Annotated in this window: 57 protein-coding genes, 1 tRNA gene, 1 rRNA gene and 1 pseudogene (2 of these 60 only partly in view); 46 read left to right on the top strand and 14 right to left on the bottom strand. The window is 52.0% G+C overall.

Annotation, left to right across the window (positions count from 1 at the left end):
• The 3 genes from OCY70_RS24475 to gyrA all read right to left on the bottom strand — a co-directional run.
• Positions 1 to 81 (bottom strand): 16S ribosomal RNA (locus OCY70_RS24475) (it extends 1,470 nt beyond the left edge of the window).
• Positions 82 to 463: 382 nt separating this feature from the next.
• Positions 464 to 1,612 carry an HD-GYP domain-containing protein gene (locus tag OCY70_RS24480; RefSeq protein WP_213429953.1) on the bottom strand — a complete coding sequence of 383 codons (1,149 nt, stop codon included), beginning with the start codon at positions 1,610 to 1,612 and terminating at the stop codon, positions 464 to 466.
• Between the two features lie 180 nt (positions 1,613 to 1,792).
• Complete coding sequence (gene gyrA / locus OCY70_RS24485) at positions 1,793 to 4,330, bottom strand: DNA gyrase subunit A (protein ID WP_213429954.1); 2,538 nt, start codon at positions 4,328 to 4,330, stop codon at positions 1,793 to 1,795.
• Positions 4,331 to 4,703: 373 nt separating this feature from the next.
• On the opposite strand from gyrA, the gene OCY70_RS24490 reads away from it, so the two are divergent.
• On the top strand, positions 4,704 to 5,483 hold the full coding sequence (locus tag OCY70_RS24490) for a YheC/YheD family protein (RefSeq protein ID WP_213429955.1): 780 nt from the start codon (positions 4,704 to 4,706) through the stop codon (positions 5,481 to 5,483).
• Positions 5,484 to 5,591: 108 nt separating this feature from the next.
• On the opposite strand, the gene gyrB is transcribed toward OCY70_RS24490, so the two are convergent.
• The 6 genes from gyrB to dnaA all read right to left on the bottom strand — a co-directional run bounded on the left by gyrB (position 5,592) and on the right by dnaA (position 11,985).
• Positions 5,592 to 7,502, bottom strand: a complete 1,911-nt coding sequence (gene gyrB, locus OCY70_RS24495) for a DNA topoisomerase (ATP-hydrolyzing) subunit B (protein WP_213429956.1) — start codon at positions 7,500 to 7,502, stop codon at positions 5,592 to 5,594.
• Between the two features lie 126 nt (positions 7,503 to 7,628).
• The gene (gene remB, locus OCY70_RS24500; RefSeq protein ID WP_006678665.1) at positions 7,629 to 7,874 is read right to left on the bottom strand and encodes an extracellular matrix regulator RemB; all 246 of its coding nucleotides are present in this window, start codon (positions 7,872 to 7,874) and stop codon (positions 7,629 to 7,631) included.
• A 13-nt stretch (positions 7,875 to 7,887) separates the two neighbouring features.
• Positions 7,888 to 9,000: a DNA replication/repair protein RecF gene (gene recF / locus OCY70_RS24505; protein ID WP_261945055.1), complete on the bottom strand. Its 1,113-nt coding sequence runs from the start codon at positions 8,998 to 9,000 to the stop codon at positions 7,888 to 7,890.
• A 3-nt stretch (positions 9,001 to 9,003) separates the two neighbouring features.
• Positions 9,004 to 9,228, bottom strand: a complete 225-nt coding sequence (gene yaaA, locus OCY70_RS24510; protein WP_283776832.1) for a S4 domain-containing protein YaaA — start codon at positions 9,226 to 9,228, stop codon at positions 9,004 to 9,006.
• Positions 9,229 to 9,284: 56 nt separating this feature from the next.
• Positions 9,285 to 10,427, bottom strand: coding sequence for a DNA polymerase III subunit beta (dnaN, locus tag OCY70_RS24515; protein ID WP_213429958.1), 1,143 nt, complete (start codon positions 10,425 to 10,427; stop codon positions 9,285 to 9,287).
• A gap of 202 nt (positions 10,428 to 10,629) precedes the next feature.
• On the bottom strand, positions 10,630 to 11,985 hold the full coding sequence (dnaA, locus tag OCY70_RS24520) for a chromosomal replication initiator protein DnaA (RefSeq protein WP_213429972.1): 1,356 nt from the start codon (positions 11,983 to 11,985) through the stop codon (positions 10,630 to 10,632).
• A 798-nt stretch (positions 11,986 to 12,783) separates the two neighbouring features.
• On the opposite strand from dnaA, the gene rpmH reads away from it, so the two are divergent.
• The 14 genes from rpmH to OCY70_RS24590 all read left to right on the top strand — a co-directional run bounded on the left by rpmH (position 12,784) and on the right by OCY70_RS24590 (position 24,483).
• Complete coding sequence (gene rpmH, locus OCY70_RS24525) at positions 12,784 to 12,918, top strand: 50S ribosomal protein L34 (RefSeq protein WP_006678660.1); 135 nt, start codon at positions 12,784 to 12,786, stop codon at positions 12,916 to 12,918.
• A gap of 339 nt (positions 12,919 to 13,257) precedes the next feature.
• Entirely contained in the window at positions 13,258 to 13,599 is a 342-nt protein-coding gene (rnpA, locus tag OCY70_RS24530) for a ribonuclease P protein component (RefSeq protein ID WP_213429959.1), read from the top strand.
• A gap of 94 nt (positions 13,600 to 13,693) precedes the next feature.
• Complete coding sequence (locus OCY70_RS24535) at positions 13,694 to 14,467, top strand: YidC/Oxa1 family membrane protein insertase (RefSeq protein WP_213429960.1); 774 nt, start codon at positions 13,694 to 13,696, stop codon at positions 14,465 to 14,467.
• Complete coding sequence (gene jag, locus OCY70_RS24540) at positions 14,464 to 15,216, top strand: RNA-binding cell elongation regulator Jag/EloR (RefSeq protein ID WP_213429961.1); 753 nt, start codon at positions 14,464 to 14,466, stop codon at positions 15,214 to 15,216. The genes OCY70_RS24535 and jag overlap by 4 nt, the downstream gene beginning before the upstream one ends.
• Before the next feature lie 166 nt (positions 15,217 to 15,382).
• Positions 15,383 to 16,759 (top strand): tRNA uridine-5-carboxymethylaminomethyl(34) synthesis GTPase MnmE, encoded by a 1,377-nt coding sequence (gene mnmE / locus OCY70_RS24545; RefSeq protein ID WP_261945056.1) that lies wholly within the window; start codon positions 15,383 to 15,385, stop codon positions 16,757 to 16,759.
• A gap of 37 nt (positions 16,760 to 16,796) precedes the next feature.
• Positions 16,797 to 18,704 (top strand): tRNA uridine-5-carboxymethylaminomethyl(34) synthesis enzyme MnmG, encoded by a 1,908-nt coding sequence (mnmG, locus tag OCY70_RS24550; RefSeq protein WP_213429963.1) that lies wholly within the window; start codon positions 16,797 to 16,799, stop codon positions 18,702 to 18,704.
• Positions 18,705 to 18,759: 55 nt separating this feature from the next.
• Positions 18,760 to 19,482 carry a 16S rRNA (guanine(527)-N(7))-methyltransferase RsmG gene (rsmG, locus tag OCY70_RS24555; protein ID WP_213429964.1) on the top strand — a complete coding sequence of 241 codons (723 nt, stop codon included), beginning with the start codon at positions 18,760 to 18,762 and terminating at the stop codon, positions 19,480 to 19,482.
• Between the two features lie 521 nt (positions 19,483 to 20,003).
• On the top strand, positions 20,004 to 20,237 hold the full coding sequence (locus OCY70_RS24560) for a hypothetical protein (protein WP_213429965.1): 234 nt from the start codon (positions 20,004 to 20,006) through the stop codon (positions 20,235 to 20,237).
• 394 nt (positions 20,238 to 20,631) lie between these two features.
• Positions 20,632 to 21,438, top strand: a complete 807-nt coding sequence (locus OCY70_RS24565; protein ID WP_213429966.1) for a helix-turn-helix domain-containing protein — start codon at positions 20,632 to 20,634, stop codon at positions 21,436 to 21,438.
• Between the two features lie 648 nt (positions 21,439 to 22,086).
• The gene (locus OCY70_RS24570; RefSeq protein WP_213429967.1) at positions 22,087 to 22,308 is read left to right on the top strand and encodes a hypothetical protein; all 222 of its coding nucleotides are present in this window, start codon (positions 22,087 to 22,089) and stop codon (positions 22,306 to 22,308) included.
• A gap of 288 nt (positions 22,309 to 22,596) precedes the next feature.
• Positions 22,597 to 22,860 carry an aspartyl-phosphate phosphatase Spo0E family protein gene (locus tag OCY70_RS24575; protein ID WP_249725450.1) on the top strand — a complete coding sequence of 88 codons (264 nt, stop codon included), beginning with the start codon at positions 22,597 to 22,599 and terminating at the stop codon, positions 22,858 to 22,860.
• The gene (locus OCY70_RS24580; protein ID WP_213429968.1) at positions 22,847 to 23,410 is read left to right on the top strand and encodes a matrixin family metalloprotease; all 564 of its coding nucleotides are present in this window, start codon (positions 22,847 to 22,849) and stop codon (positions 23,408 to 23,410) included. Before OCY70_RS24575 ends, OCY70_RS24580 begins: the two co-directional genes overlap by 14 nt.
• A gap of 59 nt (positions 23,411 to 23,469) precedes the next feature.
• Positions 23,470 to 24,009, top strand: a complete 540-nt coding sequence (locus tag OCY70_RS24585) for a hypothetical protein (protein WP_213429969.1) — start codon at positions 23,470 to 23,472, stop codon at positions 24,007 to 24,009.
• Between the two features lie 93 nt (positions 24,010 to 24,102).
• Entirely contained in the window at positions 24,103 to 24,483 is a 381-nt protein-coding gene (locus tag OCY70_RS24590) for a hypothetical protein (RefSeq protein ID WP_213429970.1), read from the top strand.
• Between the two features lie 112 nt (positions 24,484 to 24,595).
• On the opposite strand, the gene OCY70_RS24595 is transcribed toward OCY70_RS24590, so the two are convergent.
• A complete protein-coding gene (locus OCY70_RS24595) occupies positions 24,596 to 26,188 on the bottom strand; it encodes an IS5 family transposase (protein ID WP_261945058.1) in 1,593 nt (530 codons plus the stop codon).
• A gap of 164 nt (positions 26,189 to 26,352) precedes the next feature.
• On the opposite strand from OCY70_RS24595, the gene OCY70_RS24600 reads away from it, so the two are divergent.
• The 8 genes from OCY70_RS24600 (at position 26,353) to OCY70_RS24635 (ending at position 32,385) form a co-directional block, all read left to right on the top strand.
• Complete coding sequence (locus OCY70_RS24600; protein ID WP_249725341.1) at positions 26,353 to 26,868, top strand: SMI1/KNR4 family protein; 516 nt, start codon at positions 26,353 to 26,355, stop codon at positions 26,866 to 26,868.
• A 35-nt stretch (positions 26,869 to 26,903) separates the two neighbouring features.
• Entirely contained in the window at positions 26,904 to 27,089 is a 186-nt protein-coding gene (locus OCY70_RS24605) for a hypothetical protein (protein ID WP_213429260.1), read from the top strand.
• Between the two features lie 32 nt (positions 27,090 to 27,121).
• Positions 27,122 to 27,553 (top strand): hypothetical protein, encoded by a 432-nt coding sequence (locus OCY70_RS24610; protein WP_213429261.1) that lies wholly within the window; start codon positions 27,122 to 27,124, stop codon positions 27,551 to 27,553.
• Between the two features lie 270 nt (positions 27,554 to 27,823).
• Positions 27,824 to 28,639 carry a nucleoid occlusion protein gene (gene noc, locus OCY70_RS24615; RefSeq protein WP_213429262.1) on the top strand — a complete coding sequence of 272 codons (816 nt, stop codon included), beginning with the start codon at positions 27,824 to 27,826 and terminating at the stop codon, positions 28,637 to 28,639.
• A gap of 194 nt (positions 28,640 to 28,833) precedes the next feature.
• On the top strand, positions 28,834 to 29,595 hold the full coding sequence (locus tag OCY70_RS24620) for a ParA family protein (protein WP_006678734.1): 762 nt from the start codon (positions 28,834 to 28,836) through the stop codon (positions 29,593 to 29,595).
• Entirely contained in the window at positions 29,588 to 30,442 is an 855-nt protein-coding gene (locus OCY70_RS24625) for a ParB/RepB/Spo0J family partition protein (RefSeq protein WP_213429263.1), read from the top strand. Before OCY70_RS24620 ends, OCY70_RS24625 begins: the two co-directional genes overlap by 8 nt.
• Before the next feature lie 218 nt (positions 30,443 to 30,660).
• On the top strand, positions 30,661 to 31,830 hold the full coding sequence (locus OCY70_RS24630; protein WP_213429264.1) for an aminotransferase class V-fold PLP-dependent enzyme: 1,170 nt from the start codon (positions 30,661 to 30,663) through the stop codon (positions 31,828 to 31,830).
• Positions 31,831 to 31,857: 27 nt separating this feature from the next.
• Entirely contained in the window at positions 31,858 to 32,385 is a 528-nt protein-coding gene (locus OCY70_RS24635) for a DUF4446 family protein (RefSeq protein WP_213429265.1), read from the top strand.
• Here OCY70_RS24635 and yyaC read toward each other — a convergent pair.
• Complete coding sequence (gene yyaC / locus OCY70_RS24640) at positions 32,382 to 32,969, bottom strand: spore protease YyaC (RefSeq protein WP_213429266.1); 588 nt, start codon at positions 32,967 to 32,969, stop codon at positions 32,382 to 32,384. The genes OCY70_RS24635 and yyaC overlap by 4 nt on opposite strands.
• Before the next feature lie 106 nt (positions 32,970 to 33,075).
• On the opposite strand from yyaC, the gene OCY70_RS24645 reads away from it, so the two are divergent.
• The 4 genes from OCY70_RS24645 to OCY70_RS24660 all read left to right on the top strand — a co-directional run bounded on the left by OCY70_RS24645 (position 33,076) and on the right by OCY70_RS24660 (position 34,631).
• Entirely contained in the window at positions 33,076 to 33,351 is a 276-nt protein-coding gene (locus OCY70_RS24645) for a DUF3343 domain-containing protein (RefSeq protein WP_213429267.1), read from the top strand.
• A 4-nt stretch (positions 33,352 to 33,355) separates the two neighbouring features.
• Positions 33,356 to 34,285: a mechanosensitive ion channel family protein gene (locus OCY70_RS24650; protein ID WP_213429268.1), complete on the top strand. Its 930-nt coding sequence runs from the start codon at positions 33,356 to 33,358 to the stop codon at positions 34,283 to 34,285.
• A complete protein-coding gene (locus OCY70_RS24655; RefSeq protein ID WP_213429269.1) occupies positions 34,275 to 34,493 on the top strand; it encodes a DUF951 domain-containing protein in 219 nt (72 codons plus the stop codon). Before OCY70_RS24650 ends, OCY70_RS24655 begins: the two co-directional genes overlap by 11 nt.
• A 47-nt stretch (positions 34,494 to 34,540) precedes the next feature.
• A tRNA-Ser gene (locus OCY70_RS24660) sits at positions 34,541 to 34,631 on the top strand.
• Positions 34,632 to 35,206: 575 nt separating this feature from the next.
• Here OCY70_RS24660 and OCY70_RS24665 read toward each other — a convergent pair.
• Entirely contained in the window at positions 35,207 to 35,401 is a 195-nt protein-coding gene (locus tag OCY70_RS24665; RefSeq protein WP_197256947.1) for a YjzC family protein, read from the bottom strand.
• A gap of 275 nt (positions 35,402 to 35,676) precedes the next feature.
• Here OCY70_RS24665 and rpsF point away from each other — a divergent pair, with 275 nt between their 5' ends.
• The 17 genes from rpsF (at position 35,677) to OCY70_RS24750 (ending at position 53,720) form a co-directional block, all read left to right on the top strand.
• Positions 35,677 to 35,964 carry a 30S ribosomal protein S6 gene (rpsF, locus tag OCY70_RS24670; RefSeq protein WP_168178522.1) on the top strand — a complete coding sequence of 96 codons (288 nt, stop codon included), beginning with the start codon at positions 35,677 to 35,679 and terminating at the stop codon, positions 35,962 to 35,964.
• A 47-nt stretch (positions 35,965 to 36,011) separates the two neighbouring features.
• Positions 36,012 to 36,506, top strand: a complete 495-nt coding sequence (gene ssb, locus OCY70_RS24675; protein ID WP_213429270.1) for a single-stranded DNA-binding protein — start codon at positions 36,012 to 36,014, stop codon at positions 36,504 to 36,506.
• Between the two features lie 20 nt (positions 36,507 to 36,526).
• Positions 36,527 to 36,802, top strand: a complete 276-nt coding sequence (gene rpsR, locus OCY70_RS24680) for a 30S ribosomal protein S18 (protein WP_006678722.1) — start codon at positions 36,527 to 36,529, stop codon at positions 36,800 to 36,802.
• A gap of 621 nt (positions 36,803 to 37,423) precedes the next feature.
• Positions 37,424 to 38,401 (top strand): LCP family protein, encoded by a 978-nt coding sequence (locus OCY70_RS24685; RefSeq protein WP_213429271.1) that lies wholly within the window; start codon positions 37,424 to 37,426, stop codon positions 38,399 to 38,401.
• Between the two features lie 118 nt (positions 38,402 to 38,519).
• Positions 38,520 to 38,942, top strand: coding sequence for a CBS domain-containing protein (locus tag OCY70_RS24690; protein WP_213429272.1), 423 nt, complete (start codon positions 38,520 to 38,522; stop codon positions 38,940 to 38,942).
• Between the two features lie 118 nt (positions 38,943 to 39,060).
• On the top strand, positions 39,061 to 39,996 hold the full coding sequence (locus tag OCY70_RS24695) for a DUF2232 domain-containing protein (protein WP_249725343.1): 936 nt from the start codon (positions 39,061 to 39,063) through the stop codon (positions 39,994 to 39,996).
• 11 nt (positions 39,997 to 40,007) lie between these two features.
• On the top strand, positions 40,008 to 41,966 hold the full coding sequence (locus tag OCY70_RS24700; protein WP_213429274.1) for a DHH family phosphoesterase: 1,959 nt from the start codon (positions 40,008 to 40,010) through the stop codon (positions 41,964 to 41,966).
• On the top strand, positions 41,963 to 42,406 hold the full coding sequence (gene rplI / locus OCY70_RS24705; protein WP_197256935.1) for a 50S ribosomal protein L9: 444 nt from the start codon (positions 41,963 to 41,965) through the stop codon (positions 42,404 to 42,406). The genes OCY70_RS24700 and rplI overlap by 4 nt, the downstream gene beginning before the upstream one ends.
• 1 nt (position 42,407) lies before the next feature.
• Positions 42,408 to 43,763, top strand: coding sequence for a replicative DNA helicase (gene dnaB / locus OCY70_RS24710; RefSeq protein WP_197256933.1), 1,356 nt, complete (start codon positions 42,408 to 42,410; stop codon positions 43,761 to 43,763).
• 175 nt (positions 43,764 to 43,938) lie between these two features.
• Positions 43,939 to 45,222, top strand: a complete 1,284-nt coding sequence (locus OCY70_RS24715) for an adenylosuccinate synthase (RefSeq protein ID WP_213429275.1) — start codon at positions 43,939 to 43,941, stop codon at positions 45,220 to 45,222.
• A 156-nt stretch (positions 45,223 to 45,378) separates the two neighbouring features.
• Positions 45,379 to 46,044: a spore coat protein gene (locus OCY70_RS24720; protein ID WP_213429276.1), complete on the top strand. Its 666-nt coding sequence runs from the start codon at positions 45,379 to 45,381 to the stop codon at positions 46,042 to 46,044.
• Between the two features lie 378 nt (positions 46,045 to 46,422).
• Entirely contained in the window at positions 46,423 to 47,955 is a 1,533-nt protein-coding gene (locus OCY70_RS24725; RefSeq protein WP_213429277.1) for a peptidoglycan DD-metalloendopeptidase family protein, read from the top strand.
• A 253-nt stretch (positions 47,956 to 48,208) separates the two neighbouring features.
• Positions 48,209 to 48,943, top strand: a complete 735-nt coding sequence (gene yycF, locus OCY70_RS24730; protein WP_213429278.1) for a response regulator YycF — start codon at positions 48,209 to 48,211, stop codon at positions 48,941 to 48,943.
• Complete coding sequence (gene walK, locus OCY70_RS24735; protein WP_213429279.1) at positions 48,944 to 50,797, top strand: cell wall metabolism sensor histidine kinase WalK; 1,854 nt, start codon at positions 48,944 to 48,946, stop codon at positions 50,795 to 50,797. It begins immediately after the preceding gene.
• Positions 50,794 to 52,101: a YycH family regulatory protein gene (locus OCY70_RS24740; RefSeq protein ID WP_213429280.1), complete on the top strand. Its 1,308-nt coding sequence runs from the start codon at positions 50,794 to 50,796 to the stop codon at positions 52,099 to 52,101. Before walK ends, OCY70_RS24740 begins: the two co-directional genes overlap by 4 nt.
• Positions 52,102 to 52,155: 54 nt before the next feature.
• The gene (gene yycI, locus OCY70_RS24745) at positions 52,156 to 52,902 is read left to right on the top strand and encodes a two-component system regulatory protein YycI (RefSeq protein WP_213429281.1); all 747 of its coding nucleotides are present in this window, start codon (positions 52,156 to 52,158) and stop codon (positions 52,900 to 52,902) included.
• Positions 52,899 to 53,720, top strand: a complete 822-nt coding sequence (locus OCY70_RS24750; RefSeq protein ID WP_213429282.1) for an MBL fold metallo-hydrolase — start codon at positions 52,899 to 52,901, stop codon at positions 53,718 to 53,720. Before yycI ends, OCY70_RS24750 begins: the two co-directional genes overlap by 4 nt.
• On the opposite strand, the gene OCY70_RS24755 is transcribed toward OCY70_RS24750, so the two are convergent.
• Positions 53,692 to 53,898, bottom strand: a complete 207-nt coding sequence (locus tag OCY70_RS24755; RefSeq protein WP_006678707.1) for a hypothetical protein — start codon at positions 53,896 to 53,898, stop codon at positions 53,692 to 53,694. The genes OCY70_RS24750 and OCY70_RS24755 overlap by 29 nt on opposite strands.
• A 266-nt stretch (positions 53,899 to 54,164) precedes the next feature.
• Here OCY70_RS24755 and OCY70_RS24760 point away from each other — a divergent pair, with 266 nt between their 5' ends.
• Both OCY70_RS24760 and OCY70_RS24765 read left to right on the top strand, forming a co-directional pair.
• Positions 54,165 to 55,409 carry a S1C family serine protease gene (locus tag OCY70_RS24760; RefSeq protein WP_213429283.1) on the top strand — a complete coding sequence of 415 codons (1,245 nt, stop codon included), beginning with the start codon at positions 54,165 to 54,167 and terminating at the stop codon, positions 55,407 to 55,409.
• Between the two features lie 127 nt (positions 55,410 to 55,536).
• Entirely contained in the window at positions 55,537 to 55,707 is a 171-nt protein-coding gene (locus tag OCY70_RS24765) for a CxxH/CxxC protein (RefSeq protein ID WP_006678705.1), read from the top strand.
• A 716-nt stretch (positions 55,708 to 56,423) separates the two neighbouring features.
• Here the strand turns inward: OCY70_RS24765 and OCY70_RS24770 are convergent.
• Positions 56,424 to 57,671: pseudogene (locus OCY70_RS24770) on the bottom strand (MFS transporter); it runs 61 nt beyond the window's last position.

A 57,671-nucleotide genomic window follows, 5' to 3' on the forward strand; every position in this document is an offset into this window, starting at 1 on the left:
ACTCCATCCGCTCCGCTCGACTTGCATGTATTAGGCACGCCGCCAGCGTTCGTCCTGAGCCAGGATCAAACTCTCCATAAAAGTAGTTTGACTTGCTCATTTATTGCTGACGAGGTCTATTGACCTCTTGCACAAACATCACTCGTTGTTCAGTTTTCAAAGAACAATCTCGTTTCTTTCTTACCGTGCCGCGTCTCTCAGCGGCGACTTATATAATATAACATGGCTAGATTCCGATTGCAAGTGTTTTTTAAAATTTATTTAAAGATTTTTTAAAGCTATATCCTTCCCCGCTTCCCGCCGCCTTATTCACGCGCTTGGCGCAGCCCATACTAGCCCGTACTGCCGTGATCGGCTTACCCATTGCGCTTGGTCATCACCGGCGAGCAAGACAAGAATAGAGCCCCTTCCCCGGAAGAGACTCTATCTGAACCATAACTATAGTAACTATAGGATTCGGAAATCAGCCGTTCAATACTTTCTCAATCCACAGATGACGCTGTTCCGACAGATGCACGATCTGGCCATCGATCGACACCCACGGGCGCGTAGGATGCCGCTCTTCCGTGAATACAATCCTGCCTACCCGGCCGTCGTTCAACTGCACGGCGCTGCCCTGCTGAAAGTGCGTCACCTTTTGAATGAACGTCGACACGAGCTGCGGGTCCAGCTTGCCGAATGATTCTTCCTTCAACTGCTCCAGCACGAGATAAGGAGAAGCGGCGCGCTTGTAGCCCCGATTCAGCGTCATCGCATGGAACATGTCCGCGACGGCGACGATTTTGGCGTAAGGATGAATCTTCTCTCCCGACACCCCCAGAGGATACCCGCTTCCGTCCATCCGTTCGTGATGCTGGAGGACACCGAGCTTAACCCCTTCGTTCAAGCCTGGCGTATGGCGCAAAATCTCGTAAGCATAATGGGCATGCCGATTCATTTCGGCCCGTTCGCTGTCCGTCAGAGCGCCCTGCTTGTGGACGATATCTTCATCAACCCGGGTCTTGCCGATATCATGCAGCAAGCCGGCAAGCGCAATGTGCATGCCTTCCTTGACCGGCTGCCCGCTCCATTGGCCAAGCAGATGCGAGGTCAGCGCGACCGCGATGGATTTGTGATACAAGTAGTCAGCTTCCTCGGCGGCAACAAGCTCCTTGATATCGGGATGAAGGAAGAACGGCGAATAATGATCCGCATGAGCCAACAGCCATTCCATCTGCTGGCGCAGCTCCAGAATCGGAAGCTTCGTCATGCTCGCGGTACGGAATACATTTTTCAACAATTGACCCATCTGCATCCATAATTCCACAAAGCCTGCCGGCTTCGCGTTCGCGGCCGCCCCGCTCCCCACTCTGTCTTCTGCGGGCGCATCCTCGGACCTGCCTTTGCCCGGAACGGCCGCAGCATTGCCGGTTTCCCCTTCGGCAATTTCCGCCTCCGCTTCTCCTTCGACAGCGACCGTCTTCACCATAAACGCCTTCAGCACTTCCATATCCTGAACGCTGAGCGTCCGGCCTTTGTACATCAGCACGCCGCCGAGCATCGTCCGCACATCTTGGCCGAGCCGATCCCCCGGCTTGGCTTGAGATACTGGAATTAAACACCATCTGTCCACTCCACGCTCCTGATCCTTCGTAAAATAAGAAGAAAACCTCTGCCGCAGCCGAATCGCTCTGGACCGGCCGCGGGGAGAGGTTCATTATAATGACTGCATCAGGAAGCATTTCCGTGATGTGATAACCGTCTGATACAATAGAAGGGGCGCATCTTGTAGATATCGCCCCTTCGTGTCAAATTAGGATGAAGGATGATCTGCGCCGCCGGTTGTGCCGGCTTCGGCAGAATCTCCGTCAGGCCCGTTCTCCTGGCCCTCCGGCGCCCCGTTATGGTCTCCCATCTCATCCTGTTCTTCATTCTTGTCGCAACGGCTGACGGTTGCTACGCTGTCATCCTCCCGGATATTAATGAGCTTTACCCCTTGCGCATAGCGTCCCATCTGCGAAATGCCTTCCATGCTCATCCGGATAATGGTGCCGAGCGAGGTGATAATCATCAGATCCTCTTCCGGCTGCACCACCTTCAAGCCGACGACAGGGCCGTTTTTCTCCGTCACGTTAATCGTCTTGATTCCTTTGCCCCCGCGGCTTTGGATGCGGTACTCGCTCATTGGCGTCCGCTTGCCGTAGCCTTTGGAGGACACGATAAGGACATCATTGTCCTCGCTGACGACGTCCATATCGATGACGAAGTCGTCATCGTCGAGCGTAATCCCTTTGACGCCGGTAGCGGAGCGTCCCATGGAACGGACATCTTTTTCCGGGAAGCGGATCGACATCCCGTTCGATGTCCCCATTATGATCTCCTGCTTGCCGTCCGTCAGGCGAACCCCGATAAGATCATCGTCTTCTCTCAGGTTGATGGCGATAAGCCCGCCCTTGCGGATGTTGACGTAATCATCCAGCGGCGTCTTCTTCACGATGCCGTGGCGGGTAGCGAAGAACAGGAACTTGTCCGCTTCGAATTCCTTGACCGGAATGACGGCGTTGACCGATTCTCCCTGCTCGATCTGAATCAGGTTGATAATCGGCGTTCCGCGTGAAGTGCGGCTCAAGTCAGGCACCTCATACGCCTTGATCCGGTACACCTTGCCTTTGTCGGTGAAGAACATCAGGTAATGGTGCGAATTGGTGACGAACAGATGCTCGACGAAGTCGTTATCCTTCGTATCCATTCCGACCACGCCCCGTCCGCCGCGCTTCTGGCTGCGGTACGTCGTAACCGGCAGGCGCTTGATGTAGCCGCTGTGCGTAATCGTGATGATAACATCCTCTTGCGGGATCAGATCCTCGTCGAGAATGCTGTCTTCGCCGATCGTAATCTCCGTGCGGCGCTCATCGCCAAATTTTTGTTTCACTTCTTCCAATTCGTCGTTAATAATATTCAACACCAGCTGCTCGCTTGCCAAAATTTCCTTCAATTCGGCAATCTTCTTCATCAGCTCGGCGTATTCTTCTTCGATCTTCTCCCGCTCCAGACCGGTCAGGCGCTGCAGGCGCATATCGAGAATCGCCTGAGCCTGCTCGACGGACAGCTGGAAGCGGCTGATCAAGCCTTCGCGCGCAATATCGGCTGTTCGGGAGCTGCGGATCAGCGCGATCACTTCGTCGAGGTGATCAAGCGCCACGCGCAACCCTTCCAGAATATGAGCGCGGGCTTCCGCCTTCTTCAGGTCGAACTCGGTGCGGCGGCGAATGACGTCGATCTGGTGCTCCAGGTAATAGTACAGCATGTCGCGCAGGTTCAATACGCGAGGCTCTTGATTGACAAGCGCCAGCATATTGATGCCGAAGTTCGACTGCAGCGCCGTATGCTTGTACAGATTGTTCAGCACAACGCTCGGATTGACATCCCGGCGCAGCTCGATCACGATCCGCATGCCGTTGCGGTCCGATTCGTCGCGCAGATCCGTAATGCCCTCGACCCGCTTCTCGCGGACCAGCTCGGCGATCTTCTCGACCAGCTTCGCCTTATTGACCTGATAAGGCAGCTCATGAACGAGAATGCGGGCTTTGCCGTTATGCTCTTCAATCGTTGCCTTCGCCCGCATCGTAACCGAACCGCGCCCGGTCATATAGGCTTGGCGAATCCCTTCGCGGCCCAGAATCAGCCCGGCCGTCGGGAAATCCGGCCCCTTGATATAGTCCATCAGCTCAAGCGGCGTAATCTCCGGATTGCGGATAAGCGCCTGAATGCCATCAATGACCTCAGTCAAATTATGAGGCGGAATGTTGGTCGCCATACCGACCGCAATCCCCGATACCCCATTGACAAGCAGGTTCGGGAACCGCGCCGGAAGGACGACTGGCTCCGTCTCTTCCCCGTCATAGTTCGGGGCGAAATCTACTGTATCTTTATTAATGTCACGCAGCAGCTCCATCGCAATCTTGGACAGACGCGCTTCGGTATACCGCATCGCTGCCGCGAAGTCCCCATCTATCGAACCGAAGTTCCCGTGACCGTCGACCAGCATATAACGCAGAGAGAAGTCCTGCGCCATGCGCACCATCGTCTCATAGACCGCCGAATCACCGTGAGGGTGATACTTACCGATGACTTCCCCGACAATTCTTGCCGACTTCTTATATGGCTTGTCCGGCGCCATGCCGAGTTCGGACATCGCATACAATATCCGGCGGTGAACCGGCTTCATCCCGTCACGCACATCCGGCAGCGCACGGCTGACAATGATGCTCATCGCGTAATCGAGAAAAGATTCCCGCATCTCCATGCCGATGTCGCGATCTTTAATTTGCGATTGTTTTTCTTCCGCCATGCTGGACCTCCTCATCATTCTTGTTCACAGCGTCCACAATGTATGGCAAAAAGCAATGAGTTTGCTTAGCAAGCGAAAACGGCTCCATTGCCCTGTTCGGGATCGAACCGTTTCCCTGTATGAATAAGAGCAGCCTCCCTACCGGGCTGCCTATTATTCACCAAGTCCATATCTACGCTATTTTCATTATATTACTTTCACAAAAGATGTACAATTAAACGTTACGCCAAATGACACCAAAAACCGAACGATTCCTTTCGCAAAATGGGCTTTTGTTCTTTTCCAATCGGCCTATAACGACATATCCTTTATTATACCATACTTGACTACTAGAAAAGATGACGCACTCAGGCTCATCGGAAAGGATGGTTGAATGGCCATACGACGTGTTGCCAGTAAGTTGAAAAAGACGCTGGCCTTGCAGCGCTCCGCCGAGCTCAATGAGTTCATTCCAGAAACGCGTCCCTTCAACGAGAACCATCTGGAAAGCATGCTTGAGGCGCATGCCATGGTCTACGTCAAGCCGAACCGGGGTACCCATGGCCATGGCGTCATGCGGGTGGTCCGGGAAGAAGAGGAGTATCATCTGATGGCGGGCACGCAGGTGTTCCGCTACCCCACATTCGAAGAATTGCACCGCGCGCTCGTCAAACGGATCGGATCCAAGCCGTATTTGATTCAGAAGGGAATTCATCTTCTTACCTTTGAAGGCAAAAATTTCGACATTCGCGTTCTCACGCAAATGAGCCCGAAAGGCCGGTGGGTATCGACGGCCGTGTTCGGCAAGGTGGCCGGCTCCAGCATTGTCGTCACCAACTTCAATAGCGGAGGGAAGCTGGCTGATATTAATACGCTCCTCAAAGACAATATGACGGAGGAAGAACGGGTTCGCCTGATCGCCCTGCTGAAGCAGTTGGGCGTAGAGACGGCGTCGGAGCTGGAAAAAAATTTTCCCGGCCTCAAGGAAATCGGGTTGGATATCGGACTGGACGAAGACCGCCATCCGTGGATATTTGAGGTCAATACGAAGCCGGATATCACCGCGTTCCGGAAAATGAATTTCAGCCAGTGCGATTACCGCCTCATCCGCAAATATGGCATCGCCTACGGCCGTCTCCGCGGCCGCCTGCGCACCCGCAAACGCTCCTCCTAACCGTGGCCGCCGTGACGGGCACACGGGAAGATCTCGCCCTGCCCCGGCAGGGCGGCGCGAAAAAGCCCCGCTCCTCCCAGGAATCGGGGCTTGCTTGCATGCGGCCGCTTAAAAATCGAGATTTTTGACAAATTTGGCGTGGCGCTGAATGAAATCGCGGCGCGGCTCTACATTATCGCCCATCAATGTGTCGAACACTTCGTCCGCCATCTTCGCATCCTCGAAGGATACTTGAAGCATGGAGCGGCTCTCGGGATCCATCGTCGTCTCCCACAGCTGCTCGGCATTCATCTCGCCGAGACCTTTGTAGCGCTGCACGTTGACTTTGGCGCCCTCGCCGAATTCGGCAATAATCTCGTCTCTCATCTTCTCGCTGTCCGCATACCGTACGACCTTGTTCCGCTCGATCTTGAAAAGAGGCGGCTGCGCGATATAGACGTAGCCCGCTTCGATCAGCTTCCGCATGTAGCGGTAGAAGAACGTCAGAAGCAGCGTCCGGATATGCGCGCCATCGACGTCGGCATCCGTCATAATAATGATTTTGTGATAGCGGGCCTTCTCCAGATCGAAGTCCTCGCCGATCCCGGTGCCGAGGGCCGTAATGATCGCCCGGATTTCGGCATTGGACAAGATTTTGTCCAGACGGGATTTTTCGACGTTCAAGATTTTCCCCTTGAGCGGCAGAATCGCTTGGAAATGGCGATCCCGGCCCTGCTTGGCCGAACCGCCCGCAGAATCCCCCTCGACGATGAACAGCTCGCACTGGGAGGCATCCTTGGATGAGCAATCCGCCAGCTTGCCCGGCAGCGAGCTGACCTCAAGCGCGCTCTTCCGGCGGGTCAATTCCCGGGCACGGCGAGCGGCTTCCCGCGCGCGCGCCGCCTGCAATCCCTTCTCGACGACCTTCCGCGAGATGGCCGGGTTCTCATCCATAAATTCCATCAGCCGCTCGGCGAACAAGGACTCGACGATGCTGCGCACTTCGCTGTTCCCCAGCTTCGTCTTCGTCTGGCCTTCGAATTGCGGCTCCGGAATTTTGACCGACACGATCGCCGTCAAGCCTTCGCGCACATCATCCCCACTCAAGTTGGACACATTATCCTTCATCAGGTTCATTTTGCGCGCATATTCGTTAATGATCCGCGTCAATGCGCTCTTGAATCCGGACTCATGGGTCCCGCCTTCATGCGTATGAATATTATTGGCGAATGAATAAATATTTTCCGAATAGCTGTCGTTATACTGAAGGGCAATCTCGCATGTAATATAATCCTTCTGCCCCTCAACATAGATCGGCGGCTCATGCATTTTTTCCCGGTTGCGGTTCAAATATTCGACGAATTCGATAATCCCGCCGTCATATTTGAATGTCTCCGTCTGGTTGTTCCGCTCGTCGGTGAGCACCATTTCAATGCCTTTATTCAAGAACGCCAGCTCGCGGATACGGGAGACCAGCGTCTCATGATCATAGACGAGCGTGTCCGTGAAGATTTCGGGATCCGGCTTGAAGCGAATCGTCGTTCCTGTCTCATCGGTATCACCGAGCACTTTCAGATCATACTGCGGCACGCCGCGGCGGTACTCCTGCTGATGGATATGGCCGTCACGTTTGACCGTAACGATAAGACTCTCCGACAACGCATTGACGACGGACACCCCTACGCCGTGCAGACCTCCAGACACTTTGTAGCCTTCGCCGCCGAATTTCCCGCCGGCGTGAAGCACCGTCATGACGACCTCTACGGCCGGACGCTGCATCTTCTGCTCGATACCGACCGGAATACCGCGCCCGTTATCAATGACCGTGATACTGTTATCTTCATGCACGATCACTTGAATCTTCGTACAGTAACCGGCCAACGCCTCGTCAATACTGTTGTCGACCACTTCCCATACCAAATGATGAAGCCCTCTGACGCTAGTGGAACCAATATACATCCCTGGCCGCTTACGAACCGCTTCCAGGCCTTCCAAGACCTGAATCTGGCTCTCATCATAAGTGTTTTGATTCAATGACATGCCCTCACCTACTTCTTATTTTTCAGTTCCGCCGCTGGTTCATCCGCTATACGTACGATGCGGCTTGCAGGCATTTCCGGCGCTCTGCGGCGCCAGATCGGTCCGGCAAGCGAAAGTGTCGTATGCCTATTCGTTGTAATGACGCGCCCGCTTCTTCAGCGTAGTAGATGAAATGGGCGAAAAGTAAACTTTTCCTTTCGTGACGACGATCGACTTGGCTTCCTCCTCGCCTATCGCCTCCACGTTTTTGACCTTATGGGCATTCGCCACGAACTGCTTGGACAGCTTCGATGATTTCTCAATGGACACATCGAAGATCGCAACCAGTTCCGAGGAACGAATGACCTTTTCTCCACCCAGGTGAATATACAATCGGACTTCCCCCTTAACGCATGACTTGCCCATTTTCCACGTGGAACATATTTGCATCCTGAAGCCGGCCAATGTTGATGCCCTCGATCCCCGTCGTCGTGATGAACGTCTGAACCTTGATCTGAAAAGTCTCAATGAGCTGCGTCTGGCGGTGCGAATCGAGCTCGGACAACACATCGTCCAGCAGCAGCACGGGATATTCACCGATTTCTTCATGCATCAGCTCAATCTCGGCCAGCTTCAAGGACAAGGCCGTTGTTCGCTGCTGACCTTGCGAGCCGTACGTTTGCACTTCTTTGCCGTTAATGAAAAAGGCGAGATCGTCCCGATGCGGCCCGACAAGCGTTATGCCGCGCCGCACCTCCTGGTCTTTCATTTGTGTTAACTTTAACATAAATTGTTCAAATAAAACAGCGTCATCTTCTTCCGCTGCCGCGAAGGAAGGCACATACTCGATCTGAAGCGCTTCCTGCCCGTTGGTGATGCCTGCATGAATCTGCTCGGCCCAACCTTGCAGCTTTAGTAAATATTGTTTCCTTTTCCTTACAACTTTAACACCATTAACCGCAAGCTGTTCGTTAAAAATCTCGAGTATCGCATCCGGCTGGGCGCCGGGCTTGGTCCACATCTGCTTCAACAAGTTATTGCGCTGAATCAGGACCTTCTGATACTGCTGCAAATGGTACAAATAGCTCGGCTGAACCTGGCCGATCTCCATATCAAGGAAGCGCCGGCGAATCCCTGGAGAGCCCTTGACGATCTCCAAATCCTCCGGCGCGAACATCACGACATTGAGCGCCCCGATGAAGCCGCTCAGCTTTTTCTGCTCCAGCCCGTTCAGCTTCGCCTTCTTCCCCTGCTTGGAAATGCTCAGATCGAGCTGGACCTGGCCATACTTCCGCTCCACGAGCGCCTTGAGCGAGGCCTGCTCCGCTTCCCAGCCGATCAGCTCCTTGTCCTTCGAGGTGCGATGCGACTTGGTCAGGGCAAGCACGAAGATGGCTTCCAGCAAATTGGTCTTGCCCTGGGCATTATTGCCGACGAAGATGTTGACCCGGTTGTTCGTATCCAGCTCCAAGCCCTCATAATTGCGGTACTGCTTCAGCGCCACGGATTTGACGAACACCGGCTATGCCTCCTGCGCGGCAGCGACGCGGAAAGCGCCGCAGCCTTCCACGTTCACGGTATCCCCCGCATACAGCTTACGTCCTCGGCGGGATTCCGGCTCTCCATTGACCTTGACCTGATTCTCGGCCAGGATCACCTTGGCATGTCCCCCGGTCGAAGCGCAGTCCGCCAGCTTCAGGAATTGCCCGAGCGTAATATATTCCGTATGAATCGTAATCTCGTTCATGATCGTATCCTCCTTGGCAGCCTCAGTGCGGCTGCGCTCCCCTGCCTTGCCTCCGGTTAATTGGTCGTCCGGTATGGCAGAATGAGATGAAGGCTGTTCACCTTCTCCGTTGGTTTAATGATAATCGGACTCATGGCGCCCGTAAATCCGATGAAAATATGCTCGCATTCGACGACCTTCAGCACGTCGAGCATATATTTAGAGTTGAACGCGATGCGCAGCGGCTCCCCGTTGAATTCCTTGACATCCAGCTGCTCGGTGACCCGTCCCAGCTCCGAGGAACTCGACGAAATCTCGATCGTGCCGTCTTCCTTGGTCTGCAGGCGGACAATGTTCGTCTTCTCCTCGCGGGACAGCAAATAGGCCCGGTCGATCGCATCCGTCAATTTTTTTGTATCCAAAACCAGTTCTGTTTTATACTGCTGCGGAATAATCTTGGAAGTATCCGGATAAGTGCCGTCCAAAATACGCGAATAAAACAGAACGTGGTCGATCTTGAACAAGACCTGGTTGTCGGCCACGACGATGTCGACAATCGTGTTTTGATCAGGAATGATTTTGCTCAATTCATTGAGCGTCTTGCCGGAAATGACGACATTGTTGAAGCGGATCTCCTCTTCGGCTTCAATATCGGCGATGCGGCTCGCCAGCCGATGGCGGTCCGTAGCGACGAACTTGAGGCTCCCTTCCTGCAAATTCCACAGTACGCCAGTCAGGATCGGCGTCGTCTCGTTGGTGGAAATAGCAAAGACCGTCTGCTTGATCATCGTCTTCAGCAAATCGCCGTTCACGCGAATAACCTGATTCTCCTCGATGCTTGGCAGCACCGGATATTCTTCCGGATCGAGGCCAACCATCTGAATGTCGGTCGAACCGGAGCGGAGGAAGGTCTGGAAATGATCTTTGACTTCGATCTCGATGTCTTGGGACGGGAGCTTCTTGATAATCTCGACAAAAAACTTGGCCGGCAGCACGACGCTGCCCGGCTTGTCTACCTGGACAATCGTCTGGCGGTCATCCTCCACCGGAATGAAGCACTGAATCGAAATATCGGTATCGCTGGCCGTCAAGGTCACGCCTTGGTAAGTCACGTCCATCTTAATCCCGGTCAGAATCGGAATCGTTGTCCGGCTGGAAATCGCCTTTGATACATTTTGTATCGCTTCGTTCAGTTCATTTTTCAGTATGGAAATTTTCATGTCGTCACTCCTTAATGCCTATTGTGCGTTGCAATTCATGAGCAGCGGAATTCGCTTGCGTTGTTATATGATGATCTATATTAATCTTTTAAAAGATAATAGTAATAGTAGGCGCGCTGAATATGTGGATAACTATCCGGAATGCGCATAAAGTAAAGCCTATCCACATGTGTATAGATTGTGTATAGGCTTTTTATGTTGTTCACAGCGTCGGATTTTTGATTTTGTCGATTAGGTTCTGAATCACTTTGTATAATTCCTGATCGTGCTGAATGTTTTGGGTAATTTTCTCGTGCGCATGGATGACGGTCGTATGGTCCCGGCCGCCGAAGGCTTCCCCTATCTTGGGCAAGGAGTAATCGGTGAGTTCGCGGGAGAGATACATGGCGATCTGCCGCGGGAACGCGACGGCCTTCGTCCGCTTCCGGGCCTTGAAATCCTCCATCTTCAGCCCGTAGAACTCGCCTACCTTCTGCTGGATGTCCTGTATCGTAATCATGCGCGGACGGCTGGACGGGATAATATCCTTCAGCGCTTCCGCCGCCAGATGGGTCGTGATATCCTGGTTCGTCATCGTCGAGAACGCGACGACCCGGGTCAGCGCCCCTTCCAGCTCACGAATGTTCGTGTTGATCTGATTCGCGATATAGCCCATCGCTTCATTCGGGATATCGAGGTTCTCCGCCTTCGCCTTTTTGCGCAAGATCGCGATTCTCGTCTCCAAATCAGGGGGCTGAATATCGGTGATTAAGCCCCATTCGAACCGGGAACGAAGCCGCTCCTCCAGCGTTTCGATCTCTTTGGGCGGGCGATCGCTGGAGATGACAATCTGTTTATTTTCGTTATGAAGCGCATTGAAGGTATGGAAAAATTCCTCCTGCGTCGATTCCTTGCCGGCGAGAAATTGAATGTCGTCCACGAGCAAAATGTCGACATTCCGGTATTTATTGCGGAAGCTCTCCCCCCGGTTATCCCGGATCGCATTGATGAATTCATTGGTGAACTTCTCGGAAGTGGTATACACGACGCGGCTCGCCGGATTATGCTCCAAAATGTAATGGCCGATCGCATGCATCAAGTGGGTCTTGCCCAGACCGACGCCCCCGTACAGGAACAACGGGTTGTATGCTTTGGCCGGCGCTTCCGCCACCGCGAGCGATGCGGCATGGGCGAAGCGGTTGTTCGAGCCGATGACGAACGTATCGAATGTATATTTGGGGTTGAGCATGGTCGAAGCCGGCTCATCCTGAACGGCAGGGCGGGCCGGAGGACTCTGTGGCTGCGGAATGTCCGGTTCCGCATGAGCCGCCTCTTCGATGATGAACTTGACGTCCACCTGATTGCCCGTAATTTCTAAGATAGTTGAGCTAACCAGCTTCGTATAGCGGCTTTCTAGCCATTCCACCGCAAATGTGGTCGGTGCGGTAATCAGTAGCTGCGTGTCCGTAAACTTGACCGCTTGAGTGGCTTTGAACCAGGTGTCGAAGCTTGGTTTGCTAAGCTTGGTCTGGATGACGGACAATATTTCCTGCCAATGTTCATTCGCTTGGCGCTCCACAGATCGTTTCACTCCTTCAAACCTTCTGCGTCGTCATTGACGCGATAACCGGCGTGCTTCGCCGTTCCTTGAAAAGGACAAGGGCCCCGACAAGACGCGATAAGGGCTCTCCAAGGCACAGAAAGCCCTTATAAAAGAAGGGCGCATTGTCGGGGTCTATGCTGACATGTTATGACGGCGTTCGGCTTGCGCGTTGTCGCGAAGCGAACGGGCATGATGTCGGGATATAGCGATTCGAATCCTATATTGTCCACAATATCAAGAAGATGCCGAACCGGATATAAACGTTATATTCGAGTTGTTCACAACTTTATCCACAGGTTGTTGATAAATAAATATCCACAACGGTTATTCACAACCGAAAAGCAATATAATCATAGCAGAAGAAGCCTTGTTTTTCAATGATACCGCGATAATTATCCACAAATTCAATAACTTGTGTACAAAAATTATATACACCACTAGATATTGTTTATAACTTGTTTGCCATTCGACAAGGGCGGACATTGTGCATAAATAGTTGTGCACAAGTCGTCATGGAAATCTGTCGATTTCTCAACGGTTTTGCACATGTGAATAACTTCGTGGCGGCGGAAGCGCGATTCGGGGCTGCGGATAAGTTCCGGAGACGGACTTCCTATTATGGGGCAGAAGAAAGAGGAAGGAGGGGGCCAAACGTGATCATTGACTTTTAAGAGGTATTCTGTTTAAATGTAAAAAGGAATTTTGTGCGAAAGTGTGAACTGACGCAATCAATGGGACTCCCATGACATATCTCATTCGAGGAGGTGCGCTACGTTGAAACCAACATTTAAGCCAAATGTGAGCAAACGCAAAAAAGTTCACGGTTTCCGTAAAAGAATGAGCACGAAAAACGGCCGTAAGGTTATTGCTGCTCGTCGTCAAAAAGGCAGAAAAGTACTGAGCGCATAAGACGCGTGAATGCAAGACCACCACGGTGGTCTTTTTTTCTTAAAGGGGACCGCTGCGATTCAATCGCATCTATTTATAATAGAGAGTCTGTTCAATCCGATATGAGGGTCAAGAAGGCTGGCGGTCTGCAAGCAGTATAGAAGAAGCCATGAATGTCCTGACAGATACGGCCGGCTGGCGGCAAGGGGGCATCATGGCCGTTTTTGCTTGCTTCCGATTCCTATGCTGCTCCGGCTGCGGCCGGGGCGCGTTTATTCCGCCTGGCGGAAGCACATACTTGGTTAATGGAATGCCGGCAGAGATTATGGCCGGCTTCGTAAGAAGGGCAGGAGTAAGCACGTGCAGAAAAAGTACCGGTTGCGGGACCGATCCGATTTTTCCCGGGTATACCGATACGGCCGTTCCTTCGCCAATCATCAGCTGGTCTTATATGTTTTCCATCGTCCGCAGGTGGAGCGGTTCCGCGTAGGCGTCTCCGCCAGCAAGAAGATCGGCAATGCGGTCATGCGCAACCGCATGCGGCGAATGATTAAGGAGATTGTGAGACGGGAGGCCGATCGGATTATCGATCATGTCGATTTGATTTTCATCGTCCGCAAAGGCGCGACAGAGATGAATTACGATCAATTGATGAAGAGCGTGCAGCATGTGATGCGCAAGGGATCCGTGTTCAAGCAATAGGCAAGATTAGAGCGGCTTGGACCGTTTCCTTTAGCGTTTGAAATATGATATATTTACTTTGGAATCGGATGGTTCAAGAGAGGAGTTTTTGCTATTGTCGCTGAAGAAGTTGTTGCATAATCGTAAATGGCTCTTCGTGGCGGTATCCGTGCTGTTGCTGGTCGTACTGACCGGATGTACGACATCGACCACGACATTGATGACAGAGGACCTGCTGCAAGGGAACTTCTGGGAGCGCAACGTCGTTTATTATTTTTCGTTAGCTCTGGATACGTTTGCAGGCTGGTTCCAGGGAGAATACGGCATCGCCATTTTGCTGCTTACGATTATTGTCCGGTCTCTTATTTTACCGCTTACCGTGAAGCAGATGCGCAGCTCGAAGGAGATGCAGAAGCTGCAGCCGAAGCTTGCCGAGATTAAGAAGAAGTATGGCGACAATCCGCAAAAGCAGCAAGAAGAGACGATGAAGCTGTTCCAGCAGCATAATGTCAACCCTCTGGCCGGCTGCTTGCCGATGATTGTTCAGATGCCGGTATTTATCGCCTTGTACAACTCGATTTATTTGAACTCGGAAATTCGCGAGCACACGTTTTTATGGCTCAAATTGGGACAAACCGACCCGTACTACGTGCTTCCGATCATCGCTGCCTTGACCTCGTTCATTCAGACGAAGATGATGAGCGCGCAGCAAAAAGGGCCGAATCCGATGCAGTTCATGCTGTACGTGTTCCCAATCTTGATTTTTGTCATGTCGATTAACTTCCCGGCGGCGCTGCCGCTGTATTGGGTATATAGCAACCTGTTCACGATTGTGCAGAACTTTTTCCTTTATCGTAACAATGATAAGGAGGTCAGTCCGGCGAAATGAACACGCTGATTGTATCGGGAAAAACTATCGAAGATGCAATAAAAAACGGATTGGCACAATGGAAGGTGACGGAGGATCGCGTCACCGTCCGCGTATTGGAGAAGCCCTCGCGCGGATTGTTCGGATTGATTGGGGTGCGCCCGGCTACCGTGGAGCTTACGCTGCTTGAGAAGCCGGAGGCGCCTGCACCGGCGCCGGAGACGACTCCTGCCCCTGCCGCGGAAGTGAAGGCGGAGCCGGCGGAAGAGGCCGCGATATCGGCCGTCGAAGCCGCAGCCGAGGAAGAGGCTGCGCAGCAAGGCCCCGATCCAATCGAGGAGGCGAAGCGGTTCATTATCGACGCCGCCCGCGCGATGGGATTGGAAGTGGACGTGTCCGTGCATAAGCGCAAGGATACCGTTACGTTCGACATTAGCGGACCTGATCTCGGGCTCATTATCGGGCGCCGGGGCCAGACGTTGGACTCGTTGCAATATTTGACGAGTCTGGTCGCTAACCGTTATTCTAAGCACCACCTTCGAATTATTCTTGATGCAGAGCAGTTTCGCGAGCGACGGAAGAAGACGCTGGAAGCGCTGGCTGACCGGTTGGCGAACAAGGCGGTTCGCAACCACCAGGATGTCGTGCTGGAGCCGATGACGCCGCAAGAGCGGAAGATCATTCATGCCAAGCTGCAGGATCATCCGAAAGTGAAGACCTACAGCAAGGGCGAGGAGCCGAATCGGCGCATCGTTATTTCCGTGAAATAATCCGCATGGTATTATTGGAATATTCACTATTAATAGACGTGGAATTCAAGCACGAAACGCAATGATTGCGCCTATGCCGGGGGTAATCATTGCTTTTTTTTAACAAAATTCAATGTCCGGTATACGTACAGGATAGAAGCATGCGCGAAGACAGGAGGGAGTGCAGATGATGTATGATACGATTGCAGCCGTCTCGACGCCGTTGGGCGAGGGCGGAATCGCGGTGATTCGGGTGAGCGGGGAAGGCGCGCTCAAGGAAGTGGAGAAGCTGTTCCGCTCCAAGGTGAAGCTGACCGAGGCGGAGACGCATACGATTCATTACGGCCATATCGTCGATCCGAAGACCGGGGAGCGGGTCGAGGAGGTGCTGGTGAACGTGATGCGGGCGCCGCGCTCGTTCACGACGGAGGATGTTGTCGAGATCAATACGCACGGAGGGATGATCTCGATCCGCAAGGTCATGGATTTGCTGCTGGAGCAGGAGATTCGGCCTGCGGAGCCAGGGGAGTTCACGAAGCGGGCTTTCCTGAATGGACGCATTGACTTGTCGCAGGCGGAGGCGGTCATTGACCTGATTCGCTCGAAGTCGGATCGGGCTTTCTCGGTGGCGATGAAGCAGGTGCAGGGCTATCTGTCGAAGAAAATCAATGCGCTGCGCCATACGCTGATCGAGACGCTGGCCCACATCGAGGTCAATATCGATTATCCGGAGCATGACGTGGAAGAACTGACGAGCGCGTTCATTCAGGAGAAATGCGGCCAAGTCAAAAAAGAGATTGAAGAGCTGTTAAAGACGGCGTCCGAGGGGAAAATATTAAGAGAGGGCATCGTAACGGCGATTGTAGGGCGCCCGAATGTAGGGAAGTCCTCGCTGCTCAATACGCTGGCCCGCGACAACAAGGCGATTGTCACGGATATTCCGGGCACGACACGCGACGTGATCGAGGAATTCGTCACCATTAACGGCATTCCGCTTCGCTTGCTGGATACGGCCGGTATCCGGGAGACGACGGACATCGTCGAGCGCCTCGGCGTGGAACGTTCCCGCAGCGCCCTGCTGGAGGCGGATCTGATCCTGTTCGTTGTGAATAACAACGAGCCGCTGCATGAGGATGAGCGGGAATGGATGAAGGAATTTGTGGGTAGACAAGTCATTGTGATTGTGAATAAAATGGATCTGCCTCAACATATCGATATAAGCGAACTGGAAGCTACGTTTGGCGCAGACGCCATTGTCCGCATGTCAGCGAAGGAGCAGGAGGGCGTGGACGCCTTGGAGCAGGCGATATCGGCCCTGTTCTTCAGCGGAGGCATCGAATCCGGAGATTTGACGTATGTGAGCAACGTGCGCCATATTGCGCTGCTGAAGAAGGCGCTCCAGGCGCTTGATGACGCGATAGACGCTTCCCGCCAAGGCATTCCGATCGATATGATTCAGATCGATGTGCGGTCGGCCTGGGAGCAGTTAGGTGAAATTATCGGCGATGCCGTGGGCGATTCGCTGATTGATCAAATATTTTCTCAATTCTGCCTCGGCAAATAAGGAGGCGGGACGAAGATGGGAACAGAGGAGGGATACGATGCCATTCGATGCAGGACAGTATGATGTGATCGTCATCGGCGCCGGACACGCCGGCTGCGAGTCGGCCCTGGCGACGGCCCGGATGGGCTGCAATACGCTGCTGTTGACGATTAATCTGGATATGGTGGCCTTCATGCCGTGCAACCCGTCGATCGGCGGGCCGGCCAAGGGCCATGTCGTGCGCGAGATCGACGCCTTGGGCGGCGAGATGGGCCGCAATATCGACAAAACCTTCATTCAAATGCGCATGCTGAATACAGGCAAAGGACCGGCGGTGCACGCGCTGCGCGCGCAGGCGGATAAGGTGCTGTACCAGCAGGCGATGAAGGAAACGGTGGAATCGACGCCGAATCTGACCCTTCGCCAGGGCATGGTGGAGGAGCTGCTCGTGGAGGACGGCAAATGCGTCGGCGTCGAGACGAAATCCGGCGCCCGCTATACGGCGAAGGCGGTCGTGCTGACGACCGGGACGTATTTGCGCGGGAAAATTATTATCGGCGAGCTGATGTACGAGAGCGGGCCGAACAATCAGCAGCCTTCGGTCAAGCTGTCGGAGAGCTTGCGCAAGCTGGGCTTCGAGATGGTGCGCTTCAAGACCGGCACCCCGCCCCGCATCAATAAGCAGTTCATCGATTTCTCGAAGACGGAGATTCAGCCGGGGGACGAGAACCCGAAGTTCTTCTCCTATGAGACGAAGTCATCGGATAATGAACAGCTTCCGTGCTGGCTGACCTATACGTCGGAGGAGACGCACCGGATTATTAACGAGAACCTGCACCGGGCACCGATGTTCTCCGGCGTCATCGAGGGGACCGGACCCCGTTATTGTCCGTCGATCGAGGATAAAATCGTCCGCTTCGCCGACAAGCCGAAGCATCAGATTTTCCTGGAGCCGGAGGGCAAAAATACGGCGGAGTATTACGTTCAAGGGCTGTCTACAAGCTTGCCGGAGGACGTTCAACTGAAGATGATCCGCTCGGTTCCCGGATTGGAAAAAGCGGAAATGATGCGCACCGGCTATGCCATCGAATACGATGCGGTCGTGCCGACGCAGCTATGGCCGACGCTGGAGACCAAGCTGGTCGAGAACCTGTACACGGCCGGGCAAATCAACGGAACGTCCGGGTATGAAGAAGCGGCCGCGCAGGGCATTATGGCCGGGATTAATGCGGCGCGCAAAATCCAGGGCAAGCCGCCGGTCATTCTGGACCGTTCGCAAGGCTATATCGGCGTCTTGATTGACGATCTCGTGACCAAGGGGACGATGGAGCCTTACCGTCTGCTGACGTCCCGGGCCGAATACCGTCTGCTGCTCCGCCATGACAATGCGGACATTCGCCTGACGCCTATCGGCCATGAGATCGGCTTGATTAGCGAAGAGCGCTATGCGGCATTTCAACGCAAGATGGAGCTCGTCGAGCGGGAGATGGAACGGCTGCGCGAGACGAAGGTGAAGCCGGATGAAGCGGTGCAGGCGATGCTCGCCGAAGCGGGATCGGCCCCGCTGGTGAACGGCTGCGACGCCATTACGCTGCTGCGTCGTCCTGAAGTGGCCTACGCTCAAGTCGAAAAGCTGTTCCCATCTCCGTATGAGCTGGATGACGAGATGAAGGAGCAGGTCGAAATTCAAATTAAGTATGCCGGCTATATCGAGAAGCAGCTTCTGCATGTGGAGAAGCTGCAGAAGATGGAGAAGAAGCTGATTCCTGCCGATATCGATTATCAGGATGTGCAGGGCATTGCTTCCGAGGCGAAGCAGCGCCTGGAAAAGGTGCGGCCGATCTCCATCGGTCAGGCGTCCCGGATCTCCGGGGTGACGCCGGCGGATATTTCCATCCTGCTTGTCTATATCGAACACTACAACCGCGTGACGGCGGCGAAGCAGGAGGAAGTCCGCAACGGCTAGCCTGCTCTGCTCGCCGAGGGCGGGATTTCATATGAGGGACGGAGAGATCAAACTTATGGATGCCGTACAAGAACAGTTTGCCGGCTGGCTGGCCGGGCACGGATGGACGCTCACGGAACGGCAGCGGGAGCAGTTCGAACAATACTACCATATCTTAGTCGAATGGAACGAGAAGATGAACCTGACCGGGATTACCGAGCGGGATAAAGTATATGAGAAGCATTTCTATGATTCGCTGCTGCTGGCGGCCCACGTCAACATGGAGGATGTCGTCACGATGGCCGATATCGGCTCGGGGGCAGGGTTCCCGGGCATTCCGCTTCATATTCTGTTCCCGCATGTCCAACTGACGATTGTGGACTCGCTGAACAAGCGGATTCAGTTCTTGAATCATCTGGTGCAAGAGCTGGGCCTGACCGGGGTGGAATGCCTTCATGGCCGGGCGGAGGAGGCGGCGCGCAAGCCGCAATACCGGGATCGGTTCGATCTCGTCACGGCTCGCGCCGTCGCCCGCCTCAATGTGCTGAACGAATTCTGCCTTCCGTTCGTGAAGACGGGCGGCCTGTTCGCGGCGATGAAGGGGACGAATCCGGCCGAGGAGATCGTCGAGGCGGGGAAGAGCCTGCAGGTGCTGCAAGGCTCCTTCCTGGGGGATCACAAGCTCACCCTGCCGGTGGAGCAATCGGAACGCCATATCATTTTGATTGCCAAAAAAGGACCGACGCCAAAAGCATACCCGCGCAAGCCGGGCATGCCGTTGAAGGCGCCGATACAATAAAGGAAAGGAACCGGTGTTTGTGCTGGCTCATCAGACTGTCGACAAAGTCCTGTCGACAGTCTTTTTCTTATGATAGGCGGGGCGGGGGAAGGCAGGACAGGTTAGGGCAAGCTGGTCCCTGCGTGAAGCTAGATGGTCTACGCATGGAGCAAGATGGTACGCGCATGAAAATGCTGCACAGGCGCAGCATTTTTTGCCTCAAGAGGCTAACTTCCGAGAAAATCCTGCAAAACTGCATCATTTCGCCATTTTGAACGCTATCTGCGCCTTACCGTAGGGTAATTGCTGTAGTTTTGCAGCAATTCTATTTTCGCATACTCGTGCCAATGAAATTGCTGCATTCTTGCAGGATTGGTGGAGCAGATGACTAGAATGACGGGAGATACTGCAGCATTAGGGGAGTGGATGACTGGAGGTGCGGATGATACTGCAGCTTTGGTGGAGTGAATGACCGGGGTGCGGATGATACTGCGGCTTTAGTGGAAATGAATGACCGGGTACGGGAGATTACTGCAGCTTTAGTGAAGCAGATGAAAAAGCCATCGGCAACGGACGACTCTGCTGCGGCTCCCGTTGGATCCGTACCGCAGAATATTGGAGGAGTTCAGGGGAGCTCTCCGAATCCGGATTATTTGGAGAACATGCTTGCGCAGGAGATGAGGCTGCTGGCCAGGCAAGGCCTGTTCGACGACGAAGGGGTTCTTACGGAAAGGAGGCCGACCGCCTATCATCGGGAAGTGACGATTTGCGGCTAATCTCGCCAAAACCATCGGTGTTACTCTGAGGAGCCGGCATTTGGGCAGGCTCTTTTTTAATGTTTACCTTTTAAGATATACTTCCCTGGAGACAAAATTCCACTTCGTCTTTAATCCCTGCTTGTTCGTATAATTTTTGAGGTATAGTCACTTGGCGTTTCTGAGAGACACGTGCACATTCCATACGCTACACCGCCTCGTATTGCCATAGTTTACCCCTCCTCTTCTTTATTTATGGATACTTTCCAAATTAGTTGACCTTGGGTTAAATCTTCGTTAAATAAGTCGTCAGTAAAAATCGGTGAAATTGTCGTTATGGAGATTTCATTTACAAAAAAATCATGAAATGATAATATGTAGCTACGAATAATACCATTATAAGGAAGGTGAGGACGTGAGTTCCGTCAGTCTGGAGTTCTCAACCTTGGGGGAACTGATTCAACGCTACCGACAAGAGCGGGGAATGACGCAGGCTCATTTGGCCGAATTGTCAGGAGTGAGCAGCGGGAGTATTTCCAAGATCGAGAATGGAGAAATTCGGCGGCCCGACTTTAAAACCATCCAGCCGATTATATCGGTTTTGGAGATTCCCCTCGATGAAGTGCTGGATCCATTCATGTTAACAAATCCCCGCTCCGACACGTTATGTAAACTGCTTTATGACTCTTTTTCACTCCAAAATGCCTCCCTAAGCACAAAGATCGCTTCATACTTGTTAGAATCCGAAGATGAAAATAGCGAAGCAATCGCAGCCAAATTATTGCTCGATATACAGCAACTTGTGGACAATACCGAAATAAAATTGGCTTTGTTGAATACATTGATTGCATATGCCAGAAGCCATGGAATGCAGTCCTTTGTTGCGCGCGGGGCGCTTCAGAAGTATTTAGTGGAACGTGATGATTTCAGTAAGCTGGAAGAAACATTTCAATCGGGAAAGTACATTTTGTATTATACGGAATTCTTGACTACCGATGAGCGAATCACTCTGTACTATAAGTTGGGCGTTCATGCCTACAACTTACGTAACTTCAATGAATGTATTGAGCTGTGCAAGCGGGCTATTATTGAGGATGAATCGGAGAGCAGCTTTAAGGCTTACTCAACATTGTTGATTTGTTCTTCTTATTTCCACCAGGAAAAGTTCGAGTTATCAGAAAAATACTTGAAAACATTCAGCTTTCAACTTTCCTTTTGTTAAAGAGAATGTTGATTTTATGACAGCAAAACTTAATCAGCGCAAGGGAAAAACAGATTTAGCAATTACTCAATTACTCAATTACAGGAATGCCTGAAAACGTCTTTCTATAAAATTAATGCCGTTAACACACTTATTGAGCTATATCTTTCTTCCGACGATGTAAGCCCTGTAGAAATATTAATCTATCACGAACCGGAGTTTCTCCCTAAGGATTTAAGTAACCCTATATCAAAGGCAGGATATGCTCACTACTTCCTTAATAAAGGAAAATACATGATCATGATCGGGAAAAGCTATGAAGCTCTGAGTTGCTTTATAAAGAGTGCGATCATCTTTTCAAAAATTAGTATGCCTAAACATAACTATGAATGCTTGGAATTCATTTTTAAAATATCAAAAGATAATCATAGCTCCCAAATGGAAGATAACATAAAGAAACTCTTTGCCGAATTAAAAAATGAGGAGGGTACAGCACGAAAAAATAAATAACAAATCTGGTAACTATTGTTATAACCGCTTATCTTTTAATGGCACCTTCATTACCAAATGGTTATAAGCTCAATAATCAGAGTATCATTACAACTATTAGTGGCGCTGGTAGTGGTGACGTTCATTTTCCATGGTAATAATAAAACAGGAGGGGTTGGAATGAAAAAAGCAGTCACTAAACTGATTCTGACTGTTATGGCAGCTTTTCTGTTTTTGATGCCTTTATCATTTGGCTACAAACTTAATAAACAGGAAATCACTGCAGCCTCTGTCGGGGGTAACTTTATTGTTCCCTGGTCACACTCAAATGAATACAACGCGTATAAAGAAAAGAATATTTCATTTTACGGTGGTGGTGATGACGTTTACGTTCCATGGTAACAATCCTGATTAACAGTGGAGAGGATATATTGGATTCTGATGAGCCTTAGATACTAAAGGCTCTTTTTTATTTTTCTTTGTTTTACAAATATGTCGACAATAGTCGAAAACTTCCTCGAAATTGCAAAATCTAGTATTTAAGAAGGCTTCTATACAATGACAATTAACAGCATTTGTTGATGACAGCAACCTGCTTTTTATCCTTAGTAAAGTAGAACTAACACCGGGCTGCCATTTTTAGATCAAGGATATGAAGGAGGTACTAGAAATTACAGATCGGTAGGAAAGGTGGTAGAGCCTATTGAGCGTTTTTATTTTGACAGCCCTATAAACGAAATAAGCGATGCTGATGAAGTTTTATTGCTTAAGATTGAAAGAACGCGACATATGCTGAAACAAGCCGTTCAAAGCGGAAAGAAGTTTACAGATTACGATGTAGTGCAACTTAGTCAGAAACTTGATGAGTACCTCTTGGAAATTCAGAAGAAGAGGCTGATTAGGAGAGAAATTAGAAAAATTATTGGGGAGGAATATAAGGATGAAATTTTTTAAAGTTATTGTTTTGATATTACTGTTAAACACTTTTATCTGTTCTCTCGCATATGCTTCCAGTTCCTCTTACTCATATAATGGGTATAAATGGGGGAAGGTTTCGAATTTAAATGTGTGTATGGATCCATCTACAAAAAATAAAACACGGTCAGGTGACACATACAGATCAATATCGAGTGATGCTTTCTATCAATGGACAGCTGGTGTAAATCATAAAATTATGTTCACTGATACTAGTAGTTCTTGTCAAATTTACGTACAATCATACGATTATGGAAATGTAGACTGGAATGGTCAGGCAACATATGTTCCAACTGTACCGGGAGGGTCAACATTTGCGAATGTTTCAATACAGTTAAACCGGACATACATGGATAATTATAGTTTTGAATATAACCGTGGTATTACAGCACATGAAATTGGACACGGTTTGGGGCTATCCCATGTTGAAGATCCATCCCAAGTAATGTGTACAGCTTTAAAAGGTAGAACAGCTACCAAACCAAATAATGGAGATATTACTGGAGTAATGAGATTGTACAAATTATAAATTTAGTTCAAGGATTACTTTTCATTTTTTACAACAAAAAATAAATTAGGAGGGCTAATATGAATATTCTCAAGAATCGTTTTATTTTATTCTTTACTGGTTTATTATTTATTTTTTTACTAGCCTTTTCAATTGGACAAGGTATAAATGCTTCATCCTTAAAAGAAATAAAACTCTCTGGTGATGTTGTTCATCAATATGAATCTATTAATGAATTATTTTCCAAATCCGAGGTTGTTGCAGAAGTAGAGGTTGATGCTGTAAAAAGTACCTTGTATGGTGGCGTTGTTTTTTCATTAGCCAAGGCGAATGTGAAGAATGTCCAAAAAGGATTAATTCCAAATAACAATTTGACCATATTAGAAACGGGCGGTATTTATAATAACCAACGCTATATCTTTGAAGAAAATCCTTCATTTGTTAACGGGGAAAGAGCAATAGTCTTTTTAAAAAAATATAAAGGACCTATTGATAATGATGCATATGTAATTTTAGGAGCTTATCAAGGTAAATTTAAATTGCAAGGCAGCAAAGTAATTCCCCCAGTTAATGCAAGCCCAAAATTAATGAGTGTCAATAACTTGTCGGAATTAAAATAAACTGATTTTTCAAAGTGTGATGAGATTTCATCACACTTTTTTTGCAACAAATGGATAAGATGTATCGTCTTACAATTAGGAGGGATGTCAATTATGCGTTATTTTTTTTGTTTCGTCATTATGATGTCCATAATCATAACGGGATGCACTCCTGAAGAGAAGCTTCCCAGTTCAAGTGGTGATTGGCGAATCAGTTCCGTTACCTTGAACGGATACTTGTATCGGATAACCGAAGAGATGGTAATGGACATCGATCACAAAGTTGGTACGATTGAAAAGTACAGTGATGAGGAGTCGTTTCTGAGATCCATAGAGGATACATTTTCTAACACATACCCAGTTGGCACCAATCTATATTCGATAAAGGGCATTCCCGTGATGGAAGCGATAGCGGCGGAAGTAAAAAACAACATCTATCATAAGTTAATTTGTGAGGGAAAGGTTTATGGGAATGGGTCAGGAGAATTAAAATAATCCCGTGATGAAATTTTGCAGCAATAACCCCAACGAGCATTCATGAAAAACCTCGAAGTAATTTAGGAAAAAGTATGAAGTGTTTCCAACTAGGTTTAAATTTGCTTCCTCGCTATACCCAATGGCTTAAAGTCCCAATAATGGAAAAATAGTAAATACTGCTCATGTTAATAGGAGCGGATATAAATGTGGACCTAATTAGGGCTTGCTGAACATATTGCCTTTTAGGCCACAGAGGCTGACGGCACAGATTCAGCAGCAGTCTGAAAATCGGCAAAAAGAGAACGCGCAGCTTGCGTTCGAGATTCATAACAAGCAGTTGCAGAGCAATGACCGTTTCGCTTGTCTCTCGAAGGCGTGCTCGAATACGCCCCAGTCCGTAGGAGCGTTTGCCTTCTCCGAATTTTCCTTCGATCGCGTTACGCGTTGAAGCATCCTGTCTGGCCTGGTTCCGATCGGGTTCCGCTTCTTTCTTCGGACGTCCTAAGTTTGGACCACTCAGACGGATGCCGTGCTCCTTACAATAGCGAAGGTTCTCCCGGTTTCGGTAGATTTGGTCGGCTAGAATGGCTTCCGGATAACATCCATATCGCTGGACGAACGACTCCACGGAAGCTTTCAGTGTCATGCTTTCGTTGAAGTTATCCCAGGACAGCTTCTCCATTCGAGCGTAACCGTCCACCAGACTGATCGCCAGCTTTGCCCCAAACTCGACGGGAGCATTCACTTTCCCGCGGACAATCGGCCGTACATGCGGTTGGGAAAGACTGACGATTCGATCTTCCACCGAGTGTGTCCGTTTGTCGTACATCTCTTGCTGTTGACGATACAGCTCGGAAATGACGAGCAATTGCCGATACTGCTGCGAACCCAGTTGATTCAAGCTGCTTTTCGCTGCCAGCATTTCGATGATGCCAAGATTACGCGAAACATAACGAAGCTGTTTGCCAACCGCTTTCCGGATGGATTTGGCACCCGTTCGCCGTTTCTTGGCGATCTCGAGGTAGCATTTGCGGGCGGTTTGACGATACGTTCTCGGTTTCTTGGCCTTCCCGACGAAAGGCTCGTGCAGAACATCGATGATCGCTTCGAGTTTTTCCCGCGCCTCGTTCAATAATTTCAAATCGGTCGGATACGAGATGTCGGCCGGTGCGCAGGTCGCGTCGAGCATCAAGGTGCCTTTGTTGCATGGTTTCTCTTTGCTTTTGCCGTCTTCATTAACGGATGTTCCATCAGAGCCATGGCCGCTGCCTGGAGGATCTTGAGGATCGCTCTTGTTTTGTTCCTGCTTCTTTCGCTCTGCGTCCTCTTCCAAAATCCAATCGTTGATTCGTTCAATGACATCCGCACCCAATCGCTTGCGGAAATGGGTCAACAGCGAGTGATGGAACGGAGGCTTATCTTGGAACGCCGGCAGCCCAAGGAAGTACTGGTAGTACGGATTTTCGGTGATCTGCTGGACCGTCTCTCGATCATCGAGCTGCATACGTTCCTGAATGTACAGCGCTCCCAAAGCCATACGAACAGACAAGGGGATCTGGCCGCGCATTGATTTCTTGAACGACTTCGCGTAGAATTCTTCTGCCCGCCACCACGGGATGATAGCGGCCAGTTGAACCCAACGGTTCTCCTTATTTAATTTACCGCCAAACGGCAAGTAGAAATCTTCGAACAACTGAAGCTGGCTTTCGGTTCTACGATACATGTTGGTTCACTCCACGTGCACGATTTTTTGCAAGAAATTCGCATTTTCCTTGCATTTTATTTCGAGTTAGAGTCCAGAAATCCTTGTAAAACCTTTGAAAAATGATTGTTCAGCAAGCCCTAATTATATTGCATATCAGAATTTTTTAGAAAAGGGTGTTCATTTTGAAAAATAAAAATTTATCTAAAGAAGCCATCCAAGCGTTAAAAGCAAAATTAGAGGAAAACGGAGGATCTATTGAAATGCAGCGAGGGAGTGGAGATGTGTCCAGAGTAACCTGTACCTTCAATCCACCTGCAACGGTTAATGAACTCAATGATTTTGTGAGGAAAACCAAATTTATACTACCGGAGGACTACATTAACTTTTTAAAAATATGTAATGGTTGCAGATTATTTGATGATATCGAATATGGAGGAGAGTCCGAACTCTATAGTTTAGAAGAAATATTACTATACACTTATGAAGATCCGTTTTATGGAAGATTTAAAATTGCTTATATTTATCAAGATAATATTGTGATTGATTTTAGGAGGTATATGGAAGGAGATAAAAATTATTTAATGGTGAAAGATCATTTATCAGGTTTTGACGAGTGCATTGCTCTTGGAATGAGTTTTGGGCTTTGGCTTGATAAATTTATCAAGAGTCGGGGAGAAAAATTCTGGAATTGTCCTTAGATTATAATTTAATCTATTAAAGAGAACCTTATACATTGACCTTTACCGTTAACGGTGTCCGCTATCTTGATGAGGAAAGTTTTAACGAGCTGAAAAAAAGTGATTTGGTAGCTGATGCTTACCGGATTATTGCGCTGGACGACTCTTCTTATCGCTTTGTACTGGAGTTCCGTAAACCGATGAAATATGAGATGCAGGAATATTCCGATCCGGCGCACTGACGCTGTCCGAAGATAAAAAGGCAGGAGAGAAGATGAGCTACTCGGTGAGAACCGAAACCTACAGCGGTATAGATTGTGCCAGACTGGAAGAAAGTCTGTACTACGGAGAGAACGAGACAGGCATACGCGTGCTGAAGGAGAAAGGAGATCAATTTTACATCGAGCTTGGCTCCTTGGCGGATGAAACGGAAGCGAACCATCTTGCAGCAATAATGAATGATAAATACGGACGAAGTTCCAGAAGGATTTCGGATTTAAAGTATTTGTTGAAAAACGATAAATGCGGAAGCGATTCTCAGTGGTGTCTGTGCTGGGATCGCTTTTTTCCTCCTGGAGCCTCTCAAATCGGTAAGCAATTCCTCCTAGTTGATGGGCCAACTGTTTTTGTTGGAATTCCATTAGTTACGATTCCGTTCAGTTCCGAGAATATCTATGAAACGCAGGAACATCATGGTATCATGTAAAGTAGAGCAGAAATGGCTGCCAATGGAATTGGTGATTTGTTCCACGTGGAACAAATTTTTTGTTCAGGTTCTCTCCTTGCAGGAAATAGGTGCCTGCTTGGAGAATAGATAGGATAGAGGATAGCTGTATCCAATGCATTAGCATGGATATAGCACGGGTAGGCTTTTCATGTAGGTATGGATTACGGATTATACAATCCGATGGAGCAGAGCAACTGCCGCTTCTTCAAGTGTCTGGCATTATTTTGAAGTTAGGTGGTATTATCGGATATGAAAGAACAACTGTCTCGGTTATTCGGTTTTGCAGAGCGGGAAGCGCTGGATGAGGTCAAACAGCTTCCGGTGAACGAGATTGTCACCAGTCCTTATCAGCCGCGCACCATTTTTGATGATGAACGAATTGATGAATTGTGTCAGACGATTAAGACCCATGGTGTTATACAGCCGATCGTGGTTCGGCAGCGCAACGGCAAGTATGAGATTATTGCCGGGGAACGGCGTTGGCGAGCCGTGAAAAAGCTGGGCATGGACACCATCCCGGGGATCATTCGAGAAATTAATGATTCTCAAGCGGCGTCTATTGCTCTCATTGAGAATTTGCAGCGTGAAGGGTTGACCGCGATTGAGGAAGCGGTTGCTTATCAGAAGCTGATCGATCTCCATGATCTGACACAAGAAAGCTTGGCGCAGCGATTAGGCAAAAGCCAATCGACGATAGCCAACAAGATTCGGTTGCTTCAACTTCCCCAAGCAGTCAAGACAGCTCTGATGGAACGCAAGCTGACGGAACGTCATGCCCGGGCACTGTTGAGTGTCGATTCGGAAGAATGGCAGCTCAAGCTATTGAATGAGATAATTACGAAAGAATTGAATGTAAAGCAGACGGAAGCGAGAGTCGCTTTCTATAAAGAAGTCAATAAGGCCAAAAAGACGAAACGCATTTCGTTCACGAAAGATGTGCGCTTGGCCTTGAACACGATTCGCCAGTCGATTGATATGGTATCCGGATCCGGCCTGAAGATTAAAACGGATGAAACGGATTACGAGGATCATTACGAAATTGTGATTAAAATTCCAAAACGATAAAATGACGTCTTGAAGTCCAATAATGTGCTGCATGTCTACCGTTGCTTAGGATCGGATGAAGACGTTGGTGTTGTTCTGATGGCGGAACGTTAGGGCGGCAGCCAAGACGCCGCTCTTTTTATTGCATAGGAAAGCAATTGCAGTCTCGATGCAGCTGGAGTAGGCAGAAAGAATCAACATTGAGGTGAAGAGGAATGGCTAAAGTCATTGCCATTACCAACCAGAAAGGCGGCGTCGGGAAGACCACGACGACGGTGAATTTGGGTGCGGGTTTGGCGTTGCTAGGCAAGCGGGTATTACTGGTAGATATCGATCCGCAGGGCAATACGACAAGCGGAGTAGGGATCAATAAAGCGGATGTAGCCAACTGCATTTATGATGTCATCATTAATGACGTCCATCCCAAAGATGCGATCGTTCCTACGATGGTCGAAGGCTTACATATTATCCCGGCCACGATTCAATTGGCAGGGGCTGAGATTGAGCTGGTGCCGACGATTTCACGGGAAGTCCGGTTGAAGAAGTCACTGCAGCTCGTGGCCCATCTATATGATTATATTTTGATTGATTGTCCGCCGTCCTTAGGGATTTTAACGATTAATTCGCTGACGGCTTCTCATTCCGTCATAATTCCAATTCAATGCGAGTACTATGCCTTGGAAGGATTGAGCCAACTGCTCAATACGGTAAGACTGGTCCAAAAACATCTCAATACATCCCTGCAAATTGAGGGTGTGCTGCTGACGATGCTGGATGCGCGTACGAACCTGGGCATTCAAGTCATCGAAGAAGTGAAAAAATATTTTCAACAAAAGGTGTATCAAACGATCATTCCTCGGAATATCCGTCTGAGCGAAGCGCCGTCGCATGGACAGTCGATTATGACCTATGATCCGAAATCGAAAGGCGCCGAGGTATATTTGGAACTTGCGAAGGAAGTGATTTCATATGAGTAAGCGTTTAGGACGTGGCTTGGATGCGCTCATTCCTTCTTTATCCGTGAACGATGATGATAAGGTTATGGAAGTATCCTTGCAGCAATTGCGTCCGAATCCTTATCAGCCGCGCAAAAACTTCGATGAACAGTCGATTCAGGAGTTGGCCGAGTCGATTAAGCAGCATGGTGTCATTCAGCCGATTATTGTTCGGAGCGTTGTCAAAGGCTACGAAATCATTGCAGGGGAGCGCCGTTACCGGGCTTCGCAATTGCTCGGACTGCCAACGATACCGGCGGTGATTCGCAGCTTTTCCGATCAACAAGTGATGGAAATTGCCCTCATTGAGAACCTGCAGCGGGAAAATCTGAACGCGATCGAGCTTGCCCTTGCTTATCAAGGACTCATGGATCAGTTCTCGCTTACGCAGGAGGAACTGTCTGTAAAGGTAGGCAAATCACGATCGCATATTGCCAATTTCCTGAGATTGCTTCAGCTTCCGGAGGAAGTAAAGGAATATGTTTCACGTGGAACACTGTCGATGGGACATGCACGCGCTATCGTAGGCGTAAAAGATACGACGAAAGTGAAGCAGCTTGCGAAATCGACGATCGATCAAGGGTGGAGCGTCAGACAACTGGAAGAAGCGATACAGCAGCTTCACCAGAAGAACAAACCGGCAGACAAACCGAAGACTGTTCGCCATGACCCATATCTGCATGAAGTAGAGGAGAACCTCCGCGAGCAATTCCGCACCACGGTCCGGATAAAGCAAAATAAAGACAAAGGAAAAATTGAGATTGCGTATTTCAGCAAGCAGGATCTGGAACGATTGCTGGAAATGCTGCAGACCGTTTCTTCCAAATAATTTTTGCAAAAAAGCTGGACACTTGGTTGTCATCCTTAGCCCAAAGGATTAAACTAAGAATGCCAGTTTTTTTCTGTTTTGAGACCCGATTTTCCGGGAAAACTCCGGTCTGAAACGTCCGATTTCCAGGGATTTATTGGGACAGAAAAGGTTACAAAAATGTTCTATTTGTCCATGCCGGGATAAGGTAAAGTTATAGATAGAATGAGGTGGATGAGATGCGCGGAAGAGCGGATGCGCCTTCGATCATTTATATGGATCATGCAGCCACCTCGTGGCCCAAGCCAGCATGCGTCATGAAAGCGATGCAGCGGGCGATGCTGGAAGAAGGAGGAAAACCGGGGAGAGGCGGGCACCGCATGGCCGTGAAGGCAGGCAAGCGCATTCTTCATGCGAGAGTGGCGGTGGCCAAGCTGTTCCAGGTGGCGAATCCGGTAGATATTGCCTGGATGGCCAATACGACGATGGCGTTGAACACTGCTATTCATGGCTACGTCCGGCCAGGGGATCATGTCGTAGCAACGGGTGTCGAGCATAACTCAGTTACTCGTCCGCTGGAGTGGTTGATGCGCCATTATCAGGTTCAGGTCACTTATGTCGAAGCGGATGCGGACGGAACGGTCGATCTGCAGCGGATTCGGCAGGCCATGAAGCCTCATACCCGGCTCGTGATCTGCAATCACAGCTCCAATTTTTTCGGTTCCATCCAACCGGTAGGGGAGATTGCAGCCATTGCGCATGATTATGGCGCGAAGCTGCTTGTGGATGCTGCCCAGTCGGCGGGGCTGCTGCCCATCTCGGTGGCGGCGCTTGGCATTGATATGCTTGCTTTTCCCGGCCACAAAGGTCTGCTTGGGCCACAGGGAACCGGAGGACTATATATTGACCCGGCTCTCGATGTCCATCCTCTCGTACAGGGCGGAACGGGAAGCTATTCCAATGAAGCGGTTCACCCTGCGACACGGCCCGATTGCTATGAAGCGGGGACGCCGAATACAGTCGGTATCGCGGGGTTGGAGGCTGGAGTACGATTTGTGCTCCAGGAGACGGTTGAGGCCAGGTATAAGAAGGAATGGGAACTGGCGCAGAAGCTGATGGAATCAATCGAGCGGCTGCCAGGCCTTCGCGTCCTTGGGCCTGAACTCGGCCAGCCGCGAACGGGGATCGTATCGCTGGTCAGCGAACGTATCGATAGTTCCGTCCTGGCTCATCGTCTCGATCGGGAGTTCGGTATTGCGGCGAGGGCGGGGTACCATTGCACTCCTGCGGCCCACCGGACTGCGGGGACGTTGGAATCGGGCGCGCTGCGCATTAGCGTCGGTTGGAATACGACGGAGGCGGATATCGAACGAGTAACGGAAGCTCTACATTGGTTATGCATCGGATAAGCTAGAGGCAGGAGAGAACAGAAACCTATGATGAATGAATTATGGAATGAATATTTACCGCTGGTCGTACTGTGTACGGCAGGGCTATCTCTTATGTTACTATTATTGGTATGGATTCAGGGCGTGAAGCTTCGCAAGCTGCGGCGGAAATACATGTCCATCATGGGGGAGAGCGGCGTAGAGCAGCTCGATCTGGTGCTGTCCAGCATGCATGATGACATGAGCCGGTTGCGGACCGGAATCGAGCAGCATCAACGGCGCATTCAGCAACTGGAAGGAGCCGCTGCCAGAATGAAATCCCATGTCGGCATTCAGCGCTATAACGCCTTTGCTGAGCATGGGAGCGAACTGAGCTTCTCGGTTGCCTGGATCAACGATGACCAAGACGGCATTGTGTTGACAGGCATTCATGGGCGGGATCATTCCTATGTATACGCGAAGCCTGTGGAGAAAGGCCAATCCACGTATTCCTTATCACCGGAAGAAAAGCAGGCCCTTGAAGCGGCGGCAGCCAGCCGTGGACAAGCCGCCTCGGCGAAGGCAGACAGAGATTAGTTAGCCGGGGTTGTCCCTGCGATCGATTGATGAATCACTTCTCCGATCAGTTCGGCCATGCTCATGACCAGATGAAGCCGAGTATTTTGCAGCACGAAATATTCCATGAAGCCTCCGACGTTGACGATGCCGGTTATGTGCATGTCGCCGACCGGGGGCAATTGTTTGTTCACCCCTGCGCCCGGACGAACAGGACCATGCTGGATCTGAACCGCGCCTACGCTGCTGCTCTGGCCAAGGCAGGCATCAACCGCTAAGATGAAGGTATTCGGGTCTTCCTGCCGCAATTCGTCCAGCTTGTCCTTCAAATTCATGGCATGGACCGGTTGCTGAAGCGTTCCGAAGACGCGGTATTGGGAAGTAGCGCGCTTGACCAGATACGTGCCGACGAGCGGGCCAAGGCAATCCCCGGTGGAACGGTCGGTGCCGATGCAGACCACCGTCAGCGACTGGTAAGGGGCGCGCATGCGCAAATGCTCGCGGCAGGAATGGACCAGCGTCGTCAGCGCTTCCGGCGTGTTATAATCCACTTTGCACGGCGGACAATCTATTGGAGCGGGAGAATTGAAGAGAGAATAACTCACGGCGCAACCTCCGTTTCTACGAAATAGTAGTAACTAGTATATGGATGAAAGAGGAGTTTTATACTCGGATGAAGGAAATCATACTTTTGAGGAAGGAAGCGCCGTCATGAATGGAATAGAAGCGGAAGAATGGCTGCTGGCCTTTGATTCTACCCAGCATGCGCTGCGAATGGAAATGCTGATGGAATACCTCGATCTGGACATTGACACTTGTCCGACGCCGGCGCAGATTACGGCAGGATGCGCGCTGTCCATTCAGTTCCAGCCTGACGATCTGGAGGCGGTCCGGACGCTGATTCGAACCGAGCGGGTCGAGATTCGCGGGATATTCTATAAGCAGGATGATAAATATATTCAATTGATAGAATCGATAGAGGAGTGAGAGGATGCTGCAGGCAGAACCGACAGAGACGAACATGATGGAGCAGAACATCGAACAGACGGTCAGCATTTTTCAGAAATGGCAGCATCAGATGATGGACTGGATCACGGATCCTTCCACATGGGAATGGCTGATTATCAAGTCCATTCGGATCGTGCTCATTATTCTCATCTCCCGGATTGCGATTAAGGTGCTTTTCCGCATGATTGACCGAGCGATAAGCAAGAAGGGAAGTGGCAATCTTGCGCTTAACCCGCGCCGGCTGCTCACGATTGTGAAGATGCTCAAAAATGTTACCTCATTGACACTCAATTTCACGATGATTATGTTCATCTTAATGGAGTTCAACGTCAATCTGGCGCCGCTGCTGGCCGGGGCAGGGGTCGTTACGTTTGCGATCGGTTTCGGCTCGCAGAGCCTGGTGAAGGACGTGATGACCGGTTTTTTCATCATTTTCGAGGATCAGTTCGCCGTAGGGGACGTTGTGAAGGTAGGGCAGTTCCAGGGTACGGTGGAAATGATTGGACTAAGGTCTACTAGGATACGCAGCTGGACAGGGGAGATACATATTATCCCCAATGGAAGCATTACGGACGTAACCAACTACTCGATCAGCAATTCATTAGCGGTAGTGGATGTTGTCATCGCGGCGGATGAAGATGTCGATGAGGCGGTTGTGAGAATGGAGAAGACATTGGCCGCCTTGCCGGAGCGCGAACCGAATGTAATTCGGCAGCCGCAGGTGCTCGGAATTCAGACGATGACCCGCACCGAGACCACGATACGCATCATCGCGGAATGCAAGCCGTTCACCCAGGCGCAGGTGTCCAGACTCATCAATCTGGAGGTTAGAAAAGCGCAGCATCGCAAAGAAGAGGAAGCGGCAGCGATTGAAAATTATGAAGGAAAGGGGCTCTCGACGAATGGAACGTAAGCAATTTCAACTGGGGGATATCGTTCAAATGAAAAAGCCGCATCCATGCGGCACGAATGAAATGGAGATTATCCGTATGGGGATGGATATTCGGATTAAATGCGTAGGCTGCAAGCACAGCGTGCTCATTCCGCGGGCCAAGTTCGAAAAAAGCATGAAAAAAGTGCTTCGTTCGGCAGAGGCAGAGGGCAAAAAAAAAGTGGAGTAAAATATCTTGCATTTTTATAGTTCATGTGTTAAAATGAATTGTGCTGTGGAAAGGTACCCAAGAGGTCCAAGGGGGCTGACTCGAAATCAGCTAGGCGTGTCAAAGCGTGCGTGGGTTCGAATCCCACCCTTTCCGCCACTTTCACTTTTGTTCCACACTTTGGTATGATACCGGAGTTTAATGATTGATACATACGTTAGAGCGTTGGCTGCTTGCAACGACTAACTAAGCGGATACCTCTTACGCGAACTAAGCGTAGGAGGTATTTTGTTTATTGCATCAATATGGTTTACCCTGTCCCCGAAATAGGATATAATGCCATGCAATAGAATGGCTTTATAGCGATTGTTATACGTCTACTTGATTTGGGATCTGTGCGATTCCGTGACTCTGGCCTTCACAGTAACATACACAAATGAAAGGACTCCGCGGGTGCGGTGTCCTTTCCTGGTTGACGGTGCTTGATTAGACTTGCTTTACTTCACTTCTTCATATGGCTTAGGTTCATCTATCATATGGCTGACCATACAAGATTCGTGTTTCAGACTAAAGTGTCTTTGGCACAACCCCTCGCTTCTCTTATGACGTTATCGTAAAGTGTGTGTCGTCACTCGGGTGTTTCGCTGCAATGTTCAACGGAACCCACCTCGCTTCGCACCGTCAGTCGTTATTATGGCTGTTCATGCCGGTTTTATGCGCGGGTAAAATTTGATTTAATGTGTAAGAGCGTGGGATTTCTTTTTCCATTTGCGGTCTTTGTTGGTCGTCTCCGGAAACGTTTCGCCTTTTTTCAAGCGAATCTGCTTCGGATCCTGAATCTCGGTGTGGAAGCTCGCCTCGCCTACCTCCATGTAGATACCGTCGTTGGGCGCTTTGTCTCCCGGCTCGAATTCGGTCTGTTCACCCATCCTTGCCACCTCCTGACATCGGCAGACTTGTCTCTTCCATTGTATTGTTCGCGTCCGGGTACAGGTTCATAAGTGGAGAAATGTAGGAGGGCGCCTGCTCCCATGAGATCTTCCGCTTTGGTGAGGGACTAAACTGCATGAATCGGCCGAGACAGCAAAGGAATGGCTTGCACCATAGCCCTGTTTTTGTTATATTTATTTAGTGCGAGTTTTCTCGCTCCTTGCTCCTGACACACCGATCAGGGGCCTGAAGTCCAAGAGGAGGTGAACGTGAAATGCGCAAATACGAATTGATGTACATCATTCGTCCAGACATCGAGCAAGAAGCTGTCCAAGCTGCAGTCGAAAAATTCCAAGGCGTCATCTCTAACGAAGGCGGGGAAATTACGAAACACGACGTGATGGGCAAACGCCGTCTTGCTTATGAGATCAAGAAGTTCCGCGACGGTATCTACGTTCTCGTGAACTTCACTGCACAACCTGCAGTCGTTGCCGAGTTGGAGCGTCAACTGAAGATCTCCGACGAAGTTATCCGCCATCTCGTAACAACAGACGTGGCTTAATTGCCAACCATCGTATTTCGTAAGGATACGTCGAAGGAGGGGATTACATGTTGAATCGCGTGATCTTGATTGGTCGTCTAACCCGTGACCCTGAATTGCGCTATACGCCATCCGGAGTTGCTGTGACGCAATTTACGTTGGCGGTCGATCGTCCGTTCTCGAACCAGAATGGCGAGCGGGAGGCGGATTTCATTCCCGTGGTCACATGGCGGCAGTTGGCAGAGACTTGCGCCAATTATTTGCGCAAAGGTCGGCTAACGGCCGTGGAAGGCCGAATCCAAGTCCGCAGTTACGACAACAATGAAGGGAAGCGCGTATACGTTACGGAGGTTATCGCCGATAATGTGCGATTCCTGGAGTCCAACCGCGACAGCGGAGGAAGACGTGACGATATGGGCGGAGGTTATGGCGGCGGACAGCCGAACAATAACTCGCGGCCATATGGCGGAGGAGGCTCTAGCCAGTCCCGCGGTCCGGCAGCGGATCCATTCTCTGACGACGGCAGACCGATCGATATATCTGATGATGATTTGCCATTTTAATAGGGAAAGGACTGAATGGAATGAGCTTCAAGCAAAATGAAGGCGGCGAACGCCCTGAGCGTCGTTTTGGCGGCCGTAAAGGACGCAACAAGCGCCGTAAAGTATGTTACTTCACTGCGAACAAAATTACGCACATCGATTACAAAGACACGGATCTGTTGAAGAAATTCATCAGCGAGCGCGGTAAAATTCTGCCTCGCCGTGTAACAGGAACAAGCGCAAAGTATCAACGTTTGTTGACTGTAGCGATCAAACGCTCCCGTCAAGTAGCGTTGCTGCCATACACAACCGAGTAATACAAGAGAGCAGCCGGGTCATCAACCCGGCTGTTTTTATGTCTTCATTTACATGTCTATCCGCAAAAAAATCGCAAATTTCCCCTTAAAAATCCATTAATTATCCCCATATTTTCAATATTTACACCAAAAATGTGACCAATCTGTATTTTATTTTTTGGTCAAATACATGTAAAATAAAACTTGTTGTTTTCTGTAATTCGAAAATGTATGGTAAGATCCAATGCAATACCTCATGGCTCCACTCATGCGACAGCCTATAAATTAGAAAAATCGGACCATGAGCAACTAGGGGTAAGCCGAACATGAAGTGAAGGCGGCTTCAACTTCTTGGCTCGACCGGGAAGAGGGAGCCGGGTTGAACCGAGTGTCGATCGGCAGGATGCGCCATTCATCAAGGGCGTGTCCGGGAGCATAATATGCTAAAGGAATGCATCGCGCGGATTGCGTCTTATGGGGAAGACGCGGCGGGAAGAAGCGATGTTTCATTTGTTGATCCAGTTGTGTAATCATCCGGCAAAGGGGTGCGGCCAAAGAACTTGCCCAAGAAAGAACAGCAAAGAGAAAACAGGGCAGCGGGCAGGGCGCTACAAATTCATTAAAAAGGAAGAAGTTGATAGCATGAAAAAATATAAAAAATGGTGGATAGCCTTCCTGGTCATCGCCATCATCGGATTCGGAGGGTTTTTCTTCCGCAAGCAGATCGCCGTCTTGGCGTTCGACATGTTCCTGTCGGGGCATGTGGAGGAAACACTGGAGAATTCGTACAAACCGATTGAAGGTAAAGAGGAAGTTATCCGCAAGGTTACCGAGCCGTTCTCGGTGTTGCTGTTAGGGATTGACGCCCGCGGCAATGAAGTGGGGCGTTCCGACACCATCATTTATTCCGTCGTGCGGCCGGAAGACAATAAAGTTCTGCTGCTGTCGATTCCACGCGATACGTACACCGAAATTATCGGCAAAGGGTTCGAAACGAAACTGAACCATGCTTATGCATACGGGCAAGCGAAAATGAGCATGGAGTCGGTGGAGAACCTTCTGAAGCATAAAGTCGATCATTACGCGACCATTAACTTTCAGGGCTTGAAGGATGTCGTCGACGCGCTGGATGGGGTAGAGCTCCCGATCAAGGAAGACATTGTGAACAAGGATCCGAACCACGAGAAATTCCGGATCGAGGCGAACAAGCCAATTTACAATGGGCAGGAAGCATTATACTACGTCCGCTATCGCGAGGATTCCGACATGAACCGGACGATGCGGCACCGCACCTTCTTGAACGCCATCATGCACCGGGCAATCGAAATGGACAAAATCGGGCGAATTCCTGAACTTATTCAAATTATGGGTGATAATTTCTCGACCGATATTCGTCCTAAATTCATGATTGACCTGGCGAAGACGATGTTCACGCAGTCGGATACGCCGCAAATCAGCAGCTACATGCTGCATGGCGACGGCAAGATGATGAGCAATGTATGGTATTATATGGTTGATGAAGAAGATATGGATTATGTGCAGAAGCTGCTTGATAATTGGCTGGATCCGAACACGAAGAAGGCCGATCTGATGGAGCCGCGCGAAGTGAAGGAAGATTAAAACGGATAGGAGTCAGTCGTGATTGCGGCTGACTCTTTGTTTTTGATAAGGGAAATGTGTTAATTTAATCTTAGGGAGAAAAATGGCCCCTGCTTGACATGAGGAGGAGACCACGCGGATGAATATTGCTTTTTTCTTGACACCAAAACATGAAGTCGTATGTTTGACGGTGAGCGCCACCTTGCGTCAAACCTTGGAAAAAATGGAGCATCATCGTTATACGGCCGTGCCAATATTGAATGACGAAGGGGAATTCGTCGGGACGGTTACCGAGGGAGACCTGCTGTGGCATATGAAAAATTCGAATGGGAGCATCACCTTCGAGAACGCATCGCGCTTTTTGCTCAAGGATGTGCCCTTGAATGTCCGTCATAAAACCGTGCGCATCGATTCGAATATGGAGGATCTGATCAACTTGGCCAAGGTGCAGAACTTCGTTCCGGTCGTGGACGATATGAACCGCTTCATCGGCATTGTCCGGCGCAGTCAAATTATTGAATATTGCGAGCAGTTCACGTCGAAAGCCATGAATATCAACTAAATATGGTATAATCAAGAATGACGGTTTTATTGGGGACAGGGAAAAAATAAGGAAGTTAGCCCCGGTTCTTGCGTAACGAACGGAATAGAACCAAGAGGGAAGAAGAGCTTCTCAAGAGGTGAATAGGTTGAAATATCGCTGGTCATCGTTAGCATGGGCGGTTGCGGCGCTCGTATTGTTATTATCCATCCTACAACCGATTCAGGTGTTGACGATGAGTGTTATGGCGGTGCCGTTTGTCATGCTCTACGCAACACAATCCCTGCGCGGATTTATTCTGCATGGGGCGGCATTGTTATTGCTTGTGTATGTTCTGCTCGGCAGCTTAGGGATGGTAGGCGTGCTGACGGGTGTATATTTTATGATTCCGGGAATCGTATTCGGTCATATGTTCAAGCAGAAGCGGCCGGCCTTGAACGTATATGTAGCGGGAACGGCCACATTCCTCGTGGAATCCCTGCTGCTGTTGGCGTTCGCCAAGCTGGCATTCGACTTCAACGTGTATCATTACATTATGACGCTGATGAACGAGAGCATGGCAGGATTGCAGCAGACGACGCTGTTCCCGGCGGATCTGACCCAGGAGATGAAGGAGCAATTCGTCATCCTGCTCAGCCAGATGATCCCGTTCATGCTGATTATCGGCGCGCTCTATATGGGCACCATTACGTATGCCATTAGCCGGGCGCTGCTCACTGCCCAGGGGATCGCGGTCCAGAAGCTGAAGCCGGTGCGGCAATGGATGCTGCCGCGGGCCTTAATCTGGTATTACTTAATTACGATCATCCTCGATCTGATCGTGCAGAAGTCGTCAGGAAGCTTCCTGACCCTGATCTTGATCAACCTGGTGCCGCTGCTTCAACTCGCCTTCATGGTGCAGGGCATCGGCTTCCTGTTCTTCCTGGCGCATTCGCGTAAATGGAACAGGGCTATTCCGGTCGTTATCACCATTGCAGTCATCTTTGTGCCATTGCTCCATGGCATTTTGCGAATTATCGGAATCGTGGATCTGGCCTTTCCGCTGCGGCAGGCCATGTCCAAGCCAAAAGCGTAGGGTGAGAAGCTATGCCTAAAATGTTGTTCCAACGCTGGTATTTCAAGCATATCATCTGGATGTTCGTGCTGCTCGTCGTGGTCACGGGCGTCCTCGCTTATTACAACTGGATGGTCGGCTTACTTGCCTTCGCCGGCATCGCCGCATTGGCTGTGGCTTCGCTGGCGGCGGAACGCAAATTCCGGCAAGAGACCGAATTGTATCTGACCACGCTGGGGCTCCGCGTCAAGCGGGCCGGAGAGAGCGCCATCGTCGATCTTCCCTACGGCATTCTCCTCTATAGCGAGAACCGGACTATCGAATGGCATAATCCTTATGTCGCGCAGCTTGTGGAGCAGGACGGCCTGGTCGGCGATGAACTGGGAGAGGTCTTCCCTCAGCTTCAGACCGGCAAGGATTTGGAGCACTCCCAGGAGCTGTTCATCGGCGGTCGCATCGTCCATGCGGATATTGTGCCGGGGGAGCGCGTCGTCTACTTCACGGACATTACCGACATCTGGACCCTGCGCAAGCGGTACGAGGAAGAGCGCATCGCGGTAGGAACGGTCATTATGGACAATCTGGAAGAGTCGACCCAGGGGATGGAGGACCAGCAGCGGACCGGGCTCATCGCGCGGGTCGCCGGCCAGATTACGGAATGGGCGGCAGAGAATGGGATTCTGATTCGCCGGCTCTCTTCGGAGCGGTACTTCCTCGTTATGGATGTTCAGACATTGAAGGCGCTGGAACAGACGCGGTTCGTGATTCTGGATGAAGTGAGAGAGGTGCTGTTCGGCAATAAGCTCCCGGTTACGCTTAGCATGGGGATTGCGGCCGGAGCGGACAGCATTGCCGAGCTCGGCCGGATGGCTCAGTCGAGCCTGGATATCGCTTTAGGCCGGGGCGGGGATCAGGTCGCTGTCCGCATGGGCCAGCGGCTGTCTTTCTATGGAGGCAAGTCGAACGCGGTCGAGAAGCGGACGCGGGTGCGTGCTCGCGTCATCGCGCATGCGCTGCGCGACTTCATCCAGCAGAGCGACGCGGTGTTCATTATGGGGCATAAAGTGCCGGATACGGATGCGATCGGTTCGGCGATCGGCGTGCTGCATGCGTGCCGGATGCTCGAAGTCGAGGCGTATATCGTGCTGGAGGACAGCAATCCGTCCATCGATCGGATGGTGGACCAGCTGCGGAAGGACGAGATTCTATGGTCCCGGTTCATTACCCGCGGCGAAGCGGTCGAGATGATTACCGAGGCCAGCCTCGTCGTCGTGGTCGATACCCACAAAGCTTCCTTGGTGGAGGAGCCGAAGCTGCTTCGCTCGGAACGGATCGTCGTCATCGATCATCATCGGCGCGGCGAGGAATTCATCAACGACGCGGTGCTTGTCTATCTGGAGCCGTATGCGTCGTCCACGGCCGAGCTTGTCACGGAGCTGCTGCAATATATCCAGAATCGGATTAACTTGAGCATGCTGGAAGCGACCGCGCTGCTGGCGGGCATCACGGTGGACACGAAGCATTTCACGCTCCGGACCGGGTCGCGCACCTTCGATGCGGCTAGCTTCCTCCGCCGCCAAGGCGCCGATCCGCTGCTTGTGCAGCGCGTATTGAAGCAGGATCTCGATGAATATATCGAGAAGGCCGAGATTATCCGGCGCGCGGAAATGCTGTATGGGCATATCGCTCTCGCGGTAACGGAGCCGGGACGCAAATATTCACAGTTGCTCATCGCCCAGGCAGCTGATACGCTGTTGAATATGACCGATGTGCTGGCATCGTTCGTAATTAGCGAACGTCCGGACGGACTCATCGGGATTAGCGCGCGATCGCTCGGGCAGATGAATGTCCAGGTCGTGATGGAGCGGCTGGGCGGAGGAGGCCATCTGACCAATGCGGCCGTGCAGTTGGCGTGTCCGCTCGAGGAAGCGGAGGCCAAGCTGAGACGCGTGCTCGAAGAAATTGATGCGGAAGAGGGGTTGTTCGAATGAAAGTCATTTTGTTGCAGGATGTTAAAGGACAAGGCAAGAAGGGGCAAATCAAGGAAGTCTCCGAAGGATATGCGCAGAACTTCCTGTTCAAGCAGGGACTTGCGCGTCCGGCGACGGAAGGCAATCTGAAGACCCTGGAACAGCAGAATAAATCGGAACAAAAACGCAAGGAGCAAGAGAAGCTCGATGCGGAGAAGCTCGCTGCGACCTTGAATGAGACGACGGTGCCGCTGAAGGCGAAGGCCGGAGAAGGCGGGCGCCTGTTCGGGGCGATTACGACGAAGCAGATCGCGGAAGCGCTCAGCAAAATGAAGCTCAAAATCGATAAGCGTAAGATCGAACTGGACGAACCGATTCGTTCACTCGGCTATACGAATGTAACCATAAAGCTGCACCCGGATGTAAAGGCGACAGTGAAGGTTCACGTCACGGAGGAATAAGATGAACGACTTGTTCGTTGATCGAATTCCGCCGCAAAATCTGGAGGCGGAACAAGCGGTACTCGGCGCGATTCTGTTGCAATCCGAAGCCCTGATTACGGCAATGGAACGGATCCAGCCGGAGGACTTCTACGATCCGGCTCACCAAATGATCTACGAGGCGATGATTGAACTCGGCGAGGAGAATCAGCCTGTCGATCTCGTTACGCTGACCGCCAAGCTGCAGGCGAAGCAGCAGCTGGAGGATGTCGGCCGCATCTCGTATCTGACGAAGCTGGCCAACGCGGTGCCGACGGCGGCCAATGTCGATTACTATGCGCAGATCATCGAAGAGAAGTCGATGATGCGCCGCCTTATTCGGACCGCGACCCAGATCGTGAGCGAAGGCTATTCCGGCGGCGATGACGTCTCCGGCCTGCTGAGCGATGCGGAGCGGCGGATTCTGGAGATATCGAATCGCCGTTCGTCCAGCGGCTTCATCGCCATCAAGGATGTGCTAATGGATGTCTATGAGCGGGTCGAATTCCTGAGCCAGCATCAGGGCGGGACGACGGGGATTCCGTCGGGATTCCCCGATCTGGATAAGATGACGTCCGGCTTCCAGCGAAGCGACCTCATTATTGTGGCGGCCCGGCCTTCCGTAGGGAAGACCGCGTTCGCGCTCAATATTGCCCAGAATGTCGGCGTGCGGGCGAAGGAGACGGTGGCGATCTTTAGTCTCGAGATGTCCGCCGCACAGCTCGTTCAGCGGATGATCTGCGCGGAATCGAACGTGGATGCCGGACGCCTGCGTACAGGACAACTGGAGGACGACGATTGGGAGAAGCTGACGATGTCGATTGCGGCGCTGTCCGAGGCCGAAGTCTATATCGATGACACGCCGGGCGTAACGGTTGCCGATATCCGGGCGAAATGCCGGCGCCTGAAAAAAGAGCGCGGGCTGGGCATGATTCTGATTGACTACTTGCAGCTTATTCACGGGCGCGGCAAGCCGGGAGAGAACCGGCAGCAGGAAGTATCCGAGATCTCCCGGACGCTGAAGCAGATTGCCAGGGAGCTGGAAGTGCCTGTCATCGCCCTCTCGCAGCTGAGCCGGGGCGTGGAGCAGCGTCAGGATAAGCGTCCGATGATGTCCGACTTGCGGGAATCCGGTTCGATCGAGCAGGATGCCGATATCGTCGCGTTCCTGTACCGCGATGACTATTACAATCAGGATACCGAGAAGAAGAACATCATCGAGATCATTATCGCCAAGCAGCGGAATGGCCCGGTCGGAACCGTCGAGCTCGTCTTCCTCAAAAATTTCAATAAATTTGTAAGCTACGAACGCAATCATCAGGAAATGCCTGCAGGATAGACATTTAATGGGATTCATAACGTGCGAGCGTTACTTTTCCGAACATTGATATATGGGCGGTACGTAACGTTCGCTTTTTTATTGACTTCGTCTTCCAACGCTGATACACTTAAAATGCTGCCTTCCGAAGAATGCAGCGAATATTGGTGTGTGAACACCCGACGGGGGTATGAAAATGTCTACAGTAGTCGTCGTAGGAACCCAATGGGGTGACGAGGGAAAAGGGAAAATCACCGATTTCCTCGCCGAAAGCGCAGATGTAGTGGCGCGATATCAAGGCGGTAACAATGCGGGGCACACGATCCTAATCAATAATAAAAAGTATAAGCTGAGCCTGATACCATCCGGCATCTTCTACAAGGACAAAATCTGTGTCATCGGAAACGGCATGGTGGTCAATCCAAAGGCGTTAATCGAAGAAATTGGATATATTCATGAAAATGGCTTCTCGACCGACAATCTCCGCATCAGCGATCGGGCGCATGTCATTATGCCATATCATATGGTGCTGGACGGGTTGGAGGAAGAACGCAAAGGACCGAACAAAATCGGGACGACCCGCAAAGGGATCGGCCCTGCCTATATGGACAAAGCGGCGCGCAACGGCATTCGCATCGTCGACTTGCTCGACAAGGACGTATTCGAAGAGAAATTCCGCCATCTCGCCAAAGAGAAGAACGAATTGATCCGAATGTACGGGGGCGAAGAGTTGGATATTGAAGCGACGCTCAACGAATATCTGCAATATGCGGATGCGATCCGCAAGTATGTCGTCGACACTTCCGTCGTGTTGAACGACGCGATCGATGCCGGCAAGAAGGTGCTGTTCGAAGGGGCGCAAGGCGTCATGCTCGATATCGACCAAGGCACCTATCCGTTCGTTACGTCTTCGAATCCGACGGCAGGCGGCGTCTGCATCGGTTCGGGCGTGGGACCGTCCAAGATCGAAGAGGTTATCGGCGTCGCCAAGGCTTATACGACACGCGTAGGCGACGGTCCGTTCCCGACGGAGCTGAACTGCGAGACGGGAGACTTCATCCGCGAAGCGGGCCATGAGTACGGCACCGTTACCGGCCGCGCGCGCCGCGTCGGCTGGTTCGACAGCGTCGTCGTGCGCCATGCCCGCCGGGTAAGCGGCATTACCGGATTGTCCCTGAACTCGCTGGACGTGCTGACCGGCTTGAAGACGGTCAAAATCTGCACGGCTTACAAATATCGCGATCAGGTGATTGAGCACTATCCGGCGAACTTGAACATGCTCGCGGAATGCGAAGCCATCTACGAGGAAATGCCAGGCTGGACGGAAGACATCTCGCAATGCAAGACAATGGAAGAGCTGCCGGAGACCACCCGCAACTATGTGAAGCGGGTATCCGAGCTGACAGGCATTCCGATCTCGATCTTTTCGGTCGGACGCAATCGCGAGCAGACGAACCAGGTTCGTCCAATCTACCGCTAATACATGAAAACACTTGATGATAATCGGTTGTTCCCGAGAGGAACGGCCGGTTTTTTTTGCGCATATGTGGGCATACTAAGCAGTAACACATTTGCAACTCTATCCGTTCTCTCTTCCATTGCTAGACGGACGGGTAGTTGGCTGGGAGGCATTATTATGCGCATGACGCTACGCATTATCCGCCTGATCGCCATCATCGTGACGGTCAGCGTATTATCCGGCTTTATTACGATAGCCACGACAGCGGTCGTCGTCGATCGCTATATTCAATCGGCGTTGAACACGTTCCAGATTCCGATAGAGCGGCCTTCTCTCACGCTCGCGACGATGTGGGGAGAGCTGTTCGGAGGCGGAGGCAAGGGGCAGCCGGACGGCAGCAAGCAGACGCCGCAGAGTCCGCAAGCGCCGGCAGCAGGCAAGAAAGGAACCGATCCGCCGAAGGAGGATCCGGGTGACGGAGCGCTGCCTGTGATGGGCGGAATCTCTTCTGCCGAGGCGGCAGAGAGGGAGCGGGTCGTCATCTCCCCGGACGCGCTGTCCCGCAATAAAGAAGAGATACCGGCATCCGATAAGGAGCAGCTATTCGCCACCTTGATGAAGAAGCTGCCCCAGGAGGAGATGCAGCGGCTGTCTGCCTTGATGGAGGACGGCCTGACGGCGGCGGAGCTGACGGAAGCCGAGCAGATTTTGGCGAAGTATTTGAATGATGAAGAATATGGGCAGATGCTCGAATGGTTGAAGGGCAAGCCAGACAAGGCGGAGGAGCTGAACTCATCATCCGAGGCGAATGGCCAAGCGGATGCCCCGGAAGGAACGCCTTAACTCTTCGCTGGCTTAATGCAAGGCCGGCAGCGTGCCAATCATGAATAAAAAACACGGTTACGGCGCATCTTGCATAGCAGGTGCGCCATAGCCGTGTTTTTTCGTTTAAAATCGAAAATCTCCTTAATTTTGCCCATTTTTTTCGTCAGTTGCATTGTTCTTCCGACCTATGTTACAGTATTAAAGGTGGAAAAAAGATGACAAAACTTTAACCATTTGTCGGGGTCCACAGCATGATGCATAGACAGAATGGATACGGATACAGGGAATCGAGCCTTGCTAGTACGTCGCGTACAGGCTTGCATGGCCACCGTTCGATGTCCCGTTGTAATCGGCGCAGAAGTCTTGATATCAGATGTGAAGCAAAAGGAGACTGACATGGAACGTTACGATAGCGATCACCGGAAGGATGAGAAGAATTCGGTCTCAGGCAGCCGGTGGCAACAATGGAAGACAGCGTGGCGTCGGATGATGCCGGAATCCGCCCAACAGTGGATCGCTGTTCACCGGAAGCAACTTGGTCTGACTCTGGGGGGCGCAGCGCTTATCGCTGCATCGATCTGGGGCGGAACCGCTTATGTTCAAGCGAATACGGTAGCGTATTTTCACGTATATAACAATAATGAATGGGTAGGAACGGTCTCCAGTCTGGACGAGCTGGAGTCGTTCTATGCGAAGAAGCAGCAGGAAGAGCAAGGGAAATATCCGAATGCCCATATCCAGCTCGACACGAAGAATATTCGTACAGAGCCGGATACCGGCTTCAAGGCGAAGCCGACGACGGCAGAGACGATTGCCAAGTTGGACAGTACGCTGAAGCCGTATGCGGCTGGCGTCCAGCTCAAGGTGAACGGCAAGAGCATCGGCATCGTGAAGGATGAAGCGACGGCGGAGAAGATTCTTGCCCAGATTAAGTCGAAGTATTCCGGAAAGGCGGGCAAGGGCACATCGGCCAAGGAGGTTAAGGTGCTGTCCGCGCCGGTCCGTTCCGCGAATGCGACGAAGGCGATGTCCCGGGTGGAGTCGGTCGAGTTCCGCGAGCGGATAAGCCTGGACGAGAGCAATACCGATCCGCAGCAGGTGCTGGAGCCGGAGGAGGCGCTCCGGATGCTGACGACCGGCGTCACCAAGCCGGTCCAGTATACCGTGAAGGAGGGAGATACGCTCTCTTCGATCGCCAAAAAGCAGAATGTGCCGCTGGAAACAATCTACCGCAATAATCCGAACGTCGGGGAAGAAGTGTTGAAGCCGGGACAAAAGTTGGATCTGACCGATGCGAAGCCGATGATAACGGTGAAGACCGTAGAAGCGTATAGCGAATATTTGGTGACGGAGCCGCAGCGGATCATCAAGGAGGATCCGGATATGCGCGCAGGCGAATCGAAGGTCGTGCGCAAGGGCAAGCAGGGTCTGAAGCGGATGTCGTACCGACTGACGAAGGATAACGGCAAGCTGACTCATGAAGAGTGGATTGAGCAAGAGGTGATCGAGCCTTCCGTTCCCGAGATAATTTTGCGCGGGACGAAGGTGGTGCGCGGCGAGGGGACAGGCACCTTCGATTGGCCCGTCAACGGGGCTACGCTGACAAGCGGCTTCGGCAGCCGTTGGGGCCGGACGCATAAAGGCATCGATCTCGTATCGTCCGACCGTTCGATCATGGCAGCGGACGAAGGCGTCGTCATTTTTGCCGGACAGAAGAGCGGCTATGGCAATGCCATCATCGTCGACCATAACAACGGCTACAAGACGCTGTACGGCCATCTTAACTCCATTAACGTCGATGTCGGCGATATTGTCGAGAAGGGACAAGATATCGGCGTGATGGGCAATACGGGCAATTCGACGGGCACGCATCTTCATTTTGAGATTCATGTGAACGATGAGGTCCAGAATCCTTTAAAATACTTATAATTGTTTAAACGATACCGAGGCGGGAGAATCACTCCCGCCTCTTTTTGGTGCATCCATGGCAGAGCCGGAACAAAGGCGTATGGCGAAGAATAATTTATTAAATTTGTCCAATCTGGGGTTGACATTCGGGATGGGCCGGCAAATATGGTAATATAGAGGGGCACGGATCGTATGAACTGATTCTATCGATACATGACAAGTTGGAACGAATCATAACAGGGGACATTTTCAAGATAGAGAGAGGTGTGGCTTCATGCACGGCAAAATTCTCGTGGTGGATGATGAGCAGCCGATAGCGGATATTCTCAAATTCAATCTGGAAAAGGAAGGGTACGAGGTCATCTGCGCCTTCGACGGCGGTACGGCGGTCGAGCTCGCGCTGTCGGAGAAGCCGGACCTGATCCTGCTCGATCTGATGCTGCCGGTGAAGGACGGAATGGATGTGTGCCGGGAGATCAGACAGCATCTTCATATGCCGATCATTATGCTGACGGCGAAGGATACGGAGCTGGACAAGGTGCTCGGGCTGGAGATGGGCGCTGACGATTATGTGACGAAGCCGTTCAGCACGCGCGAGATGCTGGCGCGGGTCAAGGCGCATCTGCGGCGGCAGAACAAGGCGTCCGCTCAAGCGGCGGCCGAAGAGCAGGGCACGGATAACGGCGAGAAGCAAGGCATGCGGCTGCATGAGCTGCTGATTGACACCGATATGTATGTCGTGTACAAGAACAAGGAAATGCTCGATCTGACCCACCGGGAGTACGAGCTGCTTCATTATCTGGTTCGAAATGCAGGCAAGGTCATGACCCGGGAGCATCTGCTGCAGGCGGTATGGGGATATGAGTATTTCGGCGATGTCCGTACGGTAGACGTGACGATTCGCCGACTGCGCGAGAAGATCGAGGATGATCCGAGCAAGCCGGAGTACATCATTACGCGGCGGGGCCTCGGTTATATGATGCGCAACCCGCGTAACGGGGGCTTCTAAATGAAGCGGGGGATCGGCCGGTTTTTTCGCACGATTCAAGCGAAGCTGATCATTATTTACGTCTTGCTCATTCTGATCGCGATGCAACTAATCGGTGTATACTTCGTCAGCTCGATGAAGAATTCGTTGACGCTGAACTTTTCCCGTGATCTGCGCAATACGGCGGGGCTGCTGTCTCTTTATACGGGCCAGACATTGAAGGGCGACGAGACGGTAGACAATCCGAATACGATTAAAGAGATCGATCGGTTCGTTCGCAACTTCATCAATATGAACGGCATGGAGATTCAGGTGCTGGATGCGACGGGCCGGGTGTTGACGACCTCCTCGCAGACGAGCACGGAATATGTCGGACGCAAAAATACGGAGCCGGTCGTGAACCGCGCGCTGCAGGGGATCAGCTATAACGAGGAAGTTGTCATCGACGACAAAAACGTGCGCAAGCAGATTGTGGCGCAGCCCGTCTACTCGAACGGGAAGCTGGTCGGCGCCCTGTATATCGTCGCCTCGATGAAGGAGCTGTACGAGACGATCAACGGAATCAACCGCATCTTCTTCTCCGGGATGGCGATCGCGCTCGGCTTGACGGCGGTGCTGGGCATCATTCTCGCCCATACGATTACGCAGCCGATCAAGGAGATAACGAAGCAGGCGACGAAAGTGGCGGAGGGGAACTTCGGTGGCGAAGTCCCGGTGCTCGGCACGGACGAGATCGGACAGCTCAGCGAGGCATTCAACTATATGACGCGGAGGCTGCAGGAAGCGCTCAATGCGAATGAGGAAGAGAAGGAGAAGCTGGCTTCTATTCTGACCAATATGAGCGACGGCGTTATCGCGACGGACGAAGCGGGACAAGTCATTCTCGTCAACCGCCGGGCTTGCCTTATGCTGGGGATTCGGGAGGCGGATGCCTTGGGCCGGTCGATCGCCGGGCTGCTCAGCATTCCCGCTCCGCAGGTCGAGCAGCTCGTCAGCGGGGAGAACAACGGGATGCTGCTCCCGGCGCGTGCAGACGGCGATGCGGCCCAGCCGGGCGGCGATACGGTGCTGCGGGTCTCGTTCACCCCGATTCACCGCCGCGGCGAAGGCATGACCGGCTCGATTGTCGTCCTGCAGGATGTGACCGAGCAGGAGAAGCTGGAGCAATCGCGCCGCGAATTCGTCGCGAATGTGTCGCATGAGCTGCGCACGCCGCTCACGACGATCAAGAGCTATGCGGAAGCGCTGGAGGACGGCGCCCTGGAGGAGAAGGAGCTGTCCGGGCGCTTCGTCGGCGTCATCCGCAATGAGACGGAACGGATGATCCGGCTCGTGACGGATCTGCTTCATCTGTCGCGGCTTGATTCGAAGCAGGCGATTATGCGCAAGCAGCCGACCGATATTGCCGAGATGCTGGAGGATGTGCTGGACCGCTTCTCCTTCCAGTTCCGCAAGAAACGGATTACGGCCAAGGCCTCGGTCGAGGGAACCAATATTCCGGTCGTCATCGACCGCGATCAGATTGATCAACTGCTCGACAATCTCGTGTCGAATGCATTGAAATATACGCCGGATGGCGGCGAGGTTACCTTGTCCGCCCTCTTCCGGGAAGATAAGCCGAGCGTTGAGGTGAACGTTAGCGACAACGGAATCGGCATTCCGCAAAAGGATTTGGAGCGTATTTTCGAACGCTTCTACCGCGTCGACAAGGCGCGATCGAGAAATATGGGAGGAACCGGTCTGGGGTTGTCCATTGCCCGGGAAATTGTGCGGGCGCATGGCGGGGATATCCGAATCGAGTCGGAATGGAATGAAGGCACGAAGGTGACCTTCACCCTTCCGGTATCGGCCGAAGGGAGTGACCCAAGCGTATGATCGAGCGGCTGAAGACGATATTGCTCACCGTGCTTGTGCTGCTTAGTCTCCTTCAGAGCTTCTTCCTGATGTACAGCATGCCGAATTACAATTTCGAGAAGAAGACGTCCAGCGACTATATCAAAACGGAACCGCTCGGACCGGAGGAACGGCTTGAAAACCTCGTCTTTCCGGAACAGATGATTCTTCATCTGGGAGAAGACAAGCATGCGATGCTGTATCCGGGGACAACGTTCTACAATATAATCATGAAGCGCCTGCAGGGGCGGACGTATGACGGCTTCCAATACCGTCCGGTCTCGTCGGTCGAATGGGAACGGGTTCGAAAACAGAACGAAGGGATCGAGCTGAGATTCAACTCGCCGGTTCCGGCGAAGCTGCTGCAGCGGGTATTCCCGCTTGGGGATGACACCACCTTCCTGGAGGAGACAATCAAGCGGATATGGCTGTATGCTAATCCCGAGTCGAACGAGGTGCGGGTCTTCTTCTTCAATGCGAAGGGAGACGCGGTCTATGAATCGACACGGGCCGATCTTACGGTGCAGGATGTTACGCAGCAGGTCGAATTCGGCCGCACCTGGACGCCGTACCGCATGGTTGGCGGTATGTTCTACATGCCCGAGGAGCCGTTGGAGGCAGTGGAGGTGGAGCTGCCGTACGAGCAGATTACGGTGGAGCAGATGCAGCGCAGCCTCTTCTTCGACCCTACTTTGACGAAAAATATCGTCGCCGGTAACTCTGAAATTTATACCGACGCCAAGCGGGGTCTGGAGATCAATCGGGGAGAGCATTGGATTATCTATTCCGATCCGGCGGTGACGACGGAAGGAAAGCAGGATATCGCGGCGGATGCCACATCGGCGGTCCGCTTCATCAACCAGCATGGCGGGTGGAACGGGAAATACCGCTTCACGCTGCCAGGTCCGAACGAGAGACAGGCCGGATTGTACGGCGGCGCGAATGAACGGGGAGTCGTCATGCGGTTCGAGCAGTATTGGGGCTCATACCCGGTCATCAGCACGCCGGAATTCCATTTCGGCTATATGCAGGTGACGATCCAGCAAGGAACGGTCACCAATTACGAGCGTTCGCTCATTCAGCTGTTCAACCGGTCCGCCGAGAAGGAGATACGGAAGCTTCCGGCCGGAGATGCCTTGCTGAGCAAGCTGAAGGCGCTCGGGCGGCTGAATGAGATCGTCAGCGTCGATCCCGTCTACGTGCCGCATTACAGCAAGGAGACGATTCACTTGGTCCCTACGTGGCAGGTGAAGTTCAATGACGGCTCGACGACGCTGCTGGAATAGGGCGAAGTCCGCTCGATGCGGAACCGGGATCATGAAGCGCAAAGGAGGATCGCCATGGATTGGAGTCGGGCCAAAAATATTTTGATATACGCGTTCCTGCTGCTGAATATTGTGCTCGGCTACCAGCTGTGGCAGGATATTCGCGAGCAGCTCCATTCCGATCTAGACTGGACGTCGCTGTCCGAGGAGACGCGCCAGATGATGGACTTGAAGAGAATTCAGGTTACGGCTAAAATACCGGCGGAAACCCCGGCGCTGCGGGAAATTACGTACCGGTTCGTCCGCCGCGATCCGGAACCCGTGCCGCTGGAGAATCCGCAGGACAGCACCATCATTTTCTCGGAGAAGGATCTGGTGCGCGGGCTGCAGGGAGAGATTCCCCATATTGAAATGTATCGCTATGATTCGTTCAGCGGAAGCGTCGATACCTTCCTGCTGCACCAGCGGCTGGCGAACGGGCTGCCGATATTCGAGGTAACGCTTGAGCTGAGCACCCGCAGCCAGAAGATTACGGCCTACCGTCAGCAATATGTGGAATTGATCGAGCCGAAGGTCAATCAGGAGCAGAAAATTTTGTCCGCGTCCAAAGCGCTGCAGAGCGTAATCGACAATGTGCTGGCGCCCGGCTCGGTCGTGAAAGATATCCAGTTGGGCTATCATGGCCAGCTCTTCGATGCAGATACCCAGGTGGCGGCGCCTTCCTGGCGGATTTTGCTCGAAAATGGCGAGGTGTACTACGTCAATGCGATGAATGGAGCGGTGGACAGTTCGCAAGCGGGAAAGAAGGAGAGCGAGAAATGAGTTTACGATTTTCAGTGTTGTCGAGCGGTTCGACGGGGAATGCGACCGTGATCCAAAATGACGGCGCGACGGTGATGATCGACGTCGGTCTGAGCTGCAAGCGGACCGAGCAGCTCCTGGAGGAGCAGGGACTCTCCGGCAAGCAGATCGACGCGATTTTCGTCACGCACGAGCATTCGGATCATATCAAAGGATTGGGCGCGTTTGCGCGGAAATACGATTTGCCCATCTATGCCAACGAGAAAACGTGGGCCGCGCTGGAGAAGCATGTCGGCAATATCGCGGAGGAGAACCGCATCGTCATGCAGACCGGCGAAGCCCGCGACTTCGGCGATCTGCGCGTGGAGTCGTTCGGCATCTCGCATGATGCGGCCGAGCCGGTAGCATACCGTTTTTTCGAGGGGGAGACGAAGCTGTCGGTTGCGACCGACTTGGGTTATATGAGCGATAAGGTCCGTGACGCGATCATCGATTCCGATGTGCTCGTCATGGAGTCGAACCATGATGTCGAGATGCTTCGCGTCGGGCGTTATCCATGGAACATCAAGCGGCGCATTTTGAGCGATCTCGGCCATTTGTCGAACGATGCGGCGGGCGAGGCGCTGTGCGAGGTCGTCACCGGCAACACGCGCCGTACATATTTGGCGCATCTGAGCCTGGATCACAACATGCAGGATTTGGCCCGGATGACGGTGCAGGACGTGATGGAAAGCAAGGGCCATTTTTTCAAAGAGAGCGAGTTCCAGTTGAAAGATACGTATTATGACCGGCCCACGGCATGGGATACGGTCACCGGGAAGTCTCCGGTTCGTCGGTAAGCCATCGATCGACTTCATGCGCTTTGCGCGCGATGTCCTCATCGGTGATGAGCCCTTTCTCGACCAGCAGCTCCATTAAGGTGGACAAGGCGAGCGTAAGGCGGTACTGGTCTTCCTTCAAATCGGCAAGCTGCCCCACAATATTGACGTCCGACCAAGCGGAAGAGGCTGTTTTCATGTGCATTTCCTCCTTCATAAGGAAATAGGATGGTAAAGAGTTACAATGCCGTCTCTTTTCTCTCAACGAGAACGATGTATGATAGAATATGTACGAGGAAACGAAATGATGACATGCCTGACGCATGAACTGTCCGCTGCAGGCATCTCATATATAGTGTTGACCGTTTGAAAGCCTGGCATTCCTGTGTAATGGGCAGTAGGATGCATAGAGTCGGAGCAGCAGCCGAACGTGGCGAGAGCCCGGGTTGAGGGGAGTGGGTTCGGATGAGCTTGTTTGAGGATGATTTTTTCTCACCGAAGGTGAGACGGCGGATCGAGCGCAGATGGTACCGGCGTACCAAGGCTCCCCGTGAAGGCTGGAAGCGCATTAGACGGTCAGGAAGCGGCAAGTGGTCGACGGTGCAGGTCGCCGTCGTCAGCTCGATTATCAGCGCGTTCGTCGCCGTCATCCTGTACAGCTGGATTACCGGATCCGGAGAGGCCGGCTCTCCCGCCGTGGCCGTGGCGGGCAATGCGATGGCGAGCGATCCTTACGAGCGGATCGTCCAGGCTGCGGACAAGGTCAGTCCGGCCGTCGTCAGCATGGTCAACAAGCAGAAGCAGATTGGCGATGAAGACGGCGTGGCGCAGGATATGAATCTCGGCTCCGGGGTCATTTTCAAGAAGGATGGGGGCAAGGCGTATGTGCTGACGAACGAGCATGTCGTTCAAGGCGCGGACGAATTGGAGGTCGTGCTGGACAACGGACAGCGGAAGAACGCCGAGCTCGTCGGCAAGGACCGCGTCATGGACGTCGCGGTACTCCGAATTGACGCCGCCGGCGTGACGGCGGTAGCCGAGATTGGCGATTCCCGCACGATTCGGCGCGGGGAGACGGTCATTGCCCTCGGCAATCCGCTCGGCTTCGGCGGGTCGCTGACGGCCGGGATCGTCGGGTATACGAACCGGCTGATTCCGGTGTCGCTGAACCAGGACGGGGTATACGACTGGGAGCAGACGGTCATTCAGACCGATGCCGCGATCAATGAGGGCAACAGCGGCGGGGCGCTGGTCAATCTTGACGGCCAAGTGATCGGCATCAATACGATGAAGATCGCGACCACGGGCGTGGAAGGATTGGGCTTCGCGATTCCGATCAATGAAGTGATGGAGACGGTCGATCGGATTATGGAGGACGGCAAGGTCGTGCGGCCGTACCTCGGCGTCTATACGCTCGATGTGAACAATCCGTACGCGCCGATTACCGAGGAACAGCGCGATGACATTCGTCTTCCGAAGGACGTGAGAGAGGGCGTCATCGTCCTGGAGTCATCAGGCCCCGCCAAGCGGGCCGGCTTGAAGCTGAACGACGTTATCGTCCGGTTCGATAAGCAGGAGATCGGCTCGACTCTGGAGCTGCGCAAATATTTGTATGAGAAGAAGCATATCGGCGATAGCATGGACGTTCATTTCTACCGCGACGGCGTGCTTATGACGGTAAAGGTGATATTGGCGGATAAGCCGGACTAATCAGGACACAATGACAAGAGAACGGTGCATGTCCGCGGCGATTTGAATTCGTTGGGGGCGCAAACGGAACCGGAGCAATGACTTTTCCAATACTGACAGCAGGTTAGGCAAGAAAGAGGGAACATGCATGTATGTCGTCTGTAAAGAACACGTAGAATTGGCAATCGATAAATTCGTAGATGAGTATGAGGATGCTCCCGATCTGGTCGATTTGGACGAGGTCGAATTCAGCGATTGGGAGAAGCCGGTCAAATGCTGCATGAATTGCGATCAGGAGGCCAAATTTCTTATCGTGTGAAGGACAGGAGAAGAATATCGTGCGCAGCACGGAAGAGCAAGGGCGCTGAACCGGGAGGTCGGCGGCCCTTGTTTTTTTGTGAGCATCGCTGTGGATAAACGAGATAAGTGAACCGGAGGAAGGTTGTCCACATGTGGATAATGCTACCGGAAAGGGCAAATGCGGTTATCCACAACACGGCAGAATGCGGATGATGCTGCTTGCGGGTTGCCCCGGATGGTTAAGTGGATAAGGGAAATATGCGGGGACATGCCGTAAGTTCGAGAGCGGACGAGGGATGTTTGTCTGTGCTTATGGCCATTATCCCCATAGTTCAGACTTACATCAAAAAGGGGTTTGGATTGCCCAAGGGAGAGAATGGTCTGTACGCTCGGATAGACAAGTTGTGAAGGTGAAGCGAAGGACGCGAAACTGGAAGGGGAATGGGTAGCAGCCCTTTTGTTCAGTCTCCCATTGGTTCAGGGTCATACTTACTAACTCTGATTTAGAGGATATGAAAGCTGGCGGACCGGATCTGAGCGGGTGGGATAGTCCCGTCAGAGTCAAGATGCCGATGAAAAGAGAGGTTAAGAGAAAAACAAAGGAGAGTTGTTCCGAGAAGTGGCGGTATGGACCCCTGAGGCGATGGGACAGGCAAGGCGGGCAGGGTGGGAACGGGCCACGCGCCAAAAAGCAGCAACCGGAGGCATGTCTCCGGTTGCTTGCATTTGCTTCGCTTATATGGCGGGAGCACTGCCGGTGCGAGGCCGGCGGAAACGGCCCTTGCGGTTCGGGCGGTCCTCCCGGAACATGAAGAAGTAGCATATCGCCGAGGTCACGTAGAGGACGCCGGTGATGGAGAAGGTCATCGCGTAGCCCCAATAGTAGCCGTACGAGGTCACGAGGTACGACTGGACGGAGCCCATGCTGGCCCACCCGAGCATGAACGCGGTCTGGGTAAGAGAGTTACCGATACCACGTCTCGAATCCGAGATACGGTCGACCATGATGGCGGATTGAATCGGATTGGCCGCGTTCATGAGCGCCTGCCGGAACAGGAAGCTGATGGAGGCGATAAGCAGCAGGTTCGTGAATCCGGTCAGCAGCAGAAACGGCAAGGACATCATCTGAAATAAGACGACGGCGCGCACTTGTCCGACGCGGTTGACCAAGGTCGGGCCGATGAGCATCGAGACGATGGTCATCACCTGGCCGAGCGATCAGCAATCCGACGGCGGTCAGCGAGACGGAGAACCGGTTCGTGAAATACAGGTTCAAGTACGGCACGACCAAGCCGGAGCCGAGGCCGACGAGAAGCTGGCAGAACGTCAGCCGGCGGATGACCTTCCATTCCCGCTGCTTGGCTGCGGCGGGCGCCGATTCGGACGCCAGCGAAGGCGACGGGACGGGAGCGGGCTCCGGCTTCTGAGCGGCCCGCTTGCTCTCCTTCACCAGCAGCAGCGGCAGGAAGGCCGCGAAGCTGGCAGCGCCGCCGATGAGCAGCACCGACTGAAGGCTGATGATCTTGCTCCAGCCGAACGCCTGCAGGACGTCGGCCAGATAGCCGCCGCCCATGCTCCCCAGCACCTGCGCGGCCAGCACCATCGAGGAATGGTAGCTGAATAGCTTCAGGCGCTGCTCCTTCGGCGTATTTTCCGCCAGGAAAGGAATCGCGATCACCTGGAAAAAGGCCGCGAATATCCCGGTAAATACGGCCAGCACCTGCAGGCTCAGCGGCGCTTCGGCGAAGGCGCGCAGCATGAAGCTGATGCCGGTCACCAGCGAGCCGGCAATCAGAATCCGCTTGCGGCTGGAGCGGTCGCCAAGCAGTCCGATCGGGATGAACAGGATCGCCGTCGCCAAGGACTGCACGCTGATAATAGTCCCGTTCATCTGATCGCTATAACCAAGCGATTGGATATATAGATTATATAGAACGGAGAACATGCCGGTTCCGATCTGGTAGAGAAGGTTGGCAATAAAAA

It is taken from the genome of Paenibacillus melissococcoides (assembly GCA_944800085.1).
GTDB lineage: Bacteria > Bacillota > Bacilli > Paenibacillales > Paenibacillaceae > Paenibacillus_B > Paenibacillus_B melissococcoides.

Excerpts from the sequence above, each read along its gene's own strand:
- noc (WP_213429262.1), top strand. The coding sequence starts at position 27,824 with ATGAAAGAACAACTGTCTCGGTTATTCGGTTTTGCAGAGCGGGAAGCG.
- OCY70_RS24685 (WP_213429271.1), top strand. The coding sequence starts at position 37,424 with ATGAAAAAATATAAAAAATGGTGGATAGCCTTCCTGGTCATCGCCATC.
- OCY70_RS24630 (WP_213429264.1), top strand. The coding sequence starts at position 30,661 with ATGCGCGGAAGAGCGGATGCGCCTTCGATCATTTATATGGATCATGCA.
- mnmE (WP_261945056.1), top strand. The coding sequence starts at position 15,383 with ATGATGTATGATACGATTGCAGCCGTCTCGACGCCGTTGGGCGAGGGC.
- dnaB (WP_197256933.1), top strand. The coding sequence starts at position 42,408 with ATGAACGACTTGTTCGTTGATCGAATTCCGCCGCAAAATCTGGAGGCG.
- OCY70_RS24665 (WP_197256947.1), bottom strand. The coding sequence starts at position 35,401 with ATGGGTGAACAGACCGAATTCGAGCCGGGAGACAAAGCGCCCAACGAC.
- OCY70_RS24750 (WP_213429282.1), top strand. The coding sequence starts at position 52,899 with ATGAGTTTACGATTTTCAGTGTTGTCGAGCGGTTCGACGGGGAATGCG.
- OCY70_RS24620 (WP_006678734.1), top strand. The coding sequence starts at position 28,834 with ATGGCTAAAGTCATTGCCATTACCAACCAGAAAGGCGGCGTCGGGAAG.
- gyrB (WP_213429956.1), bottom strand. The coding sequence starts at position 7,502 with ATGTCATTGAATCAAAACACTTATGATGAGAGCCAGATTCAGGTCTTG.
- OCY70_RS24765 (WP_006678705.1), top strand. The coding sequence starts at position 55,537 with ATGTATGTCGTCTGTAAAGAACACGTAGAATTGGCAATCGATAAATTC.
- jag (WP_213429961.1), top strand. The coding sequence starts at position 14,464 with ATGAACACGCTGATTGTATCGGGAAAAACTATCGAAGATGCAATAAAA.
- OCY70_RS24725 (WP_213429277.1), top strand. The coding sequence starts at position 46,423 with ATGGAACGTTACGATAGCGATCACCGGAAGGATGAGAAGAATTCGGTC.
- OCY70_RS24690 (WP_213429272.1), top strand. The coding sequence starts at position 38,520 with ATGAATATTGCTTTTTTCTTGACACCAAAACATGAAGTCGTATGTTTG.
- OCY70_RS24740 (WP_213429280.1), top strand. The coding sequence starts at position 50,794 with ATGATCGAGCGGCTGAAGACGATATTGCTCACCGTGCTTGTGCTGCTT.
- OCY70_RS24720 (WP_213429276.1), top strand. The coding sequence starts at position 45,379 with ATGCGCATGACGCTACGCATTATCCGCCTGATCGCCATCATCGTGACG.
- yycF (WP_213429278.1), top strand. The coding sequence starts at position 48,209 with ATGCACGGCAAAATTCTCGTGGTGGATGATGAGCAGCCGATAGCGGAT.
- OCY70_RS24635 (WP_213429265.1), top strand. The coding sequence starts at position 31,858 with ATGATGAATGAATTATGGAATGAATATTTACCGCTGGTCGTACTGTGT.
- OCY70_RS24595 (WP_261945058.1), bottom strand. The coding sequence starts at position 26,188 with ATGTATCGTAGAACCGAAAGCCAGCTTCAGTTGTTCGAAGATTTCTAC.
- OCY70_RS24490 (WP_213429955.1), top strand. The coding sequence starts at position 4,704 with ATGGCCATACGACGTGTTGCCAGTAAGTTGAAAAAGACGCTGGCCTTG.
- yycI (WP_213429281.1), top strand. The coding sequence starts at position 52,156 with ATGGATTGGAGTCGGGCCAAAAATATTTTGATATACGCGTTCCTGCTG.
- rplI (WP_197256935.1), top strand. The coding sequence starts at position 41,963 with ATGAAAGTCATTTTGTTGCAGGATGTTAAAGGACAAGGCAAGAAGGGG.
- OCY70_RS24570 (WP_213429967.1), top strand. The coding sequence starts at position 22,087 with ATGAAAAAAGCAGTCACTAAACTGATTCTGACTGTTATGGCAGCTTTT.
- OCY70_RS24655 (WP_213429269.1), top strand. The coding sequence starts at position 34,275 with ATGGAACGTAAGCAATTTCAACTGGGGGATATCGTTCAAATGAAAAAG.
- OCY70_RS24585 (WP_213429969.1), top strand. The coding sequence starts at position 23,470 with ATGAATATTCTCAAGAATCGTTTTATTTTATTCTTTACTGGTTTATTA.
- OCY70_RS24715 (WP_213429275.1), top strand. The coding sequence starts at position 43,939 with ATGTCTACAGTAGTCGTCGTAGGAACCCAATGGGGTGACGAGGGAAAA.
- yaaA (WP_283776832.1), bottom strand. The coding sequence starts at position 9,228 with ATGAACGAGATTACGATTCATACGGAATATATTACGCTCGGGCAATTC.
- mnmG (WP_213429963.1), top strand. The coding sequence starts at position 16,797 with ATGCCATTCGATGCAGGACAGTATGATGTGATCGTCATCGGCGCCGGA.
- OCY70_RS24700 (WP_213429274.1), top strand. The coding sequence starts at position 40,008 with ATGCCTAAAATGTTGTTCCAACGCTGGTATTTCAAGCATATCATCTGG.
- gyrA (WP_213429954.1), bottom strand. The coding sequence starts at position 4,330 with ATGGCGGAAGAAAAACAATCGCAAATTAAAGATCGCGACATCGGCATG.
- walK (WP_213429279.1), top strand. The coding sequence starts at position 48,944 with ATGAAGCGGGGGATCGGCCGGTTTTTTCGCACGATTCAAGCGAAGCTG.
- dnaN (WP_213429958.1), bottom strand. The coding sequence starts at position 10,427 with ATGAAAATTTCCATACTGAAAAATGAACTGAACGAAGCGATACAAAAT.
- OCY70_RS24610 (WP_213429261.1), top strand. The coding sequence starts at position 27,122 with ATGAGCTACTCGGTGAGAACCGAAACCTACAGCGGTATAGATTGTGCC.
- ssb (WP_213429270.1), top strand. The coding sequence starts at position 36,012 with ATGTTGAATCGCGTGATCTTGATTGGTCGTCTAACCCGTGACCCTGAA.
- rpsF (WP_168178522.1), top strand. The coding sequence starts at position 35,677 with ATGCGCAAATACGAATTGATGTACATCATTCGTCCAGACATCGAGCAA.
- OCY70_RS24755 (WP_006678707.1), bottom strand. The coding sequence starts at position 53,898 with ATGAAAACAGCCTCTTCCGCTTGGTCGGACGTCAATATTGTGGGGCAG.
- rsmG (WP_213429964.1), top strand. The coding sequence starts at position 18,760 with ATGGATGCCGTACAAGAACAGTTTGCCGGCTGGCTGGCCGGGCACGGA.
- rpsR (WP_006678722.1), top strand. The coding sequence starts at position 36,527 with ATGAGCTTCAAGCAAAATGAAGGCGGCGAACGCCCTGAGCGTCGTTTT.
- OCY70_RS24625 (WP_213429263.1), top strand. The coding sequence starts at position 29,588 with ATGAGTAAGCGTTTAGGACGTGGCTTGGATGCGCTCATTCCTTCTTTA.
- OCY70_RS24645 (WP_213429267.1), top strand. The coding sequence starts at position 33,076 with ATGAATGGAATAGAAGCGGAAGAATGGCTGCTGGCCTTTGATTCTACC.
- OCY70_RS24650 (WP_213429268.1), top strand. The coding sequence starts at position 33,356 with ATGCTGCAGGCAGAACCGACAGAGACGAACATGATGGAGCAGAACATC.
- OCY70_RS24590 (WP_213429970.1), top strand. The coding sequence starts at position 24,103 with ATGCGTTATTTTTTTTGTTTCGTCATTATGATGTCCATAATCATAACG.
- OCY70_RS24580 (WP_213429968.1), top strand. The coding sequence starts at position 22,847 with ATGAAATTTTTTAAAGTTATTGTTTTGATATTACTGTTAAACACTTTT.
- OCY70_RS24760 (WP_213429283.1), top strand. The coding sequence starts at position 54,165 with ATGAGCTTGTTTGAGGATGATTTTTTCTCACCGAAGGTGAGACGGCGG.